Source organism: Rhizobium subbaraonis (assembly GCF_900220975.1).
GTDB lineage: Bacteria > Pseudomonadota > Alphaproteobacteria > Rhizobiales > Rhizobiaceae > Mycoplana > Mycoplana subbaraonis.
The window spans coordinates 1-48,409 of record NZ_OBQD01000030.1; the positions used below are offsets into that span (position 1 = coordinate 1).

Annotated in this window: 45 protein-coding genes, 1 tRNA gene and 3 pseudogenes; 7 read left to right on the forward strand and 42 right to left on the reverse strand. The window is 62.6% G+C overall.

Annotated elements, in window-relative coordinates; all coding sequences use genetic code 11:
- Positions 1–94 precede the first annotated feature (94 nt).
- The 29 genes and pseudogenes from trbL to CRO48_RS28100 all read right to left on the reverse strand — a co-directional run.
- Positions 95–661 (reverse strand): annotated as a pseudogene (trbL, locus tag CRO48_RS27970) (P-type conjugative transfer protein TrbL); the annotation flags it as partial.
- A gap of 3 nt (positions 662–664) precedes the next feature.
- On the reverse strand, positions 665–958 hold the full coding sequence (trbK-alt, locus tag CRO48_RS27975; RefSeq protein ID WP_097142981.1) for a putative entry exclusion protein TrbK-alt: 294 nt from the start codon (positions 956–958) through the stop codon (positions 665–667).
- Positions 959–968: 10 nt separating this feature from the next.
- Entirely contained in the window at positions 969–1,721 is a 753-nt protein-coding gene (trbJ, locus tag CRO48_RS27980) for a P-type conjugative transfer protein TrbJ (protein ID WP_097142982.1), read from the reverse strand.
- Complete coding sequence (gene trbE / locus CRO48_RS27985; RefSeq protein ID WP_097142983.1) at positions 1,718–4,174, reverse strand: conjugal transfer protein TrbE; 2,457 nt, start codon at positions 4,172–4,174, stop codon at positions 1,718–1,720. Before trbE ends, trbJ begins: the two co-directional genes overlap by 4 nt.
- Before the next feature lie 11 nt (positions 4,175–4,185).
- Positions 4,186–4,467 carry a VirB3 family type IV secretion system protein gene (locus tag CRO48_RS27990; RefSeq protein WP_097142984.1) on the reverse strand — a complete coding sequence of 94 codons (282 nt, stop codon included), beginning with the start codon at positions 4,465–4,467 and terminating at the stop codon, positions 4,186–4,188.
- Entirely contained in the window at positions 4,467–4,754 is a 288-nt protein-coding gene (locus CRO48_RS27995; protein ID WP_235906879.1) for a TrbC/VirB2 family protein, read from the reverse strand. Before CRO48_RS27995 ends, CRO48_RS27990 begins: the two co-directional genes overlap by 1 nt.
- A gap of 98 nt (positions 4,755–4,852) precedes the next feature.
- Positions 4,853–5,854: a P-type conjugative transfer ATPase TrbB gene (trbB, locus tag CRO48_RS28000; protein WP_097142985.1), complete on the reverse strand. Its 1,002-nt coding sequence runs from the start codon at positions 5,852–5,854 to the stop codon at positions 4,853–4,855.
- A gap of 167 nt (positions 5,855–6,021) precedes the next feature.
- Positions 6,022–6,486: a CopG family transcriptional regulator gene (locus CRO48_RS28005; protein WP_097143019.1), complete on the reverse strand. Its 465-nt coding sequence runs from the start codon at positions 6,484–6,486 to the stop codon at positions 6,022–6,024.
- A gap of 5 nt (positions 6,487–6,491) precedes the next feature.
- Positions 6,492–8,477: a conjugal transfer protein TraG gene (locus CRO48_RS28010; RefSeq protein ID WP_097142986.1), complete on the reverse strand. Its 1,986-nt coding sequence runs from the start codon at positions 8,475–8,477 to the stop codon at positions 6,492–6,494.
- A 28-nt stretch (positions 8,478–8,505) separates the two neighbouring features.
- Positions 8,506–10,260, reverse strand: a complete 1,755-nt coding sequence (locus tag CRO48_RS28015) for a relaxase/mobilization nuclease domain-containing protein (RefSeq protein WP_097142987.1) — start codon at positions 10,258–10,260, stop codon at positions 8,506–8,508.
- Positions 10,261–10,503: 243 nt separating this feature from the next.
- On the reverse strand, positions 10,504–11,274 hold the full coding sequence (locus tag CRO48_RS28020) for a lytic transglycosylase domain-containing protein (RefSeq protein WP_097142988.1): 771 nt from the start codon (positions 11,272–11,274) through the stop codon (positions 10,504–10,506).
- Positions 11,275–11,610 (reverse strand): DUF736 domain-containing protein, encoded by a 336-nt coding sequence (locus CRO48_RS28025; RefSeq protein WP_097142989.1) that lies wholly within the window; start codon positions 11,608–11,610, stop codon positions 11,275–11,277.
- A 47-nt stretch (positions 11,611–11,657) separates the two neighbouring features.
- Positions 11,658–12,203, reverse strand: a complete 546-nt coding sequence (locus CRO48_RS28030; RefSeq protein WP_097142990.1) for a S26 family signal peptidase — start codon at positions 12,201–12,203, stop codon at positions 11,658–11,660.
- Positions 12,200–12,721, reverse strand: a complete 522-nt coding sequence (locus tag CRO48_RS28035) for a DUF2840 domain-containing protein (protein WP_097142991.1) — start codon at positions 12,719–12,721, stop codon at positions 12,200–12,202. Before CRO48_RS28035 ends, CRO48_RS28030 begins: the two co-directional genes overlap by 4 nt.
- Positions 12,718–12,969, reverse strand: coding sequence for a hypothetical protein (locus CRO48_RS28040; RefSeq protein ID WP_097142992.1), 252 nt, complete (start codon positions 12,967–12,969; stop codon positions 12,718–12,720). Before CRO48_RS28040 ends, CRO48_RS28035 begins: the two co-directional genes overlap by 4 nt.
- Positions 12,966–13,709 (reverse strand): DNA-methyltransferase, encoded by a 744-nt coding sequence (locus CRO48_RS28045; protein ID WP_097142993.1) that lies wholly within the window; start codon positions 13,707–13,709, stop codon positions 12,966–12,968. The genes CRO48_RS28040 and CRO48_RS28045 overlap by 4 nt, the downstream gene beginning before the upstream one ends.
- A complete protein-coding gene (parA, locus tag CRO48_RS28050) occupies positions 13,706–14,359 on the reverse strand; it encodes a ParA family partition ATPase (RefSeq protein ID WP_097142994.1) in 654 nt (217 codons plus the stop codon). The genes CRO48_RS28045 and parA overlap by 4 nt, the downstream gene beginning before the upstream one ends.
- Positions 14,356–15,531: a replication initiator protein A gene (locus tag CRO48_RS28055; RefSeq protein WP_097142995.1), complete on the reverse strand. Its 1,176-nt coding sequence runs from the start codon at positions 15,529–15,531 to the stop codon at positions 14,356–14,358. Before CRO48_RS28055 ends, parA begins: the two co-directional genes overlap by 4 nt.
- Before the next feature lie 18 nt (positions 15,532–15,549).
- Positions 15,550–15,831 carry a helix-turn-helix transcriptional regulator gene (locus tag CRO48_RS28060; protein WP_097142996.1) on the reverse strand — a complete coding sequence of 94 codons (282 nt, stop codon included), beginning with the start codon at positions 15,829–15,831 and terminating at the stop codon, positions 15,550–15,552.
- Positions 15,832–15,970: 139 nt separating this feature from the next.
- The gene (locus CRO48_RS33420; RefSeq protein WP_097142997.1) at positions 15,971–16,456 is read right to left on the reverse strand and encodes a DUF2285 domain-containing protein; all 486 of its coding nucleotides are present in this window, start codon (positions 16,454–16,456) and stop codon (positions 15,971–15,973) included.
- Positions 16,422–16,733 carry a transcriptional regulator domain-containing protein gene (locus CRO48_RS33590; RefSeq protein WP_353505582.1) on the reverse strand — a complete coding sequence of 104 codons (312 nt, stop codon included), beginning with the start codon at positions 16,731–16,733 and terminating at the stop codon, positions 16,422–16,424. Before CRO48_RS33590 ends, CRO48_RS33420 begins: the two co-directional genes overlap by 35 nt.
- Before the next feature lie 127 nt (positions 16,734–16,860).
- A complete protein-coding gene (locus CRO48_RS28070) occupies positions 16,861–17,106 on the reverse strand; it encodes a DNA -binding domain-containing protein (protein WP_097142998.1) in 246 nt (81 codons plus the stop codon).
- Positions 17,107–17,237: 131 nt separating this feature from the next.
- Positions 17,238–17,474, reverse strand: coding sequence for a helix-turn-helix domain-containing protein (locus CRO48_RS28075; RefSeq protein ID WP_097142999.1), 237 nt, complete (start codon positions 17,472–17,474; stop codon positions 17,238–17,240).
- Positions 17,475–17,626: 152 nt separating this feature from the next.
- Entirely contained in the window at positions 17,627–17,791 is a 165-nt protein-coding gene (locus CRO48_RS32515; RefSeq protein WP_172965695.1) for a hypothetical protein, read from the reverse strand.
- Between the two features lie 463 nt (positions 17,792–18,254).
- Entirely contained in the window at positions 18,255–18,656 is a 402-nt protein-coding gene (locus tag CRO48_RS28080; protein WP_097143000.1) for a single-stranded DNA-binding protein, read from the reverse strand.
- Between the two features lie 692 nt (positions 18,657–19,348).
- Positions 19,349–19,765, reverse strand: a complete 417-nt coding sequence (locus CRO48_RS28085; protein WP_097143001.1) for a hypothetical protein — start codon at positions 19,763–19,765, stop codon at positions 19,349–19,351.
- 163 nt (positions 19,766–19,928) lie between these two features.
- The gene (locus CRO48_RS28090; RefSeq protein ID WP_097143020.1) at positions 19,929–20,864 is read right to left on the reverse strand and encodes a DUF2493 domain-containing protein; all 936 of its coding nucleotides are present in this window, start codon (positions 20,862–20,864) and stop codon (positions 19,929–19,931) included.
- 329 nt (positions 20,865–21,193) lie between these two features.
- Complete coding sequence (locus CRO48_RS28095; protein WP_097143002.1) at positions 21,194–22,231, reverse strand: DUF7146 domain-containing protein; 1,038 nt, start codon at positions 22,229–22,231, stop codon at positions 21,194–21,196.
- A pseudogene (locus CRO48_RS28100) lies at positions 22,231–24,009 on the reverse strand (strawberry notch C-terminal domain-containing protein); the annotation flags it as partial. The gene CRO48_RS28095 and the pseudogene CRO48_RS28100, both read right to left, overlap by 1 nt.
- Before the next feature lie 220 nt (positions 24,010–24,229).
- Between CRO48_RS28100 and CRO48_RS28105 the strand changes: the two are divergent.
- Positions 24,230–26,671 (forward strand): TOTE conflict system archaeo-eukaryotic primase domain-containing protein, encoded by a 2,442-nt coding sequence (locus CRO48_RS28105; RefSeq protein ID WP_097143003.1) that lies wholly within the window; start codon positions 24,230–24,232, stop codon positions 26,669–26,671.
- A 39-nt stretch (positions 26,672–26,710) separates the two neighbouring features.
- Here the strand turns inward: CRO48_RS28105 and CRO48_RS28110 are convergent, their stop codons facing one another.
- The 5 genes and pseudogenes from CRO48_RS28110 to CRO48_RS33120 form a co-directional block, all read right to left on the reverse strand.
- A complete protein-coding gene (locus CRO48_RS28110) occupies positions 26,711–27,715 on the reverse strand; it encodes a tyrosine-type recombinase/integrase (protein ID WP_097143004.1) in 1,005 nt (334 codons plus the stop codon).
- Positions 27,712–28,227, reverse strand: coding sequence for a tyrosine-type recombinase/integrase (locus CRO48_RS28115; protein ID WP_235918694.1), 516 nt, complete (start codon positions 28,225–28,227; stop codon positions 27,712–27,714). Before CRO48_RS28115 ends, CRO48_RS28110 begins: the two co-directional genes overlap by 4 nt.
- Positions 28,228–28,455: 228 nt before the next feature.
- Entirely contained in the window at positions 28,456–29,982 is a 1,527-nt protein-coding gene (locus CRO48_RS28120; RefSeq protein WP_097143005.1) for a tyrosine-type recombinase/integrase, read from the reverse strand.
- 146 nt (positions 29,983–30,128) lie between these two features.
- Positions 30,129–32,690, reverse strand: a pseudogene (locus tag CRO48_RS28125) (strawberry notch-like NTP hydrolase domain-containing protein); the annotation flags it as partial.
- A gap of 243 nt (positions 32,691–32,933) precedes the next feature.
- Positions 32,934–33,086 carry a hypothetical protein gene (locus tag CRO48_RS33120; protein WP_245423698.1) on the reverse strand — a complete coding sequence of 51 codons (153 nt, stop codon included), beginning with the start codon at positions 33,084–33,086 and terminating at the stop codon, positions 32,934–32,936.
- Between CRO48_RS33120 and CRO48_RS28130 the strand changes: the two genes are divergently transcribed.
- Positions 33,033–33,728: an alpha/beta fold hydrolase gene (locus CRO48_RS28130; protein ID WP_245423696.1), complete on the forward strand. Its 696-nt coding sequence runs from the start codon at positions 33,033–33,035 to the stop codon at positions 33,726–33,728. The genes CRO48_RS33120 and CRO48_RS28130 overlap by 54 nt on opposite strands.
- Here the strand turns inward: CRO48_RS28130 and CRO48_RS28135 are convergent.
- Entirely contained in the window at positions 33,721–34,725 is a 1,005-nt protein-coding gene (locus CRO48_RS28135) for a C2H2-type zinc finger protein (protein WP_172965694.1), read from the reverse strand. The two genes, CRO48_RS28130 and CRO48_RS28135, sit on opposite strands and share 8 nt — an antisense overlap.
- Positions 34,726–35,080: 355 nt before the next feature.
- Between CRO48_RS28135 and CRO48_RS28140 the strand changes: the two genes are divergently transcribed.
- Together CRO48_RS28140 and CRO48_RS28145 are read left to right on the forward strand one after the other, a co-directional pair.
- Positions 35,081–35,317, forward strand: a complete 237-nt coding sequence (locus CRO48_RS28140; protein WP_097143008.1) for a hypothetical protein — start codon at positions 35,081–35,083, stop codon at positions 35,315–35,317.
- Positions 35,318–35,347: 30 nt separating this feature from the next.
- Positions 35,348–36,004, forward strand: a complete 657-nt coding sequence (locus CRO48_RS28145) for an SEC-C metal-binding domain-containing protein (RefSeq protein WP_097143009.1) — start codon at positions 35,348–35,350, stop codon at positions 36,002–36,004.
- 116 nt (positions 36,005–36,120) lie between these two features.
- Here the strand turns inward: CRO48_RS28145 and CRO48_RS28150 are convergent, their stop codons facing one another.
- Together CRO48_RS28150 and CRO48_RS28155 are read right to left on the reverse strand one after the other, a co-directional pair.
- The gene (locus CRO48_RS28150; protein ID WP_097143010.1) at positions 36,121–38,280 is read right to left on the reverse strand and encodes a ParB/RepB/Spo0J family partition protein; all 2,160 of its coding nucleotides are present in this window, start codon (positions 38,278–38,280) and stop codon (positions 36,121–36,123) included.
- A gap of 174 nt (positions 38,281–38,454) precedes the next feature.
- Positions 38,455–39,648 (reverse strand): DUF932 domain-containing protein, encoded by a 1,194-nt coding sequence (locus CRO48_RS28155; RefSeq protein WP_097143021.1) that lies wholly within the window; start codon positions 39,646–39,648, stop codon positions 38,455–38,457.
- 369 nt (positions 39,649–40,017) lie between these two features.
- Here CRO48_RS28155 and CRO48_RS28160 point away from each other — a divergent pair, with 369 nt between their 5' ends.
- Positions 40,018–40,539: a hypothetical protein gene (locus tag CRO48_RS28160; protein WP_210202037.1), complete on the forward strand. Its 522-nt coding sequence runs from the start codon at positions 40,018–40,020 to the stop codon at positions 40,537–40,539.
- 21 nt (positions 40,540–40,560) lie between these two features.
- Positions 40,561–41,868, forward strand: a complete 1,308-nt coding sequence (locus CRO48_RS28165; RefSeq protein ID WP_097143012.1) for a hypothetical protein — start codon at positions 40,561–40,563, stop codon at positions 41,866–41,868.
- 67 nt (positions 41,869–41,935) lie between these two features.
- Here the strand turns inward: CRO48_RS28165 and CRO48_RS28170 are convergent, their stop codons facing one another.
- The 4 genes from CRO48_RS28170 to CRO48_RS28185 all read right to left on the reverse strand — a co-directional run bounded on the left by CRO48_RS28170 (position 41,936) and on the right by CRO48_RS28185 (position 46,068).
- Complete coding sequence (locus tag CRO48_RS28170) at positions 41,936–43,930, reverse strand: ATP-binding protein (RefSeq protein ID WP_097143013.1); 1,995 nt, start codon at positions 43,928–43,930, stop codon at positions 41,936–41,938.
- A gap of 1 nt (position 43,931) precedes the next feature.
- Positions 43,932–45,179, reverse strand: a complete 1,248-nt coding sequence (locus tag CRO48_RS28175; protein ID WP_245423695.1) for an SIR2 family protein — start codon at positions 45,177–45,179, stop codon at positions 43,932–43,934.
- Positions 45,180–45,316: 137 nt separating this feature from the next.
- Positions 45,317–45,769, reverse strand: coding sequence for a PIN domain-containing protein (locus CRO48_RS28180; protein ID WP_097143015.1), 453 nt, complete (start codon positions 45,767–45,769; stop codon positions 45,317–45,319).
- Positions 45,766–46,068: a hypothetical protein gene (locus CRO48_RS28185; RefSeq protein ID WP_097143016.1), complete on the reverse strand. Its 303-nt coding sequence runs from the start codon at positions 46,066–46,068 to the stop codon at positions 45,766–45,768. Before CRO48_RS28185 ends, CRO48_RS28180 begins: the two co-directional genes overlap by 4 nt.
- 406 nt (positions 46,069–46,474) lie before the next feature.
- Here CRO48_RS28185 and CRO48_RS28195 point away from each other — a divergent pair, with 406 nt between their 5' ends.
- Positions 46,475–48,358, forward strand: a complete 1,884-nt coding sequence (locus tag CRO48_RS28195) for a recombinase family protein (RefSeq protein ID WP_245423697.1) — start codon at positions 46,475–46,477, stop codon at positions 48,356–48,358.
- On the opposite strand, the gene CRO48_RS28200 is transcribed toward CRO48_RS28195, so the two are convergent.
- Positions 48,315–48,391 (reverse strand) — tRNA-Met (locus CRO48_RS28200). The genes CRO48_RS28195 and CRO48_RS28200 overlap by 44 nt on opposite strands.
- Positions 48,392–48,409 lie beyond the last annotated feature (18 nt).

Here is a 48,409-nt window from a genome sequence, read left to right on the forward strand (position 1 = left end):
CACCAGGCCAAAGCGGCTTAAATCAACCCGCAAACCGAGCCGGAAACTCCATTCTTCCCACGCCCAAAAAGTCTCAAATCATTCGACGACGGACAGTCTTCCCAAACAATCCGAATGGGATGAGGACAAATCCGGCAAGAACGGTCAGCTTGAATTCGATCAGTGTGACGAACAACTGGATCGCCAGAATAAAGAAAGCCAAGAGGACGAGCGCCCAAGCGAACAGCAGGCATGCGATCTGGATGAAATTCTCGAAGAATGCGACCCAGCCCATCAGGTCGGAAATGGATTCCAGCAGCGGGCGGGCCGCGTCGAGGCCGACTTGCGCCACCCGTCCGGGGCGAAGGAGATCCGCCGTCGAAAAGCCGGTGCCCGATCCCTTGAGGCCGAGGCCGGCGAAGCTCTCGAAGATGATCCTCGCCAGATTGTTCCAGTTGTCGATGATGTAGGCGAAAGCCCCGACGAACAGGGTCTTCTTCACTAGACGGGCGATGATGTCGTCGTCGGCGCCCCAACTCCAGAACAGGGCGGCGAGCGTCACGTCGATGACGATCAACGTGGTGGCGATGAAGGCGACCTCGCCGCCGAGAAGACCGAAGCCACTGTCGATATAGGAGGTGAAGACCCCGAGGAAATTGTCGATGACGCCGCTGCCGCCCATGAATCATCGTCCTTCGATCGTCTGTGGAGCAGCCTGCACCGCAATTCTGCCGAGGAAGCGGTCGCGGGTTTCCGACCAGACGCGCAAACATTCGGCATCGCCGGTGGCGGCCTGCCCAAGCTCCTGGCACCGGCGCTGGCCGAGGCGGAGCGGATCTGCCGGCGAGTCGATGGCGGGTGTGGGGCGTGTCCATGGTGCGGGAGCCTCTCTCTTTCTGAGCATCTCGGTCGCCGTCGCGGTGATCGCGACGGCGATGAAGACGACAGCGGCCAGCCGGGCCAGCATCTTGCCATCCATGGCTGCGTCCTCAGTTGAACATCTTGGCGCTGCCGGCCTGATAGCCGGAGCCCGGCGTCAGAAAGCGCTGGCGTTGGACGCGGCCCTGTTCGGCTGCGGCGGCGCGCTCGGCTTCGGTGAGCGCGGTGGACCGGCCATTGGCGGCAAGCAGGGCCGTCAGGTCGGAGAGCTGCTGCGACTGGAGGGCGAGAAGCTGATTGCCTGCCTGTGCGGCCTGAAGCGCGCCGGTCGCACCCTGGCTCTGGCCGACCAGTTGCGACATCTCGGTGCGGTTGGTATCGATATTGCCGACGACGGTAGCCTGCACGCGCATGGCGTCCTGAAGGCCGCCGATGCTGTTGCGCCAGCGCTCCTTGGCATCGGAGACGAGCTGCGCATCGGTGGCCGAGAGCGAGACATTGGCGTATTTCGACTGGAACGCCTGATCGATCTGGCTGACGTCGAAGGCAATGTTCTGCGCCTGGGACAGTAGCTGCTGCGTGCGCTGAACGGACTGCTGGATCTGCTGGAGCGACGAATACGGCAGGCTTGCCAGATTGCGGGCTTGGTTGATCAGCATCTGCGCTTCGTTTTGCAGGCTGGTGATCTGATTGTTGATCTGCTCCAGGGCGCGGGCAGCGGACAGAAGATTCTGAGAATAGTTCGTCGGGTCGTAGACGATCCAGGCGGCGGATGCCGGCGGCGCCAGAACGATCGAGATCGGACCGGAAAGGGTCAGGAGGGATGCGGCGAGCAGCGCCGCGCGGGTACGACAGGTCTTCATGGTTGAGCCTCCTTGTCGGGCTGGGGGATGAGATTGGCGAGGTCGGGAATGAGGTCGGCCGCCCAATCGACGCCGCGCAGGCGCAGCCAGGCGGCGAGAAAGCCGTCCCGGCCGTGTTCAGCGAAGATGCGGGCGATGGCGGACTGATCGGATTTCGAGGAGGCGGCCGTCAGTGCCAGGCCGACTTCGGACAGGCCCAAGTCAAACAGGCGGTTCCCCCTGCGGCTTTGGCAGTAATAGTCCTTTTTCGGCGTGGCCCGCGCGAGGATCTCGATCTGGCGCGCGTTCAAGCCAAATCGCTGATAGATCGCGGTGATCTGCGGTTCGACAGCGCGCTCATTCGGAAGAAGCAGGCGCGTCGGGCAGCTTTCGATGATCGCCGGCGCGATCTCCGAATTGTCGATGTCGGAGAGCGACTGCGTGGCGAAAATAACCGAGGCGTTCTTTTTTCTGAGGGTCTTCAGCCATTCCCGCAACTGCCCGGAAAAGGCTTCGTCATCGAGCGCCAGCCAGCCCTCGTCAATGATGAGCAAAGTGGGTGAGCCATCGAGCCGGTCGCCGATGCGGTGGAACAGGTAGGACAGGACGGCCGGAGCAGCGCCCGTGCCGACCAGTCCCTCGATCTCGAAAGCCTGCACCGACGCACTGCCGAGGTGCTCGGTTTCGGCATCGAGCAGCCGGCCATAGGGACCGCCGACACAATACGGCCTGAGCGCCTGCTTCAGGTCATTCGATTGCAGCAGCACCGTCAGGCCAGTGATGGTCCGTTCCTCGACCGGGGCCGAGGCGAGCGAGGTCAGCGCCGTCCAGATGTGCTCCTTGACATCCGGCGTGATCGCGATGCTCTCGCGTGTCAGGATGGCGACGATCCAGTCGGCCGCCCAGGCGCGTTCCGGCACGTCACGGATGCGGGCGAGCGGCTGGAGCGAGACCGAAAAAGCGTCCCCCTCGGTGAGATCGCCGCCGAGATCATGCCAGTCGCCGCCCATGGCAAGGGCCGCGGCCCGGATCGATCCCCCGAAATCGAATGCGAAAACTTGGGCTTGCTCATAGCGCCGGAACTGGAGCGCCATGCAGGCGAGCAGCACGCTCTTGCCAGAGCCGGTCGGCCCAACGACGAGCGTGTGGCCGACGTCGCCGACATGGATGGAAAGCCGGAACGGGGTGCTTCCCTCGGTCTTGCCGTAAAGCAAGGGGGTGCTACCAAGATGGTCATCCCGTTCCGGTCCCGCCCACACGGCACTGAGGGGGATCATGTGGGCGAGATTGAGTGTCGATATCGGCGGCTGGCGCACATTGGCATAAACATGCCCCGGCAGCGAACCGAGCCAGGCGTCGACGGCATTGATGGTTTCGGGCATCGCCGTGAAGTCGCGGCCCTGGACCACTTTTTCGACAAGACGAAGCTTTTCATCGGCCAGGCGGGGATCGGTGTCCCATACGGAGATGGTTGCCGTGACATAGGCCATGCCGGCATAGTCGGCGCCGAGTTCCTGAAGAGCGATGTCCGCGTCGGCGGCCTTGTTTGCGGCGTCGGTATCCACGAGAACCGACGCCTCGTTGGTCATCACCTCTTTCAGAATGGCCGCGATCGACTTGCGTTTGGCGAACCACTGGCGGCGGATGCGGGTGAGCAGCCGGATGGCGTCGGTCTTGTCGAGCAGGATCGCGCGCGTTGACCAGCGATAGGGAAAGGCGAGCCTGTTCAGCTCGTCGAGAATTCCGGGTGTCGTCGCAGTCGGGAAGCCGACAATGGTGAGGATGCGCAGATGGGTGTCGCCGAGACGCGGCTCCAGTCCACCGGTCAGCGGCTGATCGGCCAGCAGCGCATCGAGATACATCGGCGTCTCGGGCACACGGACGCGATGCCGGTTGGTCGAGATGGTCGAGTGCAGGTAGGTCAGCGTCTCGCTGTCATCGAGCCAGTCGCATTCCGGCATAAAGCCGTCGAGGAGCCCCAGCACGCGGTCGGTGCGATCGATAAAGCCGCGCAGGACCTCGTTCGGATCGACGCCGGAGCGTTCGCGTCCCTCGTAGAGCCAGGTCTCGGCACGCGCGGCATCTTCAGCAGGCGAAAGATAGGAGAAGGTCAGGAAGTAACCTGAAATGAAATGGCTGCCCTGTTCCTCGAAATCGGCCTTGCGCTCGGCGTCCAGCAATGCGGATGCCGGATCGGGAAAGCGGCTGTCGGGATAGGTCGCAGCCTCATGACGCTGCGCCTCGACGAAGATCGCCCAGCCGGAGCCGAGACGCCGGAAGGCATTGTTCAGCCGCGCGGCGACGGCGACAAGTTCGGCTGCGACGGACGATTCCAGATCGGGGCCACGAAACCGGGCGGTCCGTTGCAACGATCCGTCCTTGTTCAGAACGACACCCTCGCCGACGAGCGCAGCCCAGGGCAGGAAATCCGCAAGCCGGCTGGCGGTGCGGCGATATTCGGAAAGGTTCAGCATGGCCGCACTCCTCAAACCGCAAGATGACCGGGGATGCGCAGGTGACGGCGACCAACCTCGACGAACAGCGGGTCGCGTTTCGCCGCCCAGACTGCCGCGAAATGCCCGACGGCCCAGATGGCGAGGCCGACCAGCCAGAGACGCAAGCCGAGACCCACGGCCCCGGCCAAGGTGCCGTTCATGATGGCAATGCTTCTCGGCGCGCCGCCGAGCAGGATGTGCTCGGTCAAGGCGCGATGGACCGGGACAGAGAATCCCGGCACCGCGTCGAAATGTTCGAGGACGGCGGCCATTACACCAAGGCTCCGCCGCCAAACGAGAAGAAGCTGAGGAAGAAGGAGCTGGCGGCAAAGGCGATCGACAGGCCGAAGACGATCTGGATCAAGCGGCGGAAGCCGCCGCTGGTGTCACCGAAGGCCAGCGCCAGGCCGGTAGCGATGATGATGATGACAGCGACGATCTTGGCAACCGGCCCCTCGATGGATTCGAGGATCGACTGAAGCGGCGCTTCCCACGGCATAGAGGAACCGGACGCGTGAGCCGGCACAGCCGCCATCATCATGATCGTGGCGAGCGCCATCGAACCCAAAAGGTGGCGGCGGATGCCGCGCAGGATCGGCGGGGTGGATGTGTTCGCCTGCCGCGGCAGAGCGGACAGAATCGGCGGAACATGGAAAGTCATGACGTTTCTCCTTTCGGGAGCGGTTGGCGGTCGGAGGAAAGATGAGCGGGAGCGACGCCGTAATCGCCGTTAGGTCCGAGACCTTCGACGCGGGCGAGTTCCGAGAGCCGTCGCGCGGAACCGCGTCCGGAGAGAACCGCCACCATGCCGATGGTTTCGGCGATCAGCGCCTTGGGGACAGTGACGACGGCTTCCTGGATGAGCTGTTCGAGGCGGCGAAGCGCGCCGAGGCTGGTGCCGGCGTGAATGGTGCCGATCCCGCCGGGATGGCCGGTGCCCCAGAGTTTCAGGAGGTCGAGGGCTTCGGGACCGCGCACCTCGCCGACGATGATACGGTCGGGACGAAAGCGCATGGCCGAGCGCGCCAGATCCGTGAGATTGGCGATGAAGTCCTTGGTGCGCATCGGCACCTTGTTCTCGGACCGGCTTTGAAGTTCGCGGGTATCCTCGATGATGAGGAGCCGGTCTTGCCCCTTCGCCACTTCCGAGAGAAGCGCGTTGGTCAGCGTCGTCTTGCCGGTGCCCGTACCGCCGGCGACAAGAATATTGGTGTGCGCGGCGACAGCCTCGCGCAGGAATGCCGCCTGATCGGCGGTCATGGTTCCTGCCGCAACATAGTCGTCGAGGGTGAACACCGAGACTGCCGGTTTGCGGATAGCGAAGGCCGGGCCTGTGACGATCGGAGGCAGGAGACCCTCGAAGCGCTCGCCACTCTCAGGCAGTTCGGCCGAGACACGCGGAGCGCCGGCATGGACCTCCGCGCCGACATGATGGGCGACCAGGCGGATGATGCGTTCGCCGTCCGCGGGCGAGATGCGCTCGCCGGTGTCGGACATGCCTTCCGAGAGACGGTCGATCCACAGCCGCCCATCGGGATTGAGCATCACCTCGACGACGCCGGGGTCTTCCAGAAGACGGGCGATGGCAGCACCCAGCGCGGTGCGCAGCATCCGCGCACCGCGGGCAAAGCCTTCCGAATTTCGATGAGAGACTGCCATCCGATCCCCGTTTCCGGCCGGGGAAAATCAGACGATCCCCGGACGGGGATGATTAAAAGAGCCGCAAATCAGGCCGATTCAACAAGGAATTGGCGTCGTAGTAATGTAGCGTGCAAATACAGGAAAACGGCGGGTCGGCGATCTTCTTGATCTCGATACGGCGGTTGCTATTCACCATGCATGCCCGCGCGCGCCGAAGCCTGACCGTTTGGTGAGTCGCCCACGTCCTCGCTGACTTCCTGCCTGAGCTTCGGCCCCTGTGCCAGCCGCCGACCGAGCGCGGTCACGAACGCCTCATAGCGTTCAGCAGCCTTGGCGCGTGCCGCCTGCGCCGCCGGCTCGGGCAGCGCCGGCGTGCTCGTGAGCCAGAAGCGAACGAAGACAGCGAGCGTCTCAACCGAAATGCCGACATCACGTTCCAATCGGGTCATGCGGCGATCGATCTGGTCGAGGCGTTTGGCGAGGATCGCCTCGCGCCGTTCGGCGTCGTCCGGCGACAGGAAGGAAGCGACGGCCGCTTCCACCACCAGGGACATCGGCTGTTCCCGGCGAGCGACATAGTCCGAGAGCATCGTCATGACGTCAGGTTCGAGATAGACGGAGATCTGCGTCTTCTTTTTTCGGCCGGTCATGGCGTTCACAGCTCCATTCCGTCATTGGGATCGAGCGAGACCTGCCGGGCTACGCCTTGCATGAGGCGGGCCATGCGCCGGTTGCGGGTTGCTTCCTCCTCCATCTCGTCGAGCGGATCGATCTCGAATTCGTTTTCGATCGGCTCCTTCTTCTCGACAGGCTTCACCCGGTTCAGCTCGGGTTGCTGCCGGCGCTCGGATTCGGTCGGGTCTTCGTCTTCCGTTCCCGCGCTCGCAAGCGTCTCGGCGGCTTCCGGTCGAGCCGGAATTGGCAGGTTGCTCCAGTCATCCGGCCGCGGCTTTTCGGGGCGGGTCAGTTTGGGCGGCGGCAATATCCGCTCCTGAAACCGCGCATCCTCGTAATAGCGCGCCTTCTTCGCCCGGATTGGCGGCGTTCCGGCGACCATGACGATCTCGTCGGCCGGCGGGAGCTGCATGATTTCGCCGGGGGTGAGCAGCGGTCGCGCGGTTTCCGAACGTGAGACCATCAGGTGTCCGAGCCAGGGCGACAGACGATGCCCGGCATAGTTCTTCATCGCCTTCATTTCGGTAGCGGTGCCGAGCGCGTCGCTCACCCTTTTCGCGGTCCTCTCGTCATTGGTCGCGAACGACACGCGCACATGGCAGTTGTCGAGGATCGAGTTGTTCGGCCCGTATGCCTTCTCGATCTGGTTCAACGACTGAGCGATCAGGAACGACTTCAAGCCATAGCCCGCCATGAAGGCCAGAGCGCTCTCGAAGAAATCCAGCCTGCCCAGGCTCGGAAACTCATCCAGCATCAGCAGCAGGCGATGCCGTCCTGTCTTCGCCTGCAGATCCTCGGTCAGGCGGCGGCCGATCTGATTGAGGATCAGGCGAATGAGCGGCTTGGTGCGGTTGATGTCGCTCGGCGGCACGACGAGGTAGAGGGTCGCCGGACGCTTGCCGCCCACGATGTCGGTGATGCGCCAGTCACAACGGCGCGTCACCTCGGCGACAACCGGATCGCGATAGAGGCCCAGGAACGACATTGCCGTGGACAGCACGCCGGAGCGTTCATTGTCGGATTTGTTCAGCAGCTCGCGCGCGGCGCTGGCGATGACCGGATGCGGACCGGCTTCTCCGAGATGTGCCGTCTTCATCATGGCAGCGAGCGTCGATTCGATCGGCCGCTTCGGGTCGGAGAGGAAGGCCGCAACGCCGGCGAGCGTCTTATCCTTCTCGGCATAGAGGACATGCAGGATCACGCCGACCAGAAGGGCATGGCTGGTCTTCTCCCAGTGGTTTCGCTTCTCGAGCGAACCTTCAGGATCGACCAGAATGTCGGCGATGTTCTGAACGTCGCGGACCTCCCACTCACCGCGCCGCACCTCGAGCAGAGGATTGTAGGCCGCGGATTTCGCATTGGTCGGGTCGAACAGCAGCACGCGGCCATGGCGAGATCGGAAACCGGAGGTGAGCTGCCAGTTCTCGCCCTTGATATCGTGAACGAGCGCGCTGCCCGGCCAGGTCAGGAGTGAGGGCACCACCAAGCCCACCCCTTTACCCGATCTGGTCGGGGCAAAGCATAGAGTGTGCTCGGGACCATCATGCCGCAGATAATCTCGATCGAGCCTACCGAGCACAACGCCATCGGCTCCGAGCAACCCGGCAGCCTTCACCTCCTCCATCTCAGCCCAGCGCGCCGAGCCATAGGTGGCGACGTTTTTCGCCTCGCGCGCACGCCAGACCGACATCCCGATCGCGACGGCGATAGCGATGAAGCCGCCGGACGCCGCGATCATGCCGCCTTCGACAAAGATCGGCGGCGCATAGGCGTCGTAGAAGTACCACCACCAGAAAAAGGCCGGCGGATAGTAGATCGGCCAGCCGGCGATCGCAAACCAGGGATCACCGAGCTGGGGCTGGAAACCGAGGCGCCAGGCCGTCCACTGTGTCGCGCCCCAGGTCGTCATCAGCACGATCAGAAGGACGGTAAGGATCTGACCCCAGAGAATTTTGGTCGCAGACATGCGATGGTCCTTTCTATGACGTTGAGGATTAGAGGCCGAGCCCCCGCTTGCGACCAAAGCTCCAGTCGATGCCGCCGTCGTCGCGGGCGACACCGGAGACGTGTTTGCCGAGCTGCTTTTCGAGGGATGGCGACCAAGGCACGAGCTGGAAGCCGAGGCCCCCATCCCCACTGATGACCTCGATCATGGCAAAGCGGCCGGAGGCGAGCGCGAAGCGCTGACGATAAGTGCCGGCGACATATTCGCCGCTGCCGGCCCGGTTAAACGGCTGGCCCGTCTCGGTGGCGAGTTTCTCGCCAAGCGCGTCCAGTTCGCGGCGGCGCAGCGTGTCGACCAACCTTCGGGCGAACACCACGCTGCGGCCCTGGCGCACGGCCAGTCCCTGTTCGACAAGATGGTCAGCGCGCCGTTCCATGGCCTGCTGCACCTCGGCGCCGAAACCGCCGTCGGAAAGCGACAGCGATTCCCTCGCGACGGCCTGCCGATCGAGCCAGGTGGCGCCCGACGCCGTAACCTGCCGCTCAATGTCGAGATCGGAGCGGACGGCGAGCGCGACGCGGCGTTCACCGCGGGCGTCATCGAATTTGCGTAGCTCGACGATCGAACCGGGAGCGCTGTCGCCCGCCGCATCAAGATCGGGCAACTTGATGTGATGGGTACGAGCGTCGACGCCATCGACGACGGCATAGGCCGAGCCCTTCAGCTCGTCGTCGAGACCGCGATCGACCAGCCGGCCGATGATCGGCTCATCAAGGCTTTCGCCCGCCAGTACATAGTTGGCCGAGCCGCGCTCGATACCGCGCTCCGTCAGCGCCTTGTGCATGCGCTTGATGATGTCGCCGCGCTCGCCGAGTTCGCGCAGCACCGCCTCGGCCTCGGGCTTGATGAACCATTGCGAATGGCCGACCTGTCCGGCCAGCCCAAGGACTTCCAGCCTGCGCAGCCGTCCAACCTTCAGGGCATGGAACTCGTCGGGCTGGCGATCGGATCGCGGCGCAAGATCGATGATACCGGTTTCTCGTGCATCCCGGACAAGCTGCCGGTCGAGCTGGGTCCAGCGCTCCGATTCAATCTGGCGCTCCAGGGTGCGGCGGATATCGAGGTCGGTGCGCGGTCCCAGCTCCTGGGTGATGAGATCGCGCGCGCGGTCGCGCATGCCTTCCTTGATATAGTCACGCGAGATGACGAGATCCTGGCCGTCGTCGCGGACACCGCGCACGATCAGGTGGACGTGCGGATGCTCGGTGTTCCAGTGATCGACGGCCACCCAGTCGAGCCGGGTGCCAAGATCCTTCTCCATCTGCCCGACGAGATTGCGGGTGAAGGATTTGAGATCGGTCATCTCCACGGCGTCGTCGGGCGAGACGATGAACCGGAAATGATGCCGGTCATCCTGGCACCGCTCGGCAAATGCGCCTGCATCGGCATTCTCGGTGCCCGGCCCGAACAGGCGAGCCTTCTCCCCGTCGCGGGTCACGCCTTCGCGGCGGAGATAATTGAGATGGGTTCCGAGCGGTGCTGAGCGCACCGAATGGCGCACGACGCGCGCCTTGACGACGGCGCCGCGCGAGCGCGACGAAATCAGCCGATTGGCCTGGATGCTGGCGCGCTGGCCGTGGCCGAAGCGCGAGCGGTTGCCGGAAACGACACGGCCGGAACGCGACACGCCGCCGCCGGCCTTCTTCGCCGCGGCGAGCGCCTGAGCGATGAAAGGCCGCGCCGATTGCGCGCGGGTCGAGCGGATGCGCCCCGGCCGGATGCGAAACTCGCGTTCATCGGCCATGGCGCAGCCCCGCAATGTGCAAAAAATCTATGAGAAACAGAGTTTTGGTGCCTTGGCGAACATTGTGCGCAAGCCCGGCAATGTGCGCAGCAGGCCGGAAAACCCAGCAAAAACAACCACCCGACCGACGCGCAAGGTGCGCCCTTTTATCCTGCCATCCTTCGGTTGCGGTTCCTGCCACCACCCCCCGCACCCTCCAGGATGCGCCAGAGCCCGACAGCATACGAAAGGGCCGGTCGAGGGTCATCTCGGACCGTCCCCCTCGCGACGAGCGAGGAAAATGGGGACCGTCTGTGATCCGGCGGTGCTATCGTCCTGCGCCGGAACGGAGGGATGAAGGTTGCCCGGCGAACGATCGGCGGCGCGATCATCGGAAGGCTGGCGGTCGCCTGCCCGCGCCACGAAGAGCGGTGCCTCCCGCCAATCGGCCGGTGGCTGGAGCGCGGTGCGCGGTCTGTCCGACGGTGCGACGGCATCAAGCGCGGGCGCGAGCAAGGCGACGTAAGCGCGTGTTTCCGCCGGCAGAGCGCGGCCGGTTGCAAGATGCTCGTCGTAGCGTGCTGGTCCGGCGTTGTAGGCCGCAAGCATGGCCGGAACCGTGCCGTAGCGATCGAGCATCTCGCGCAGATAGGCGGTGCCGGCGATGATGTTGTCGCGGGGATCGAACGGATCGCGGCCGAGCCGGTAACGGGCGCGCAGCTCGGCCCAGGTATCGGGCATGATCTGCATGAGGCCGAGCGCACCGGCGGGCGACACGGCGCGCACGTCATCGTGGCTTTCGGCGCGCTTCACCGCGACGATCCATGCCTGCGGGATAGCGAAGCGCTGCGACGCCTCGGCGATGTGCGCGGCATGCGGATCGGCGATCGCGACGCGGGTCGCCGGCAGCGATTGTGCAAGAGCCGGACACGCGGCGGGTGCAGCGAAGGTCAGGCCGGAAAGAAGAAGGGGGAGTATCCGGCGTCGGACGACCGCAAGACGTCCGACGCGGGCACGATGCTCGATTGCCACCATTCAGTCCTCCTTCCGCTTCTTCGACGGCGGGTTGGTGTGCAGGCCCCAGGCGGAACCGTCGTCACCGGCACGGAAGAGGTTTGCGCGAAGCGTGCCGCCGAACAGCGGGCTGTAGATCTCGACGGAGACGAATTCGCCGGCGCGATCGCCGACATGCGACCAGCCGGCGCCGATATCGAGGCCTTCCTCGTCGCCGAGCAGAACGCGGTAGGCCGGGGCATTCTCAGAATCCAAAGGTTCGGCATGAATAAGGGTGATTTCCTCGTCGATGCCGAGCGCTCTGAAGCGCCCTTCGAAGCCCGATTGCGTGCGGGTGAAATGTCCAATCTGGGCCATGCTCATGGTCTCCTTTGTTGTGCGGCAAGGTTGCGAAGCTCGCGCCGTCACCGCGCCGGCGCGCGCCAGACGAAGCGGCCTTCGCCGTCCTCGTCGGTGAAGAGAGGGATTGCCCGGCCGATCACGGCGGAGGCCGGAAGCGGCCCGAAATAGCGGCCGTCGAGACTGTCGCGGACTTCCCAGTTCATCAGGAAAAGCTCGTCCTCCGCGACGACGCGGCAGCCGTGCCAGACGGGTAGCGGACGGCCAAGGCGATCGCGGTCAAGCGCTTCGCCCATCTCGATACCGTCGACCGTGATCAGGTCACGGCTGCGGCACACGCGCTGTCCCGGCAATCCGAGGACGCGCTTCAGCAACGGCACGCCGCGGCCGACATAACCGCGCTCGACCATGAAGTCGGCGAGCGGTTCGGGCGGCATGACGACGACAAGCTCGGGCACCTCCAGCTGGTCGGCCGGCGCGATGGTGTAGAAGCCGATCGGCGCGCTGGCGGTGGCATTCCAGATCAGCTTGGTGGATGTCGGGATGAACGCAGCGACGGCGACGCCCATCGCCGCGAAATACGTCACCATGACGTAGCCGAAGCGGGTCATCTTTCGATCTCTCGCCGTTTGAGCCATGCCTGATGGCGTTCCGGCGTGTAGGATCGCGGTGCCTCGCCGACCTGCATCTGCTGGGCGACATGACGCCAGTGATCGGGGGCGACGTCGCAGGCGTCGATGCCGGCGCGTTCGATGGCATCGACATGCCGCAGCACGTCCTCGACCTTGGGCCAGCCTTCGATCTTGAGCAGGATTTCGCCGCCGGGACGCACGAAGGGTAGCGTCTGGTAGGGTTCGCCGGGCTCGATGGCGCGCACGATGTCGATGCGGGAAATGACGGTGCCGAAGTCGTTGGCCGCCCAGCGGGCGAAGGCGAAGGTGCTGTTCGGGCGGAAAGAGATGACGCGCCGACGGCGATCGAGGATCAGTTCGCCGGCTTCCCGGCCGAACCTGATCCAGTATTCGACCTTCTTCTCGATCCATGTCAGCTCGACATGGGTCATGTCGTTGCTGGAGCCTGCGGACGGCAATGGGCCGCCGCGCAAGCGGGGAGCCGCATTGCCGGTCATGAGGAGGTTCCTTCAGTTGGGGGGAATTCGCGCGCGAACAGGTCGCGCAGCATGTCGGCGACGGTGATGCCGCGCCGGAAGGCAGTGATCTTGATCCTGCCGCGCAGGTCGGGCGTCACGTCGATGGTTAGCCGCGCAGTGAAACCGGCGGCGTCACCGTTGCGCGAGGGAGCATCCGCGGCCTTGACCCACTGTTCGGGATCGGCAGGCCGGGAAGCGAAGCCTTTGCGGAGCGGGCGCTCGCTCATGATGCGGCACTCCCGTCGAACGGCAGCTCCGATGCGATCCGGGCGCGGGCCTTCTCCGCCATGTCGTCGTCGATCTCGCAGCCGAGATAGCGCCGGCCGGCAAGCCGGCAGGCTTCCCCGGCCGCGCCCGATCCGGCGAACCAGTCGCTGACAAGCCCGCCCTCCGGGCAGCTCGTGCGGATCAGGATTTCCAGCAGCGCCGACGGCTTCTCGGTCGGATGGATGGCGCGGCCATGGCAATTGCGCAGGTAGATGACCGAGCGCATGAGGCGCGGCCCGCCGTCCTGGTTGACATAGTGGCCGGCATCGATATGGCCGGTGTGCGGCGGGCGCTGCTTGCGCCGCACGGTGCGCGCCATCGCATCGGGCGTGGTTTGGACGTCGTTGTAGATGTCACGCCACGCCGTCTCGGCTGGGTAGAACTGAACGGCTAGCTCATGCACGCGCTTGAAGCGGTCGGCATGGAACGACGATCCGTTCTGCTTCTCCCAGACCACCTCCTGCGCGAGCTGCAGACCGGCATTGGCGAACTGGTCGGCGGTCGCCATGAAGTGGCGCAGCGAGCCGAACGCCCAGAGCGAACCGGCGGGCGTGAGCGCCGCGCGAGCAAACGCGATCCAGCCGGCGACGCGGCGATCCCAGGCGAGCGAGGTGTCGCCGTAAGGCGGATCGGCGAGGATCATGTCGAACGGGCCGCGCGCCGGCATGAGGTCGCGGCAGTCGACGGTGAGGATCGTCATGACGCGATCCTCCCGACGCACAGCCGGCCGATTTCGTCGGCCAGCGTCGCGATCTCGCGCGCGGCGGGCGTGTCGTCGTCGAGCTCGGACGCGAGGCGGCCGGACTGCGCCGCAACCGCAAAGGCGATGCGCTGGCCGATGGTGTTGATAAGCACCGGCGGATCGTGATCGGCTAGCGTCTCGGCCGTCTCACGCGCCAGCACGGTGCGGGCGCCGCAGCGGTTGAGCACGAAGCGCGCGGCCAGCTCCGGCCGGTAGATGCGCGCCTCGGAGAGCAGCGCCAGCATCTCGGCAGAGGCCCAACCGTCGAGCGGTGATGGCTGCACCGGGATCAGCACGAGGTCGGCAGCGAGGAGCGCCGAGCGCATGAGCCCGGCGACACGCGGCGGTCCGTCGATCACGACATGATCGACGTCGCGGGCGAGTTCGGGCGCCTCGCGATGCAGCGTGTCACGCGCCAGGCCGACGACGCCGAACAGGCGGGGAAGGCCCTCACGACTGCGTTGCTGTGACCAGTCGAGCGCCGAGCCCTGCGGATCGGCATCGATCAGGGTGACGCGCTTGCCGCGCGCTGCCCATTCTCCGGCGAGGTTCAGCGCCAGCGTGGTCTTGCCGACGCCGCCCTTCTGATTGAGGAACGCGACGATCATCGGCTTCCTCCCGGCGGATCGAGAGGAAGTCCAGGTGTTTCGGGATCGACGGATGCAGCCGTGTCAGCGTGATCGGGAGCCGCTGGGCGCGCGGATGGCGTGACCGGAATGCTCGTCTTCGCGGCTGTGCTGAGGCTTCTGGCGGCGTCGCGGATGAGGTTTTCCACATCGCGCGCGCGCTCTTTAAGGTTAGTTTCTTGGTTAGACTCTAAGTTAAGGGCGCGATTTCGTGTTTGATTTCTGTGCGTTACACCCTGTTTGGGTTCCTGATAGCACGAGCCTCCGGTTCCCGATAGCACGATAGTCCGGGTTCCCGATAGCACGAGGCCGTCCACAGGTTTTCCACAGGGCGCGGCTGGCTCGAAAGCGAGTAGCATCCGCCCACCGATCTCTGCTTCGAGGAAGAGCGTGTAGCCGGGCAGAGGTTGGCGCCGGATGATGTCGCGCAGCTCGAAGGCAAAGCGCTTGAACGGCGACAGGCTGCCGGATTTCTGGTGAAGATGGCGGAAGTCGAAACGCCAACCGTCGCGCTGGCGGCCGCCGTGCTTGCGCACGATGCGGTAGAGCCAACGGTCGAGGCCGCCGGTCAGATCGAAATAGGCCCGGTCGATGGTGAGCACCAGCGCGTCATCAAGGACGGCCTGGTAGAACCAGTCCGGCACGATCATCTCGATGCCCTCGGGGCGGCCGTTGCGGTCGGTGCGCTCCTGCCACTCGTTGATCCACGAGAAGCGATGGCGGCGGCCCTCGGCCGTCTGGCGGATCGAGGTGGAGACCGTGGTCGACTGCAGCCGGTCGAGCGCGGCCTTGAGGCGCTGATAGTCGCGCGCGCTGGTGCCGCGCCCGACATAGGAGAGGATTTCGTAAGGGGTGGCGGCCATCAGCCTGGAGGTGCGAAGTCCGGTGTCGCGGGCTTCGACGATCTGGCTTGCCGCCCAGATCAGGATGTCAGCGTCCCAGATGGTCGCCATGCCGTGATCGGGGACGGCCTCGACCCGGATCGTCACATTGCCGGCGACGAAATCAATCGGCGCGACGCGATGGGTCTTGGAGAGGGAGAAGAAGGGATAGGCCATGAGATCCTGCGCGTCTCTTGGCGCGAAGTCGCCGGGGAGCGCCCGGAACAGATCGAGCTGCCCGCGCTCCGAGAGGGACCTATGCCGCGCCGCCATTCGAAAAACCGGCCGCGATCAGCGTGCATAGCGGCCGGGCTGCGGAACGGCGGGGAGCGTCTGGCGCTTCGCCGGCAGCACCTGGCCGCGCGGATCGGAGGTCGAGGTGACGGCGCCGCGCTCGGCCCAGGCTTCGAGATCGTCCACGGCATAGACGACGCGACCGCCAAGTTTGCGATAGGCCGGTCCTGTGCCGTAGGTCCGATGCTTCTCAAGGGTGCGGGCGGACAGGCTGAGGAATTCGGCGGCTTCCTTGGTGCGCAGGTAGCGCGGCGGCAAAACGGCGAGATCGGGTCGCATGGGGCGAGCCTCCGTGGGGTTACGGGCGGCCGCTGCGGATCAGCGGCGGACGGCGACCACGGTGGCGGAGGGAAACCTTTTGGGGGGATGGGAAACAAAGGGGGACGAAAATCCCCACCCCCCGACTCGCCAGAAACAGTTAGGATCGATGACGGTGACGCAGCAATTGGAGATAGCCGCCGCTGGTCATGGCGAAACTACCTTCGACGAGCCCTATGACGGCATCGCGCAGAGAGGATGTTTTCCATGGTTCGGCGGCGATACGCGCATCACCATAGATGGCGATTGCGATTTCGCGGTAAGTCGCACCGTCCAGGCGAGCGTCGTATGCGCGCAGCATCTGGCGGATACGCCGCCGGCGTTGCGACGTCAGCCGTATGTCTGTGGGGACACGACGGCGAAACAGCATCGCGCAAAACCGGCTCAGCGCATGAAGCCGATCCAACGCGGCGGCATCGAGGATCAGAACAGCGACGAGGATACCGTCGGATGGGGCATCGATACGGGTGATTTCAAGGCGTTCACCGGCAACGTCGATTCGCAGATGGAGAGCATCGATGCGGTCAAAGGGGTGCGCGCGGATGAAATCCTCAGCAGCGGCGGAATCGCCTGGAGCGAGGGACATCCTGTGGAGCAGAATTGCCCCAGGGTCGGCATTCGGGGTCCAGAAGATAGGATGATCGAGTGCTGTGTGCTGGGGATCGGCGGCGAAAGCACAACCCCCATTGTTCGGCGACGGCGCGAGCCTGATCGCTATCAAGCTGCCCGCGCGCAGCGAGGCTCTCGTAGGCTTTCCGGTAATCCTCGTTTCGCCGAAGGAATTCCCAAGCAAGCTCGGACGTTGTCAATCGATCGATAAAGTCATAGTCGGCGTCGGTCCGCCAGTCATGTTGTTCAGGCATCCCCTGACCTCCACATACGCTTTACGACTGTGGGCAATGCAAGGGTTACGATCTCAAGTTGCTTTTGTTTTGGGAACAACGAAGGTAGCGTAACGTGATGCGGGTTCTGCACCACCTGGATCGAAGGTCAGTGAAGGGCGGCGCGTATCAGGCCGGAATAGCCCTGCTCGACCATCCACTTCGCCCGAGCCAGATGCGAGGCGTAGATTTGATGAGCGCGTTCTGCGTCTTTCCTGGGATCGAGGCGCAAGACCAACTCGGCAACCTCCTGCCAATCCGCGCCATCGGCATCCGCATCGAGAAGACGCAGATACAGCTTTAGATGCGCCCGGTCGTAGGCGGTGAGCTCCGCGTCAGCCGGCGGATGGTCCATGAGCAAGTTTTTGGTCACACGATCCCCACTACTGAATCCTATCCAAGGTATTGGTGCTTGTTAACGGATTTGTGATGGCAAAACAGAGGTGGAAGCCGCGAATACGGCGCCTCCATACAGTCGGGACAGGATTAGAGCATCTCGCGAACAAGCATAACTCCCACACCACGATCGGAATTGAGGAAGACGATGCCATTGTCTTCGAAAGACCGACGAACCTGATCGCGCGTGGTCTCGTATACCTCGAAGCCGCTTTCGGATTCGAGGCGTTTGAGGGCGGTCAATGATACACGGGCCTTGTCGGCGAGCGTCTCCTGCGTCCAACCAAGCAACGCGCGCGCGGCCCGAGATTGTCGGGCGGTGATCATGCATGATCACCTCCCACATGGACCTACGCACATTCCAAAACTACGACTATTTTAGTCGTTCTTGCTGTGAAACTCCAGCAAAAACCCTATTTGATTCAGCGAATCCGGCGTACGGCCGCGAACTGATTCGGTTTCGGTAAACGCCGCCCGGTTCAAGCGAACGGGTCTATCTCCTTGATGATGGTATCGTCTTCTCCGTCGTATTCGGCGGCGGGCATCACGCTGAGCGTGCCGTCGCCGGCGCGGAAGACAACGATCGTGACCATCAGGGTGGCGGCGAGGCTGAAGGCGAAGGCGTGGGCATCTGCAAGGGACATTTTCCGGCTCCTGTTTGGAGGCGGAGACCATTCCCCGCTCGACAGGCGCCCGATGTGTTTTGGTCCCGGCCGCGATCACCGCCGAGGCGAAGCCTCGCGCGGCGGCATGCTTCGCATAGTCCGACCCTTCATGGGTTGATCGTGGAAGGCCGGGATTGAAACCAAGGTTGCGTCTCAAAGAGCGGGGCAGTGCGCGCTGACGTGAGCCGGAAATCCCTGCATTGCCGGATGTTCGAGCCTGCCGACGGCGCCACCCTGATGGTCTCGATTATCCTTGCGCCATTGGCGACGGTTGCGTGATGCCCGCCGCCGAATATGACTGGGCCGGATCAAGCTGTTCCCGTTCGCCCGAGCCGGATGGAGGCCTCGGCTCGGCCACACCAGGGCAAGCAAACAGCGATCACGATATGATGCGAACATGGGAAAACCCGGCGGCTTGCGCCGCCGGGCCTCTGGCCACCGCTCAGAACGGGATGTCGCTGTCGTCGATGAACTGACCGTCCTCGTTTTCGGTCTGCCTCGCTCGGCTCAGGAAGTCCACCGTCTCGGCGATGATCTCCGTGCTGTAGCGATCGACGCCGTCGCGATCGGTCCATTTCGTATAGTGGATGCGGCCGCGAACCAGAACCTTCATGCCCTTCTCGCAATGCTGCTGGATCGTCTTGCCGAGGCCGTTGAAGGCGGTGATACGGTGCCATTCGGTGTCCTGGACCCGGTAGCCGTCCTTGTCCCGGACCACCTTGCCTTCCGAATAGCGGGGGCGTGATGTTGCCAAGGTGAAGTGGGTGATGCTGGTGCCGCCATGAGTGTTGCGGGTTTCGGGGGCCTGGCCGATGTTGCCGGCAAGAATGACGATGTTCTGCATTTTCGTATCTCCGTTGCTCCTCGGAGGGACCATCCCTCCGACGAGACCCGGCCAAGGCCGTCGGGAGATGCCTGCACTGACGCTTTTAAGCGGCAGCTTGACCCGTAAGGCCCGGAGTGGGGCGGGCAGGCGCTTGCGCCAACTCGGTCCGGAGCCGCGCGGGTTGCGGTCAGAAACCGAACGGTCTTAGGGGATCAGTCAGTCGGAGGGATTGGTGCCTTTGAGAGCACAAACGGGGATGCGCAGCAGAACCATCGTCCTTGCTGGCAATAGCACCCTGACAGGCTCTGTGCCGAAACCCTCACACGCCAAGCATATCCGAAGGAACCCTTCACCGGCCACCGCGCTCCGTCCGCCGGAAGGCAGATCGGGACAAGGACGGCTATCGGGCCGCAGGTACTTGGCACTGTTCCCGCCTCGGCGTCTGAAGGTACGCCCAGCAGCATTGCGAGACGGCAATATGAAGGTGCTCACGGCTGCCTCGCTATACGAAGCGGACCAACCGCAACGGAGGTGACCACAATTCAGCGCATGGGATCACCATCCGATGATCGGCTTCCAGAGCCGGGCCAAGCAGACCGAAGATGACGGCCACCACGGCGCTGACTCAATCGTCCCGCTCTAAGCGGAGCCGAAGGCACGATGGCCTAAGCCACCACAGGTTTTCCATGGAGCGGTAGGTCGAGGCCGCATCAGCGTGAGAGAACTGCCGTGCCGAGCGCGTTGAGATCGAGCATCGCCGCGATGCCGATGAACAGGCCACCGGCGCCACCGAGCAGGTTCAAGGCGATCGTCGAATCGATAAAATTCTTCGTGACACCGTGAACGAGCGCATAGCCAGCGATGGTTGCCGGGATTGCGAATATGGCGAGCGCGGTCAGGCGCAAAGCCGGGTTCTTGGCAAAGCCCACGACGGCAATGACCAGCGCCACAGAAAGCACCGCCGTGCCGATGGCGGCGAAGCCCGACATCAGGAAGCCGGCTTCCATTCCATAGACATATTGGAAGGCGGTCAGCCCGACCATGAAGGGCAAAGCGTAGATTGCGAAATTGTAGGCGATGACGCAGAGCGTGATCGTCAGGGAGATGGCAAGCAGAATCAGCGTCATGGCAGCCTCCGCATAACGGTTGAGAACCAAGACAGGCTGCCGGGAAATACGCTCCGCCTGCGACTATGCCAATTCACCGTTGCTGCTAAGATGTTTCATTTGAACCCGAATACGGACTTACGTCAAGTAAAGGCGATTGAAACAGCCGCCGAGCGGCGGCGCTTTACGCGCCGCCGTCGAACTTCATGACCGGGATGCCAAGCTTCTTCGCCTTGTCGGCGAGATTGTCCTGAATCCCCGTACCGGGGAAGACGAGGACACCGACCGGCAGGGTGTCGAGCAAGGCGTCGTTTCGCTTGAAGGGCGCGGCCTTGCCATGCTTCGTCCAGTCGGGTTTGAAGGCGATCTGCGGCACCTTGCGGTGGTCGGCCCAGCGGGAGGCGATCAGTTCGGCACCCTTCGGCGTGCCGCCGTGCAACAGCACCATGTCGGGGTGCTTGGCATGGACCTGATCGAGCCGCCCCCAGATCAGCCGATGGTCATTGAAGTCGGCGCCGCCGGTCAGAGCAACCCTGGGGCCGGCGGGCAGCAGCAACTCCTTCTCAGCCCGGCGTTTCGCGGCAAGGAAGTCGCGGCTGTCGATCACCGCCGAGGTCAGATAGCGATGGTTGACCATCGAGCCGGTGCGCGGCCGCCAAGGCGTGCCGGTGTGGTGCTCGAAAGCTTCCGCCGAGAGGTCTCGGAAGAGTTCCAAGCTGTTGCGCCGCTCGATCAGGGTCTGGCCCTCTGCCGTGAGGCGTTCGAGTTCGACGCTCTTGACCTCGCTGCCATCCTGTTCCCTCTGAAGGCGGCGCTGTGCCTGCTCGTTATCGTCAAGCTCGCGCTCGACCCGGCCGGCGGCACGGTGAAAGAGGTTGACAGCCCCCCAAAGCAGATCGTCGAGGTCGGGTTCGAGGCGGGTGTCGCCGAGCGTAGCGAGAAGGGCGTCGAAGATGTCTGCGACTGCGGCGGCGACCATGGTGCCTTCCGGCAGCGGCCTTGGATCGGGTTCGTCCTGAAACGGGCGCCAGCCGTAGAGCTGGAGTTCGGTGAGGAGATGATCGGTGGAGGATGAGGTGTGGTCCGGTTCGAAGCCTGCGTTCTCGTCTTCGTTCATCATCGGGAGCGTCCTTTGTCTGGAGACCGCGCCCATCGCGGCCTTCGCAGGCGTCGAAGCTCACAGGCGGGACGGCCTGGCAGCCCTCGCGCTCCCGCGAGGGCCTTGATGGCAAAGGCCGGCTATTTTGCTTCGCGATGCAAAGCGTCCGCAGGACGCGGCGGAAAATAGTCGGCCGCCGCCATTGCCCGGCGGGCCAGCTTGTGAGCCGATCGCCCTCTCAGAAGGCCGTGGGCGCCGGCCTCTCCGACACGGGAAGGATGCTTCCAGTGATGAATGGAGGCGGCAGGCGAAGATGCCCTGGGGCCGCGCCTCATCCTCCACCGGTCGTCTCATCTCTCCATGAACCGGCTGACGTCTTCGGGATGAAGCTGATCCTTCAGAGCCGCCCGGAGGGCGTCGACGCCGCGCCAGCGCAGATCGTCGTTAAAGTCCCCGCCGATCGGCGACACCGGGATCGCCTCGATGCCGACGCTCGCTGCTCTGGTGATCAGGCTGTCTCTGGCACCGTCGCCGGCCGGGTCGCGATCACGCAGTACATAGAGCCGGCGCAACGTCGACGGGAACAGGATGGCAGCGAGGTGGGCGGCCGAGAGCGCCGCCATCATCGGCATGTGGGGCAGAACCATGCGGGGCGACAGCACGGTTTCGATTCCCTCTCCGGCGGCGAGCACCTCACCGGCCACCCCGAAGCAGACGCCGTGCCCGAAAAGGTCGCCCATCGCCCGTCTCGGCGTCTCAACAGGCGCCTTGCCCGAACCGTCCGGGGAAAGCCAGGTGCGGTGCGCACCGGTCTGCCGTCCGGCGAGATCGGTGACGGAAGCGACGATCGCCGGCCAGATCTCGGTGCGCGAATGCTCGTCGGGCCTGTAATAGCACTGCGGGTGGTAACGCAGCGCGGCGGTGCCAAAGAGCGACGTGATCGCCCTGCCTCCAAGGTAGATTTCCGCAAGGGTGCCGCCGATCGGCTGCGACATGGCGAAGAGGCGCCGTGACGCTTCAGGTGAACCAATGGCGATGCTTGACGTCTTGCCGGTCGGTGTTCTCGTCTTTTCCGGTTCGAGATGCGGGAGACTGAGGAACCGGCGTGCTTCCTCGGCCACATCCCTGAAGTCGACAAGGCCGAGCGCCTCGCGGATGACGTCGAGGAGGTCGCCGTGCTGTCCCGTCGCGCCATCGGTCCACTTTCCTGCCGGGCCTTTGGCGGTGTCCTTGAGACGGACATACAGCGAGCGTCCGGGGGTGTTTTGGACATCCCCGACCAGCCAGTAGTTGCCGGAGCGACGGCCGGAAGACAGGTATTCGCGGCAGACCGCCTCGGCCTGTCGGCCGAGACGGATTGCCAGATCGGAAGCATCGTGACGGGCCATCACGCCGCCTCCCGCTCGCCGATCCGCTCGACCGGATAGGTGCCGAGCAGCTTTGCGAGCACGGCGACGCCTGGGGCATCGACTGGCACGAAGAAGCGCAGTTTCCACGAGATGATCTCGGTGAAGAGACCATAGGCGCGCAGCCGCTCGCGCATGGCCTCGGTGAAGCCGGAAAGCTCGATCCGGTTGGCGTCCATGACACGAGCGCGGCGAAGCTGGAGGCCCTCGGTGAGATCAAGGATCGTCCGCCCCTCCATCAGCGCCGCATGGGCGTCCTCGGCGGACAGGCTGGTCGTTCCGGTCGCGGTGGCGTTCGCCGCCCAGGCCGGAGAGACGCGACGACCGATGATGCGCTCGCCGTCATCGGTCTGAAGCCGGTAAACGCGCGTCGATTCATTCGGCAGGCGTTTCCACACCGGCAGGAGGAGTCCGGCGACGACGTGAATGGTGCTGTCGGAATGGGTCGGAACCTCGGAGATTTCCCGGTTCCAGACCGCCGCGAAGGTTTCTCGATCGGTTTCTTCCCAGTGGCTTTCCGCCATCATCTTCAGCGAAGCGTGATAGTGCTCCATGGGCCGGATCAGCCGCACGCGCCGTTCGATCTCTCCGTCATCCAGCATGAGCGAAGGCGCTGGAACCTGCACGGCAGCCCGACCAGACTTGGCGTTGATCAACAGCTTGCCGAGATCATCGTCGGCATAGGCAAGAGCATCCGCCAGCGTCATCGGCCGGTTGTGCCGCCGCTCGGTGATGGTGAGCAGCCGCGTTTGCGCGCCCGTCGCCGGATGGGTGTAGATCGTCTTGCGGTCGATGACGACGAAGCTCTCCGCCGTCAGCGTTTCCAGCCCGACGTCATAGATGCCGCTGGCGATGGCACCCTGCACCTTGGCGTCGAGCAACTGCTCGAAGGCGGTGAACAGGATGCCCTGAAGCTCGATGGTGAGCGCGAGCAAGCGGTTGAGGAAAGTCGTGATGGGCGGCAACTCATCCTTGATGCCGTTGCTGTCCATTAGCTTCAGGCCGGTGGCTGCCTCGAAGCGATCCAGCGAGCAGCCCTCGATCTTGCCGCGAACCAGCAGGAGATAGAGCTGGCGCAGCGCGTTGCGGGCGTAGGTGCTTTCCAGATTGTCCTCTGGCCGGAACAGGCCCTGGCCGCCGGTCTGGCGTTGCCCGCGCGTGATCGCGCCGAGCGTATCGAGACGCCGGGCGATGGTGCTGAGGAAACGCTTCTCGGCCTTCACATCGGTCGCGATCGGACGGAACAAGGGCGGCTGCGCCTGGTTCGTCCGGTTGGTACGGCCGAGCCCCTGAATGGCGGCATCCGCCTTCCAGCCCGGTTCGAGGAGATAGTGGACGCGCAGGCGCCGGTTTCGCGCCGACAGCTCGGCATGATAGCTGCGCCCGGTACCGCCAGCGTCGGAGAAGACCAGGATGCGCTTCTGGTCGTCCATGAACGCGGCCGTTTCCGCCAGGTTGGCGGATGGGGCGCGGTTTTCGACGGCAAGGCGATCGCCCTTGCGGATGATCCGGCGGGAGCGTCCCGTCACCTCTGCCACCATGTCGGTGCCGAAGCGCTGGACGATCTGGTCGAGGGCACCGGGAACGGGCGGGAGCGAGGCGAGCCGCTCGATCAACTCGTCGCGGCGGGCAGCGGCTTCCCGGCTCTCGACGGGCTGACCGTCGCGATAGACCGGCCGCGACGACAGATTGCCCTCGCTGTCGGTGTAAGGCTCGTAGAGCTGCGTCGGGAAGCTGTGCGCGAGATAGTCGAGCACATAATATGCCGCGTCGGCGTTATGCTGAGTTCGGGGTTTCAATCTGTTGTTCTTCTGATTCATTTTCGGTTTCCGCTTTGGATAATCATGATGCCTCTGCTCTCAATCGCAGAAGGACATCCCCAACGAACTCCCCCTCCAACTCTTAATGCCGACCTTCTTACGCCGGCCTCTTCCGCGCATTATGCTGGGCGGGACAGAAGAGACTGGGTGGAAATCACGCGTGACCGACAAGAACGATATTGAGGAAAACCTGACGCGGGTTCGAGCGCGGCTGGCCGATCTGGATGCTGAACGGCATGAGCTTCAGCGCGAGATGGCGGCACTTGAGGCTCGTCTTGCTGCAGAGCCCGCGCCAACCGTGAAACAGCCCTCCTTCGAGAACGCCTCCGTCACGAATGCTTCGCCGTCGCACGAAAAGGTTGACCTGTTCCGAAGCCTGTTCGCCGGTCGGCCTGACGTGTTCCCGTTGCGATGGGACAACAGGAAGACCGGTCGCTCGGGGTATTCGCCTGCTTGTGCCAACGAATGGGTGAAAGGAATATGCGGCAAACCGAAGGTCAAATGCGGTGAATGCCTCCATCAGAAGTTCATCCCGCCGGACGAAAGTGTCATGGAAAAACACCTGCGCGGTGGCGATGGCCGAAGTGGCGATTTTGTAGCCGGCGTCTATCCGCTACTATCCGGTGATACATGCTGGTTTCTGGCGGCGGATTTTGACAAGGCATCCTGGGCGGATGACGCGAATGCGCTGCTCGAAACCTGTCGGGCAAAGGGCGTTCCCGCAGCGCTGGAACGATCGAGATCTGGAAATGGCGGTCATATCTGGATCTTCTTCTCCGAACCGGTCTCTGCCCGTGTGGCACGCCAGTTTGGATCAGTTCTGATCACCGAAACGATGGAGCGGCGGCCGGAAATCGGTTTTGCTTCCTATGACCGGCTGTTTCCAAATCAGGATATCATGCCGCTCGGCGGCTTCGGCAACCTGATCGCACTGCCGCTCCAGAACACCGCGCGCAAGGCTGGCAACAGCGTCTTTGTGGACGCGGGCATGCGGCCGTATGACGATCAGTGGGCCTATTTGTCCTCCTTGCCGAGATTGTCTGCGGCAGCGGTGACCAAGCTCGTCGAAGCCGCCGAGCTTTCCGGGCGGATACTGGGCGTGCGCATGCCTGTGGATGACGAACAGGCGGACGAACCCTGGAAGATGACTCCGTCACGCCGCAGCACGGCGCGACGCCTCGACGTGCCCGTTCCACCGACCATCAAGGTAACGATTGCCGACCAGATCTATATCGACCGCTCGGAGTTGCCTTCGGCCATGGTTGCCCAACTGGTGCGACTGGCCGCGTTCCAGAACCCCGAATTCTATCGCGCGCAGGCGATGCGGCTGCCGACATTCGGAAAGCCGCGCATTGTGTCCTGTGCCGAACTGCATCCCCGACACGTCGCCCTGCCGCGCGGCAGCTTCGACGAAGTGGTCGGGTTCCTGTCCGATCACGGTGTGAGAGCCGAACTGGACGATTTGCGTGAAGACGGAACCCGCTTGCCTGAGACGGTCTGCTTCCGTGGCGAACTTCGCCAACAGCAATCGCGAGCGTTCGAAGCATTGGCCGAACACGATACCGGCGTGCTTGCCGCCACGACCGCATTCGGCAAGACGGTTGTGGCCTCGGCGCTGATCGCGCGTCGTGCCAGCAATACGCTGGTTCTTGTTCATCGTCGCGAACTCCTTAGCCAATGGATCGAGCGCCTCAAGTCCTTTCTGCAGATTGACCCGAAGCAGATCGGCACCATTGGCGCGGGAAAGCGCAAACCCACCGGTGTGATCGACGTGGCGCTGATCCAGAGCCTGGTTCGCAAGGGCGAAGTTGACGATATCGTTGCCGATTACGGCCATCTTGTCGTCGATGAGTGCCATCACCTGTCCGCTGCAAGCTTTGAGCTTGTCGCCCGCAGATCGAAGGCGCGCTATGTTACGGGATTGTCGGCAACGGTCGCCCGGAAAGACGGGCATCACCCGATCATCTTCATGCAATGCGGTCCGGTACGCCATCAGGTAAGCGCCAAATCACAGGCAGCAGAAAACGGCCTTCACCATCGGGCGCGGGAACGTCATACGAGATTCAGATTGCCGGAGGCCCTCGCCATAGCCGAACGCCCGTCCATCCCCGCAATCTATGCCGCTCTGGCGGAGGATGAGGCCCGAAACGATCTGATCTTCAATGACGTGTTGAAATCGCTTGAGGTCAAACGCTCACCGATCGTACTGACCGAGCGGAAGGATCACCTCGAGCATCTTCATCAACGACTCTCCCGATTTGTGAAAAACATCGTCGTACTCCGTGGCGGCATGTCCGCAAAGGACCGGAATGCCGCGCATGCGGCGCTGAATGTCGATGATGATGAGGAACGGCTGATCCTCGCGACAGGGCGTTATATCGGCGAGGGCTTCGATGACGCCCGGCTCGACACCCTGTTCCTGACAATGCCGATCGCCTGGAAAGGCACGCTGGCGCAATATGTCGGCAGGTTGCATCGGCGGCATGACGAAAAGAAGGACGTGCTGGTGGTCGATTATGTCGACAGTTCGGTCCCGGTCCTCGCCAGAATGGCCGCCAAACGACGGACCGGCTATCGGGCGCTCGGCTATGTGATGGAATAGCGCCCCGCCGATAGCGGGACACCAATTCTGCCCGATCAGTCAGGATCTCTGTGTCGCGACGGCCAATATCTGCATCAGCTTGTCCGAGGGTTCCCGGAATTTGCCGGGTTTGATCAGCGGGGCATGATGCGCATCCAGAAGTGCGAGCTTCTCGGCCGGGTCCGCGCGCAGATACATCTCCGTCGTCTGGATGCTGGTATGTCCAAGCCAGAGCGCGACCTTGCGGATATCGCCGGTAGCCTGAAGCGTATGCATGGCGCAGCTGTGCCGCAGCACATGCGGGGTCACGTGCTTTGCGGCGATCGAGGGTGCCAAGCCTTCGGCGGTCGCCACATGCTGCCTGAGCCTGTAGGCGAACCCGTCCCGTGTCATCTGGCGACCATCACGGTTCAGGAACAGTTCGGGCCCCACATTGCCTGGCCGGACAGCCAGCCACGCGCGAATGGTGGCTTGGGTCTCCTTCCAGAGCGGCAGGACGCGCTCCCGCCGCCCCTTGCCCAGGATCCGAACGCTGGACAACGAAACTTCGGGAAAATCGTCCATTCGCACCGCGAGCAGTTCGGATGCCCTCAACCCTGCGGCATAGGCCAGATGCAGCATCGCCCCGTCCCGCAATCCACCCGGCGTGTGACGGTTCGGCGCGGCAAGCAGGGCACGGACTTCTTCCCTGGTCAGATAGTCGATCAGCTTGGCATCTGTCCGCTTGATCGGCATGGCCCGGATCATCATCGCCTGCTCAAGACATGCTGGGTGTCGATGTTCGACGAAACGGAAGAACGATTTGACCGCCGCCAGCCGCGCGTTGCGGGACCGGACGGAGTTGGCGCGCCCTTCCTCGATATGTTCAAGGAACGCCCTGATCATCTGCACATCAAGGTCTTCTATGGCGAGTTCCGAAGGGGTTCGCTTGAGCCGCCCCGCCGCAAACCGCAGCAGAAGGGTGAACGCGTGGGCATAGGCCGCGATGGTATGTCGGCTCGCTCCGCAGTCGCCCGGGAGATGGGTTCGCAGGAAGGCCGAAAGATCGGGAGCAAGCGGGGTCATGCCGTACCTCCGATCCAGATATCTTCGGCGGTCGACGCGATCATCTTCAGCAGGACCGGCGTGGCCTCGAGGTACCAGTAGGTATTGGCGATATCGACATGGCCGAGATAGGTGCTCAGCGCCTTCATGTGCCGCAACACCGCCTGTGGATCGTGCCCGCAAGCTTCGAGAGATCGCACTGCGAATGTATGGCGCAGATCGTGCACACGGGGGCCAGGGCCTGTTGGGTTGCGATAACCGAGCTTGCGCACGATCCGAACGAAGACCACGTAAACCCTTGTCGCCGTCGGGGCGCGGCCGTGGCCCAGAACGAAGAGATCATCGCCCGGATGGCGCACGGCACTGCGGGCTTCGAGATACCGTTCCAGCGCGGCGCGGGTTGAAGGATGTATCGGTACGAGGCGGCTCTTGCCGAACTTGCCCTTGCGGATCATGAGGCCATCCTCCGTCAGGTCGTCGCCGTCGGCGTGAACGGCCCAGCAGGCCCATCGCCGGTATCTCGTGCCGCGCATCTTCCGCGTGCAGAAACATGGTCAGGGCACGGGCGCGATCAAACCGGGCCTGCGCTGCATAAGGCGTCGCGGCGCCACCGGCCCATTCCAGGATCAGCGCGGTCGTCACATGCGTGATGGAACGTTCCGCGGCAAAATCCGCGAAGGCGCGCAAGGATGTCTCTTGCGCGGCAAACTTCATTCCAAGAGCGCGATTGAGTTGGACGAAGCGGTCGACATCGTGATGCATCATGACGCGCATCCCGGCCATGGCTGCGCTACCTCTGCCAGCATCTCGACATCGACCTTGGCATAGATCGCTGTCGTATAGCGGGAGGTGTGGCGCAGCGCGACACCGATCTGGTCAAGATCCGCACCGCCGCGTAACCAGGCGGACGCCAGTGAATGGCGAAAGACATGTGAGCCGGTCGGCAAGCCGGCAAAGCCGCCGCGGTTCAGGACACGGGAAACGATCCCGGCGATCTCGGCGGCGGATCGCAGTGGGGTGAAAGGAGCCTGGGTTCGCAGAAAAACTCTGTCCGTGGCGACCACCGGACGAGCATCCTCGATATAGGCCAGCACCGCATCGCCTGCATCCTGCGGCAGAGGCATCATCACTCCGCGTCTACCCTTGCCATGCAATCGCAACCGGCTCGCGCGCCAGTCGATATCGGACAGGCGCAGTTGCCAGATGTCTCCCGCGCGCAGGGCCAACCGGGCGAGGAGGAGGAGAATGGCGCGGTCCCGTATCGCGACCGGCGTATCGGTGCGACAGGAGGCTATGATCTCTTCGATCTTCGCGGTGGGTATGGTGCGCGGGACGGTCGAAAGCCTGCGCCGAACAGCGGGTGGTACCGCATGGAGAAGCGCCGGGGCGCATTCACCTTGAATGATGGTGAAGCGCAGGAAGGAACGCAGCACGGTGACCGTCATGCGTACGGATGATCGGGAGCGCTCTTCGCCCTGATCCAGAACGATCGACCGGATTGCCGCCGCGTTGTAATCCTTCGGGGCTGCCCCAAGGCGCTCCAGCCAGCGGTCCGCTTCGTTCACATAGCGCCGCACGGTCTCGGACGTTACCCCACGTTCACGGTGCAGCCATTCCGCAAACGCGGTTAGGCGCGGATCGCAGGCGGTGACGCAGTCAGGCTCTTCGACCGGAACCAGACCCTCATCCCTAAGGAACCGCACAAAAGCACGAGCACCACGACGACGATCCCTGGTTCCTGAACCCTTGACCCGTTTGCCGCGCTTGGTTTTGATCCCGCATCGGCAATCATGATGTGCGAACTGGTCGATAATGACATCATCGAGCCCGTGGGCCGGAACACGCATCTGCAGCGCCCATTCCGCGAAATGGCGCGCCTGGCTCAGTCGCATCGAATACGTCACTTCGCTGTAACGGGCGGCGCGGAGCTTCCCGGCATAGGCCTGCAGGTATTGCGCGAGCCGTGCGATGTCATCGGCAATGAAGACCATTCCGGTGGCTTCGAGATAACTCAGGAACCTGCGGGTATCGGTCGCGTAGGCCGGGTTGCGCAATTGCGCAGGTCTGTAGTGGCCGCAACGGCAGCGATGGCGCAGGAACCGATTCACTGCCGATACATCGAGGTCTCTGATCGGGATCTTCCGGGCGCGTACCCACTTCAGGAAATGTCGGGCGGCACTCAGCGCGCCCGCCGACAGCCCGGGATTATCCGTGAAATACCTGCGGACGAGAGTGCGGTCATCGGCCTCGGCATGGCCACCGAGCGGAGAGTTGGAGGGGGAGTTCATTGGAGATGTCCTTCTGCGGTTGAGAGCAGAGACATCATGATTATCCAAAGCGGAAACCCGAAAATGAATCAGAAGAACAACAGTTTGAAACCCCGAACTCAGCATAACGCCGACGCGGCATATTATGTCTTATCCGGAGCTCCGGATAACACATATTCGCGGGGCGTGATGTCCACGCGGACGTCGTTCCATTCCTCGGTCGGGATCTCGGCAAGCCGCCGTTCCATCAGCGCTTCACCGGTCGAGACGATCTGGATCACGGCGGCATGGCCGTGCTCGAGGTCGCGCTCGAGCGAGCGGATCAGGGTCGGCGTCTTCATCGACGTCAGCAGATGGCCGAAGAAGCGCTGCTTGGCCGACTCGAAGGCCGAGCGGGCGGCCGACTTGGCCTGCCTGTTCAGCGTGCCGTCGCTGCCGGTGATGTTGGCGGCCTGCATCGCTGCGTCGAGATGGTTATGGATGATGGCGAACGCCCCGGCATAGGCGTCGTAGATGCGGCGCTGCTCGTCGGTGAGCTGATGCTCGACCAGTTCGTATTCCACGCCGTCGTAAGAGAGCGAGCGGGCGGTGTAGAGGCCGAGCGAGCGCAGATCGCGAGCCAGGACCTCCATGGCCGCGACGCCGCCGTCCTCGATGGCCTCCACAAATTCGGCGCGTGTGGCGAAGGGGAAATCCTCGCCACCCCAGAGGCCGAGCCGCTGGGCATAGGCGAGATTGTGGACGGTGGTGGCGCCGGTCGCCGAGACATAGACGACGCGCGCATCCGGCAGGGCGTGCTGAAGCCGGAGGCCAGCGCGCCCCTGTTGCGAGGCGGCAACGTCGCCTCGTTCTCCCCTGCCGCCGCCGGCGTTCTGCATCGCATGGCTTTCGTCGAAAATGATCACTCCATCGAAATCGGAGCCCAACCATTCAACGATCTGCCGGACGCGCGAAACCCTCTCGCCACGGTCGTCGGAGCGTAGCGTGGCATAGGTTGTAAATAGGACGCCTTCCGAGAGCGTGATAGGCCCGCCCTGCGGGAAGCGCGAGAGCGGCGTCACCAGAAGGCGCTCCATGCCGAGAGCCGACCAATCGCGCTGCGCGTCTTCGATCAACTTGTCGGATTTACTGATCCATACAGCCTTGCGGCGGCCGCGCAGCCAGTTGTCAAGGATGACGCCAGCCGATTGGCGTCCCTTCCCCGCGCCGGTCCCGTCGCCGAGCATGAAGCCGCGGCGGAAGCGGACGGCACGCTTGGCGTCGGCGGGCGCGGCCTGGATGACATCGAAGGTCTCGTCCACTGTCCACGATCCAGCGAGATATTCGCCATGCGCCTCGCCGGCATAGATGACGGTCTCCAACTGCGCGTCGGACAGGAGGCCGAGAATGTTCGCGGGCAGCGTCGGCCGATAGGCCGGCTTCGGCGGCGCAATGCTCGCCATCGCTGCCGACTGCACCAGCTTGGTCGGATGGGCCGTCGAGCCGGGAATACGGATCGACTGCAATCCGTATTCCTCGTAAATGGCGTCCGTCAGATGCGCGCCTTCGGCCGCAGTCCAGTCCACGGTCTCATAGGCCAGCTCGATGCCTTCTGGATCGGCGGCCACAGCAGCAGCCGGACGCGACGAAGCCGAGCGCGCGAGATAGCCGCGCACGGATCGTGGCGTTGCCGCCGAGCGTGATGCTGTGGTTTCCGGCAGCGTGACCGGCAACCGCGGCGGCACCTGAGCCTCGATCCAGCCCAGCAGCGTGGCGACATCGGGCGCGATCCCCGGCGCAGCCGGGAAGACGGCCGGATCGTCGGCGGGCAGCTTATCGATGACGGTGAGCCGCGTCGGAAAAGTCGTGCCATGTTTGCGATAGACCGAGCCGGCGACGGCGGAGGTGAAGACGATGCGGCCACGCTCCTGCAACCGCGTGAAGGCGTCACGCCAGTCGGCAAGATCCGGGCCGACATTGGCGCCGGTGATCGTCACCAGCCGCCCACCCGGCGCGAGGCGGTTCAGCGCCGAGGCGATATGGCGAAAGCCTGCGTCGGCGACACGGCCTGAGACGTTCGCGAGCGCCGAGAACGGCGGATTCATCAGCACCACGGACGGTACGGCTTTCGGTGCGAGATGATCGTCGATCTGGGCCGCATCGACGCGCGTGACGGTGTTGGCTGGAAACAGCGAGGCGAGCAGATCGGCGCGGATTCCAGCCAACTCATTGAGGAGAAGCGTGCCGCCGCTGATTTCGGCCAGAATGGCGAGGAGGCCCGTGCCGGCCGAAGGCTCCAGTACGCGATCGTCCGGCGTGATCGCCGCCGCCGTCAGGGCCGCAAGCCCCAAAGGCACAGGCGTCGAGAACTGCTGGAGCGCCTGAGATTCTTCCGAGCGGCGTGTATGGGTCGGCAGAAGCGCGGCTATTTTAATGAGCGCTGAAAGACGCAAAGCCGGCTGTCCTGCTTTACGGAACAGCGTCTTTCCGTATTTGCGCAGGAACAGGACGGTCGCTATCTCGCCGGCCTCGTAAGCCTCCTTCCAGTCCCAGACACCCGACGCATCGGAGGCGCCGAACGTCGTTTCCATGGCGACACGCAGCATGCCGGTGTCGACTGGTTGGCCGCGTTCGAGATGGGGAAGCAGCAGATTGGCCGCGGCGAGTATAGCGGCAGACGGAGCGGCCGGTTCGCGATCGAGCGGAAGCGGTGCGGCAGAAGCATCGGCCGCGGGCAACATGATGTACATGGAGTAGTCCTCGTGAGAGCGGGAACAGGACAAGCCCCGTCAGCGCTCTCTCTCGACCGCCGGGACTCGCCCCGTCCCACGGCCCTCTTCCTTTCCAACAACCGCCGTTACATGCAGATCTGCACATTGCGCCGTTCCCCCGCGTCGTGAACATGTGCGGCTACCGTCTCCGTCAAATCCGGGACGGCGACGTGAACGACAAGCGACACGAGAGAACATATGGAAGAACAGTTTTTCGACACATCAGACGGCAGAATAGCCTTTTACGATAATCGCGCCGATGGGCTTGCGCTTGTGATGTTGCACGCCAACTCTATTTGCAAAGAGAGCTTTGCGCTCCAGATCACCGCCTTCGGGAACACGTACCGAACCATTGCCATCGACCTGCCCGGTCACGGAGGCTCATCCGACGCGACAGACCCACGCCGAAGCTACAGCATGACCGGCTATGCGAACGCCGTTTCCGAATTGTTGGCCGGGATCGGCGTCACACGATACGCGCTGCTCGGCCATTCGCTCGGTGGCCATATCACTCTGGAACTGCTCGCGCGTGTCGAAAAGTCGATTGCCGGCGCGATCATTTTCGGTACGCCGCCGATCGAGAACAGCATCGAGGGACTGATCGCCGGCTTCGTGCCCAGCCCGGACATGGCCTATACCGGCAGCCTCGTCATCACCGAAGAACAGGTCGGGATGATCGCCAGGATGGCGCTCGGGAAACAGGACGAGGGCAATGAAACATTCCTCGCCGCTATCTGGCGCACCGACGGTCGGGCGCGGCAATATATGATGGAAGACGCACAGGCCGGCAAAACCAGCGACCAGCGTAAGGTGGCCGAAACGACGGCAATACCCCTGCTGATCATCAACGGCGCCGACGATCCGGTCGTCAATCTGGACTATGTCGACAGCCTCTCTTACCGGAACGTCTGGACGGGCAAGCCAATCCGGCTCGCCGGGACAGGGCATGCCGTCCATCGCGAGGAGGCGCAGGCGTTCAACAGACTGCTGGCCGAATTCCTCGAAACGATCACCTGATCAGACCGGCGCATCCTCGCTTGCGTAAAAACGCCTGCATCGCTTCCGAGATCGGCGGCTCGATGTCGAAGACACCGAACCTCTGACGAAAGCGATCCCACTGGCGCCCCAACAGACCCCGGCGCCGCGCATCGGGGCACATCCATATCCAGTCGAGCCGCCAGGGGTGGTCGCCGCGTCCAGCCGGCTGGGGGCGAAACGCGCAGGCTCCGACAATCCGATCCGCGTCGTCGGAAAACAGGAATCCGACCGCTTCGCCATCGTGATCGGGATCGATCTCCCATTGCACGAAGTCGTAGCCGAGCTCGCGCTTGAACTCCAACGCCCGATCATAGACCGCCTTGCGTTTCCATTTCGGAGACGACGCATCCACCCAGGAAGCGTCGAGATCGCGGGACAACGCATCGGCGAATTGCCGGTTCGGCTTCGGATCGATGATGGCAAAACGCTTGCGGTGGAACGACCGGTGCGCCTGTTCGTCGGTTCGCAGGCCCTTGACGTAGAGCATTCCGCAATCGGGGCAGGTCACGGATTGTGTTTCCGGCCGCTTGCGATATTTCGGGGCGACGATCTTCAGCCACAGTGGCTCACCATCGTCATCAATTACATACTCCAGTCGGTAACCCGATCCGGTCTTGTGTCGCATCGTGCGCATTCCCCGCCATGGCCGGTGAGGCGCCGAGAGGGTTACAGGCGGCATGCGATGACGGTTCTGCTCATAGAAGAGAACCGAGATCTCGTCCTCGTTCAGATGGGAAACCGGCGGAATTGCCCCCATGAGCCGAGCGCACAAGATCGTCAGGTCGCTCCGGAAACCCAGCCGTTCGATGAAGATGCAAAAGGCGGCGGTATCGATCGCGGAAAGCATGGAGTGACCGAAACCGTCATCGAGACGATGTTTCGGGCGCGAGAAGACAGCGCGGAACGGCAGGTCCAGCGCGGCGGCGAATTTTTCGATATCAATGACCGCAGGCGGATCCAATCTGCGGTCGAGCATAAGCAGCAAATCTTCGATATCGGCTGTCGATGCCCATCCAGTCTCAGTAATCCTTGTAGCCAACGAAGCCGGAAAAGGGCGATCGGACGGTTCCGGTCTTTGCAACGCATCCCATATCGCCCGGATCGTTTGTCCTTCGATTTCCATGCGCCCTCCCAATGCAACGACGAATATTGTTTCGCCGGATATTCAAACTACTATTCCGAAGGAAATAAGAAGGAGAAAATCATAAATCGGAACTGTCCGCCATTGGTTGAGATATCATCCCTGTACAGGATGATTCTTGGTGCAGATATGGCCCGTCTTGTCGATGACGCTATGGTGACGGGAGTGCATGGGTTATGGAGGCCGAAAAATGGTAACAGTCATCTGGGCGCCGCCCGACATGCCGGACGAACGTCACATCGTTGTGCGCGTTCACAGGGACGGCGTTCCCGGGACGAGTGACAAAGGTTATTTTCACATCAGCGACGAAAAGGACTGGGGAGGCTCCGGTCCCTTCGACATGCTTCTGAACGAGGTGATAGAGCGGGCGAAGGAGCAGGCCGTCGACCGGGGCCTGTCACATGTCGTCGTCGTGCGTCGTGACTGATCGCCGTAACACCGAACCCGGGGGATCGGCGTGCCCGCAATCAGCACCGACCTGTTCAAGAAGAGCTATACGACGTCGCCGAAGGAGCTAAGCCCGGCCGTACGGGCGTTCTGCGCCGGTATCAATGCCGACGCCAAGCCGTCCTACATCGCAGTCCAGCCCGATAATGAGGCGCAACCGTCAGAATGCTTCAACAATGTCGCGGCCAAGGTGGACCGTGACGGCGGATCGCTCGTCTACGGCTGGCTGATCTGGGAATGGCCGCGCGTGTTCATCGAGGCGGAACATCATGCGGTTTGGGAGAAGGACGGGGCGTTGCTCGACATCACCCCGCCGATAAACGGTGAGACTAGAATCCTGTTTCTCCCGGACCGTGCCCGCACATACGATTTCGTTGGGCAAAAGCGGCTGATCAACATCAAGAAGAGCCTCGGCCAGTTTGCCAGCGTTCCGGATTGGATACGGGCTGCCGACACGTTGCAGCGAACCATCGAACGGCATTCCGTGGGAAACCAGTCCACCATGGACCGCACCTATCTCGCAGCACTCGGACGAGACGTCCAGCAAAGCCTTGGCGCCGTCTTCGTCGATCTCGCTCGCAACACTGGACCAAATGACCGCTGCTTTTGCCAGAGCGGCAAGAAATTCAAGAAATGCTGTTCGCCATTGATACAGCTCCATCCTTGAATTGTGGGTCGGAATTTTGAACGCAAAATAAGAAAAGGCGCTCCGCCGGACAGCGGAACGCCATTTCTGAAGAGCAGCGCAATTGCGGGGCCGATCATACCGGCCCCGCATCACGATTATTCGGCGGCGATCATCGCACCATGATTGCCGTCAGTGTCGGCCTCACCCTCGTCGTCGCCCGCGAGGAAATCAGGAAGCGCTTCGTCGACGCCGCCTCCATCGGCCAATGCGCCCATCGGAGCGTCCCCAACCGCAGCCTCGTCGAGATCGGTCAGGCGCAGCGGCTCGGGCAACCAGCCGCTTTCGGTGAGCAAACGCTCGGCTTCCCGCGCCATGTCGCCCTTCTTCAGATGGGCGATCAGGTCTGCCGCCCGGTCGCCGGAGCCTTCGCGGACGGCGGCGAGGATGCGAGGCTTGGTGACACGGCCGAGATAGTTCTCGACCGTGGGGCGGAAGCCAGCGTTCACCATGTCGAGACCAGTGGCGCGCGCCAGCCGATGAGACTCGGCCATGCGGCGATCGAGGGCTGCCTGCGAGATGCCGGAGGCGCTCATCGGGTTCGGGCGCTCATAAAGCGCGTTGATCCCGTAGGCGACGCAATGGGCGAGCAGCGCCTGGCGGCTGGCGTCGTCGAGTGCAGCGAGCCAATCCCAAAGCGCGTTATCGTCGGCCGGAATATCCGCTTTCCATCCCTCATGCCGCTGGTTGACGGACTTCGCATATGGAGCATCGGCGAGATCCTTGCCCTGTTCACGGAAGAAGACATGACTGACCGAGGCTTGAATGCTCGCTCCACTGGTGGAGGTTCGATGGAACGTGTCGCGCACCAACTTGTGCAACAGGGCCGTGAGCGCGACATGCGGATTGGCACCGACCGCATCGCGGAGCGCTAGCGAGCGATGTGCAGTCAGTTCGATCACTAGCCGTTCGGGCAGCGGCTTGATGACGTCTTGCTCGTCTTCATCCTCCGGCTCGGCCGGCTGGCCGCCGATAGTGATGACGGCGCGCTGGATGGCGCGATCGGCCGCTATTGCCGCGGCCGGAGTGTCGTGATCGATATTGCTCTCTTCAACATCATCGGCAAGCGGAGCTTCGTCCTCGGGGCGGACATAACCGCGATCTAAGAACAGATCGCCATCACGATCGATGCTGACGAAGACGCCGGCGCGGGCGATTTCCGCCGGATCGTAGATCACCGGACGGTGCTCGAAGGCGTCGAGCGCCTGCTCGATCTCGCCAAGGCGCTCATCGATCTCGTCCGGCAGTTCGTCGGCTTCCCCATATTCGGCCTCGAGACGATCATATTCGTCCCGAAGCGCCTCACGGGCGGCACGCTCTTCGTCAGATAGATCGGCAGCCGTACCGACAATCGCCCGCAAGCCGTCATTGTACCCATAGGGGAAGTTGACGGCGAACTCGACCCACTTCCAGCCTTCGCCGGCAATTTCCTCGGCGACGGTCTTCAGCTTTTCGCCGACCAGGCGATCGAGCAGGATCGGATCTTGCAGCCATCCGCCGTTATCGCTCTCGAACAGGTCTCGCAGGACGTAGCCGCCCGCCGCCTCGTAGGCGTCGATGCCGACAAACACGGCGCGCTTGTCGGCCGCGCGTACCGCCGTCTCGGTCAGCATATGGCGAATCTGCCAGGGCTCCTTCTGCCATCCGTCCTTGATGGACGCCCAGACCTGTTCCTGGCGAGCATGGTCCTCGGAGACGGTGAAGGCCATGAGCTGCTTCAGCTCGATGCCGTCTTCGGCGTAGATGTCGAGCAGCATCGGCGAAACGGATGCCAGGCGCAGGCGCTGCTTGACGACGTTGACGTCGATGAGGAAGGCGGCGGCGATGTCTTCCTCGGTCATGCCCTTGTCGCGCATGGTCTGGAAGGCGCGATACTGGTCGAGCGGATGGGGCGGCACGCGCTCGTCATTCTCGGCGAACGAAATCTCCTCCATCAGGATGTTGCTGGCGGCATCGCCGACGACGCAGGGGACCGCCGCGGTGTTTGCGAGGCGCTTCTGTTTCACCAGGATTGCGAGGGCCTGATAGCGGCGTCCTCCGGCAGGCACTTCGAACATACCGATTTCCTGACCGTCCGCATCGAGGACAGGCCGGACGTGAAGGCTCTGGATCAGGCCGCGACGCGCGATCGAAGTCGCCAGGTCCTCGATCGAAACGCCGGCCTTGATGCGGCGGACGTTCGACTGGCTCAAGACGAGCTTGTTGAAAGGAATGTCGCGCGAGGACGACAGGGTGATTTTCTGAACAGCAGTAGCCATCGGGGTGGTCTCCGCGACGGGCGCCGAGAGCCTTTCTCCCGACCCAATACCCGTCACGAAGCGAAGCGCCGCCCTCTCACTCTAGGAGGGCAGCGCCACGAAACCGGCGAAACGGAAAGGCACAAATGTGCAAAGCCGGAAATACGGAAATCCGCATTCCCGGCTTGAAGGATATCAGGCTGCCCGGTCGAGCAGCTTCTTGGCCTTAGCCTCCATGTCGAGGCGCGCATCCTGATGCGGCTTGTCGCGCGCAACGGCGGTGATGCCGGCCACGAAGTCGAAGATAGACTCGGGCGGCCTGCCCTCTTCGGCGAGCACCGTGTCGATGATCTTGCCGGTCTCGGCCTTGGAGAAGCCTCGCTTGCGCAGGAAGTCGGTGCGGTCCTCGTCGCTCTTCGCCACGATCCGCTCGCGGGCCGCCTTGATGCCGTTGATGAAAGGCACCGGTGAGGAATTGGCGAAGTTCAGCAGCGCGGGAGCCGCCTCGTGCGCGAAACGGGACGCGGCATATTTGGAGTGTCGGATGGTGATTTCCTCGAAATCCTCGACGCCCCACAGATTGCGATTTTGGCAGACCGCCCGGAGATAGAAACTGGCCATGCCGAGCGTTTTGGCTCCAACTTCCGAATTCCAGACATAGAAGCCCCGGAAGTAGAGGTCGGGCGAACCGTCCGGCAGACGCCCGGCTTCGATGGGGTTGAGATCGTCCACGAGGAAGAGGAAGACGTCCCGATCGGAAGCGTAGAGCGTGGTCGTATCCTTGGTGATGTCAACACGCGGATTGTAGATGCCGGTCGACCAGTCGAGCACGCCCGGCACCTTCCAACGGGTATCCCCGGTGCCGTTGCCGGCGATCCGCTGCACGGCCTCGACCAGCTCATAGTCGTAGATGCGTCCGTAGTCAGGGCCGGTAACGGCGCGTAGTTCGACACGGCCGTCGTCGGTTTCGAGCGTCTTGATCTGCTCGGCGCGGTTGGACGTCAGACCGTATTGCAGGTTGATGCCAGCAAGCGCCGCAGGGAGTTGGCGCAGATAGGCGGCGGGAGCGCCGACCTGGCTGGCGAGCTGACCGAAGCTCCAGTGCGTCGGCGCGACCGGCGTGTCTGAGCCCGGCAAGATCAGAGAGAGGTGTTCAGCGTCTGTACGACTCGCCTCTACATGAATGAGTGCGCTTTCCACTACGCGCGTCCGGCTACGCTCGGCGCGGCCGCGCACGGAATCCATCAGTTCATTGAGCGAGAGATATCGCTCATCCGCAGGACGCGAGAACCATTCCGAGGATACCCGGCCGATGCGCTCGCCACGGCTGACATCCACCTTGTAGCCACCACTCGCGTCACGGCGGCCATCGAGAACCTGCATATTCATGGAACCAATCTCCATGACGGGCGCCGGAGACCTCTTCTCCAGCCCTCAACCCGTCATGGAAACCCGATCCACACTCTCACTATTAGGGGGCGTTGCGGGGTCTCCCCGCAGAAGGGGGTGCGCCGGCGACCTTGGCGCCGGCCAGGGGGAAGGCTTTCCCCATCCGCTTGCGGCCAAGCTGATGCTCGCCCCGTGTGTGCGGCTCGCGAGAGCGAAAGAGAGAGCAGGCATTCGCCGTAGCTGTCGCTGCCATTTCTTCTTTCTAAACAGGGACGTTAAGTCGCTATACTGTGAATACATTGCATTTCAGTATTTATCGGCCCAGCAGAAGAAATTATCATAAACGATATTGCTGGAGGCGCGTTTTTAATGGGGCTGGGGACTATGACAAAAACGACAAACGAAACGCACAGGAAGACATCCAAGAAACCCTACAATGAACGATCCGATCTCGAGAAGCTGCAATCGCAGTGGAACAAGCTGTCTGGCCTTCATTTGAGGGATGAGCCTTCGGCAGCGATTGTGCGTTGCGCAACCGCTGCCGAGATCGCTGCGAACTACGCCATCCGAACCGAATGGGCTCGCCAAACCGAATTCGACGCAACGATCATCGACCAGTTCCTGCGGTGGGCGAACGGCCTCCACGGCAAGGTCACCCGCCTGTTCGTGCCCATCTATTTCGCTCACCCCGCGAAGAGTCAAATCGGGAAGACACTCATCAAGTCCGCCGAGAACATCAATGCCGTCCGAAACGCAGTCGTGCATCAAGGCACGTTCAGCAATGCAAAGGAGGCCGAGGCTGCGATTGCTGAAGCGAAGACGTTCATTAACCTGATCGTCGGCCTTTCGATTCCTGACTTCGACATTACCGCTAAGGCGAGTAGCAATTAGGACCAGCGCTTGGGGGGACGGATGAACGTTGTGAGTGCAACTGCCGAATTGTGGGATGTCGACGTCACGATCGGCCTGACGACCCATACAAAGCACAGACATGTTCCCAGCCCGGTATCACCCCATTTCGAAGCGCCTCAGGCCGCGTCGACCCTGACGTTCTCTCCCGTCGCGCTGGCGGCGGCCGTCGCCAGAACGGCGACGACACGTCAGGCGCGAGCGCAACTGCTGGCCGGCCTTCAGAAGAGCGCACTCGCTCAACTGGAATGCCTGATCTCGAACACGTCGATGTTCAAACTCACGGATGACTTTGCGGACCTGGCTGATACCGAACGGACCCTGTTCACCGCACGGTGCGGAGCCGGGATAACCGATCTCTATATGAACGCCTTGGGATATGTCTGGCGCGCGAATGCGGCCTGCCTGTCCAGCGCGCTCGATCCCCACGCCGACTTTCTTTACGATGGCGGGAACGTCGATGGCCACGGTGTCGTGCTGGCTGAAGCCCACGGTTCATTCGCTGCCAACGCCACGGCAAAGACTGTCGCCGCGCAAGCAAAGCGTAAATATGCAAGGCAGGTGAAACCCTATGTGAATGTGGAGTCGCCCTTCGGCCACATCATCCACGGCTATTGCGTGGCCTTTGGCTCGAAGCCGGGTACGTCTGGCGCCTTCCTGAGCGTAGCCGAAACGCGGATTACGAAACCAAGGAAAAAGGCTCCGCCGCCCGCGAGCGAGCCGCCTGTTGCCCGCGGCGTGACGACGCAAATGGCGCTGGCGACACACCGGTCGAACTTCCTGCTGATGGGTATAAGCCCTGTCGTCAATTGGATCGACTGGATCAATACGGCTGGCGAGTTTCCCGTGGAATCCGGACCAGTCACCTTCGTCCGATTTCCCTATGCCGGCCGCTGGTATCTTGGCAACGCTTTCTCGATCTGGCCGGCTCTACGTCCCTATTGGTGGCACGATGAGCTCTGGGACGATCCGAATTGGCGACGGCTTGCCATTCGAGACACTATCGTTCGCGGTTTGCTGGGCGAGTCGGTTGGTTGGTTCGTCATGGAGGAGACGGCCTGCAGGGCGTTCCTCGATAGCCTCACCGGAATCATCCGAGCCGGTAGTGAAGATCGTCCCGAACGACTTGGCCTGCCCAGCTTTGATCCCGCTGGTTTCAGTATTAGCGAGGACAGCCGGGGGCGGCGTGCCGACGGCTCTGACTATAATTACGCGCTGTTCCGCGACGGCCTGGCCTTGGTGGGCGATCCTTTTCGCCCGCGAAAATTCGAGACGAGGCGATGGTCGCCGAAGGAGGGATTCGACAGCTAGCGGCGATGCGCCAGAGGACCGGGGAGCGCGTCGCATAGGCCTCAAATACCGAAGCAGTTGGCTTTTTCTATGCTCCCCAGGCGTCGATGATTGTGCCCAGAGGAAATGGGGTCTTTTCCTTCGACCATTCGTGGTACGGCGCTGCTGTCTGGCTGTATGGGCCGGGCTCCGGACGATCGAACTGGACCCGCGTCGGTATATGGAATGCGCTTCCAAAAACAATCGCCTCGCCTGACGACAATATCGTCACCTGGTCGAGCAGACGCCGCGCCTGCATCGGGATGATCCGGCGGAAATGGTCGATGTCGTCCGGGTTTTGCAGACGGTGGCTGATGAAATTGGCGCACTGGCTGATGATTGTCTGGCTGATCTCGCTCGGGCGTTGGCTGGCGATGATGAGCGACAGTCCGAACTTGCGCCCTTCCTTTGCGATTCGCTCATAGGTCAGCCGGGCCAGACGATGACCGCGATCCTCGTCCGTACGAGCTGGTCGGGCGTAATTGTGCGCCTCTTCCAGCACGAGTACCCATGGGTGCTTGTAGCGTGACGCCGCGGGCAAGCGTTCCCGCGCTTCCAGCAGCACGCGCCCGATGACGGCGCAGGCATAGGGAAGCACTTCGTTGCTCAGCATCGAAAGGTCGAGCACGGACACCTTCGGACCTGTGGCGGCGCCCAAACCAAAGCGAGAGAACCAGGCGGATAGATTAGTGATGGCGGTGTCAGCGTCTTCGTAGTTCAGGAATGCGCGCCACCGCTTGTCGTCGAGGCGCGTCTTCAACCGCAGCTTCAGCGTCGTCAAATGGGCGTCCACCCTGAAGGTATCTTCCTTCGAGACGGCGCGATTGATCAGAGACGGATCTGTCAGCGTCGCACGCGCGATCGGGATCGGCGAATCTGCGGTGCGCGCGCCTGCCTCCGCCGTATCGCTACCGCCGACAATCTTGATCCGGATAGCGTCCTTGAGTTTCTCGGCTTCGGCCGCGATCGCAGCCTGATTGCCCATTACGTCCTGGTTGTACTGATCGACACTGCGATGAGTCTTGAAAAGGGCTTCGAAGGCCGCGGTGTCGATGTCGGCATCCGCGAGGTGGCCCACAATGGCGTCGCAGTAAGAACCTGCGAACTTCCTTTTCACTTTCGTCAGTTCGCTGAGAAGCTGATCGAGCGCGCTCATTGCATTTTGCAGCGAACCGAGGCTGGCGGCAGCCGTAGCGTTGCCGCCCTTCGCGATCGCCCACCAGTCCTTCAGCACGGGTTCCTGCGTCTGCTCCGATGCGCTTAGCCATGCGCAGATCTCTTCCGCGTTCAGGAACCAGAGCGGGAGGCTGAACTCCTTGCCATTGAGATAGATGCGATCCGGTAGGCGTGTCTCAGCCACAGTGGCGGGAAAGGCTTTGGCGTATTCACCATTGATGTCGAGAATGAAGACGTGCGGCTCCTGGGCAGCACCATCCAGCGCCTTCATTGCCTTCTGGATAAGGCTCGACACTGAGAAGGATTTCCCTGAGCCCGTGTTTCCGACGATCGCCAACGGCCTGGAGAACAGGTCATTGTAGGACGCCCGCACGACGTTGCGCGCCTGGCCGGTCGGAAAACCGATTTTGAGGTCGTAGTCGAAATCTTTGGCATCGTAGCCTTCCGGCCTGTTGCGACGGGGTGGGATCTCGAATATCGCGCGCAGGATGTCGGGCGATCCGATTTCTGCCGGCGTGTCCAGCGTCGGCAGAACGGATATGCCTGGACTGAAAGATGGCTCATCATCGGCGTGCTCGATGGTGCCCAACAACTGCACACTGGCAATCCGGCGTGGCTTCATGAGTTCCAGACTGAGATCATCTCCGCTGGAAGGGTCGAAGCTTTCCCGCGCCTCGAGATCGGTGATGATGCCGATGACGGTTTCGCCCGCACCAAGCGAGAAGGTAAGATAGGCATTGATGGCGATCGCTGCCTGAACTCCATCGAGGGTCGCCCGCAGCGCCGATCGGGTCTCGGGCAGCAATTCCACCTTCACCCGGAAGCCCTGAACTGAAACGATATGGCCGATGAGACGTGGATTATCCATCCTACACCACCGGATCAGGTTCGGTCGCCGTCGTGGAGGAGGCAATCTGCTTCTCGAACCGCCGCAGGCGCAAGAAGTCGTCCAGCCATTGCACGTCGGGCATTACCGAGCGGGCGAAATCGTCAAAGGTGGCGTGCCTGAACTTGGCGACAGCAAAGGCGGCGTCGGTTGGAGTCAGCACGAAAGCGCGTTTGCCGAGGTCCTTGTAGCGGCGCACCCGCTCGATGACGGGGCTCGCTGGATTAGGCTCAACTACGAGCATCACCAATGACGGATTCATGAGCGCATTTTCAATAATGCGACTGACGTGATCGTCACCGAAGCCGTAGCCAAGAACGAGCAGGAAGGTCTGCGGAATACCGAGACGAACCTGAAAGGAGCGGAAGAGATGCGCGTAGGGCATCGTCAGGGTCTGCGCGAACTTGTTGGCGGTTGGCAGAATTCCAACCGATGGCGTACCACCCGCCAAGTCGACGAGGGCGCCGCCCTTTTCGTCCGGCTTGAGGCTCGCATAGGTTTTGAAGGGAGCGAGATCAGGATGCCGCGCACGCATCTCGCCGTCCTGCTCAAACCAGTGAATGGAGCCATGCAGCTTGTAGAAGTGCAGGAACTTGTCGAAGCGTCTTACGCGACCTTCGGCAACCTCGCCCGGATAATAGATATCGAGCCCGTAAACCGAGGGATCGAAGCGGGCAGCGGCACGGCCGGTGAATCCATCGAAGTACTGGATACCGAGAAGTTCGAGGGCCTGCTCGAAGAGGGTATCGTAGTTCAACGTGAAAAGGTGGGTTCGGCCGAGGTTGCTGTCGCGCGCCACGAGCTTGGAGAGAAACGCTAGCTGCGGAGCGATCTGACTTGCGGACTTCGCCTTGGCCGTATCAGGCAAGGACAGCGCACACTCGGCGAAAATCGACATACGCAGACGATCGACGAACCACTTGAGATCGTCCAGGCTCGGTGCTGGTGTGCCCGGCCATGAGACGCCGGAGAACGGCGCGTCCTTTGACTGTCCAACCACAAGTGCATTAGCGACAAAGGACAGCCAGGCCTCGAACCCCAACGTCGGCTCGTCCAGAAGATCGGCCAGCGAAACGGCATCCTGCCGCGCCTTGATGATAGGACCAATAGAGGCCGGCACATCGGATAGAGCCTCAATGGTCGCAAAGACGGCAGTTTCGAGGTTCGCCATCGTCTTGCCGCCCGCCGAAACCGACGTGCCGGACCCCGTCAGAACGACGAGGTTTTCCATCCGCAACCATTCGGAGATCAGAGCCTGGAGACGAACGCGCCCCTGCTTCTGGTCGAGCCCAAGCAGAAGATCGCCGGCGTTGCCGTCTTCCGTCAAACCAATGAGCTGATACTCGATAGGTACAGGCGGCGCAGCCGTCATTGTTCTATTCCCCCCCCCTCCAAGCCGCGGCGCAGCGGATTTATGATCTGGAGCCCCACGAAGTCTTTTTCGTTGTCCGTCACCACAACACAGTCATTTGCGCCTGCGACGGCCGCAATGATCATATCGAGACCGCTGCGAGGGCGCCCAGCCATCTTGCCCTCCGCCATGAGCCGCGCCCAGAGCAGACCGGCTTTATCGTCGAAGGACAGGATACGATCCGCAAACAGTGCCTGCGGCCCCTCTGAGCCCGCGAACCAAGCGTCGAGGCTGTCACGCTTCTTGCCTCGCGGCTTTTCCAGAATGCCACGCCGGATTTCGGCGATCGTCAGCGAGGCAATAAACAGGTTCTCGTCGCGCTGCTCGCCCATCCAGTCCAGCAGCGACTCCGACGGCTTTGGCTTTACGATATTGCTGATGATGTTGGTGTCGAGAAGATAACGCGTCACAGATCGACCTTGCGCCCCTCTTCACGGGGACGGGAAAGGTCGAGTTCGGCGCCGACAAGCGGCGATCGCCGCAGAGCGGTTAGGATATTTCCGGGCTTAGGCGGCTTGCCGCCGACGGCTGTCTTGACAGCCGCACGGACGTCTTCCGCTTCTGGACCTTCTTCAGCGAGACGACGCGCAAGGGTGCGGATGAGTTCGCGGTCGGATTCAAGCGCCATGATCTCGAAACGCGTGAGCCCTCGCTGCGTCAGGCGTGTTCGATAATTCTGCGTAGCTCTTTTCTGTGCGGCATTGCCCATGGCTATCCTCCATGCTATGTCTGGATATATAGTCCAGATTTGTGGCGCAGACAAGCGAGGACAGGGTGGCAGAACTGGTTTTAGAAAATCTCGGCAGACCGGAGCAAGGTCAGTATTTTCCGTCTTCCATAACGCACTTCGCTACGCCAGATTTCGCTTGCACCGACGACTCTGCGCCGAATGTCGCCGAATATTCGCCCGTGATTGCAGTTGCTTATACTTCCGTTCGCGCCAATCTTAAAGCCGATCTACTTGCAATCGGCTTCGAATGGCTCAGCGATGAATTCTGGCAACCGCCCAAAGCAAAGGAGTGCGCTTCGGCTCAACGAGCCGGAATTGACGCTCTTGCGCCGTGGCGACGGTCCGGACCCGCGTCTGGTCGAGTTGGTTCGTCTGCTCGCCCGTCGTGCCGCGCGGGAAGCGTTCGAGGAGCAGACGCGGGAACGCGGGACAACCCGCTCCTGATACGACAGGAGAGTGCGTTTTGAAGGTCGCGATCTACGCCCGCTATTCATCCGACAATCAGCGCGACGCTTCTATCGCCGACCAGCTTCGCATCTGCCGTCTCCATGCCGAGAAGCAAGGGTGGCAGGTGGTCGAGGAATACACCGACCACGCAATCTCCGGCGCCTCTCTCCTCCGTCCCGGTATCCAGGCACTAATCTCTGACGCGACCCGTGGCCGTTTCCGCTACGTGCTGGCCGAGGCCATGGACCGCCTCTCACGCGATCAGGAGGATATCGCCGGCCTCTTCAAACGCATGGCGTATTCGGATGTGAAGATCGTCACTCTTTCGGAGGGCGAGGTCACCCATCTGCATGTCGGCCTCAAAGGCACGATGAACGCCCTGTTCCTGAAGGACCTGGCCGATAAGACCCGCCGGGGACAGCGTGGCAGGGTCGAGTTAGGCAAGTCGGGTGGCGGAAACGCGTATGGTTATGATGTGGTAAAGAAGTTCGACGGAAACGGTGAGCCGGTCCGCGGTGACCGGACCATCAATGAGTTTCAGGCTGATGTCATCCGCCGGATCTTCCGCGACTATGCCGCCGGAAAATCCGCCAAGCGGATCGCCTTCGAACTGAACAAGGATGCTATATCCGCGCCGGGCGGCGGCGATTGGGGCTTCAGTACAATCAATGGCAATCCAAAAAGGGGCAACGGCATTCTCAACAATGAGATGTATGTCGGCAAACTGATCTGGAACCGCCAACGGTTCATCAAGGACCCAGACACGGGTAAACGCCAGGCGCGGATGAACCCCGAGGCGGAGTGGATCACCCAGGACGTGCCGGAGTTGCGTGTTCTCGACGAGGATCTCTGGCAGGCCGTGAAGGAGCGCCAGAAGACCGTCAAGCAAAACCGGAACGACGATAACGAGACCGAGAACCATTTCCGCGAGCGCCGGCGTCCCAAATACCTCTTCTCGAGCCTGACCAAATGCGGTTGCTGTGGCGGTGGCTACTCGATGATCTCAGCCGATCTGGTCGGCTGCTCAACGGCACGCAACAAGGGCACCTGCGACAATCGCAAGAACATTAGGCGCGATCAGCTTGAGGCACGCGTTCTCAACGCGCTGCGGCATCACCTTATGGAACCCGCGCTGTTCAAGGAATTCTGTGACGAGTTCACCCACGAGATGAATCGGCTGCGCATGGAAGGGCGGGCGTCGATCGATCAAGCCGAGGCTGAGGTCACACGGATCGACCGCGAACTGGACAAGCTGATGAAGCTCATCATGGCTTCCAGTGACGACGACGCGCCCACCCGCATGATGAAGCAAATGAAGGATCTTGAGGCTCGCCAGAAAGAGCTGAAAGCGTTCCTGCAAGAGGCGGAGGAGCCACCGCCCCTCCTGCATCCGAACATGGCTCACCACTACCACGTTCAGGTCGACGAGCTATACGCGGCGCTTCAGGAGGATTGTGAGGCCAAGCGGATGACTGCCGCCGACCTCATCCGCTCCCTCGTCCGAGAGATCATCCTGACTCCGGAAGACGATGAACTGAAGATCGACGTGCGCGGCGAACTGGCTGGCATTCTTGCGATTTCGCTCAAAGGCAAAAGGCCCGCCGCAGGGGCGGGCCGATCGCAAGTTGAGATGGTTGCGGGGACCGGCATTGGCCAGAACTTGGCCGGTTCCCAAGCTGAGATGGTTGCGGGAGGGCGCAACCATCAGAACTTGCGGACGCAAAAAAGCCGCCCGGTCAGGGCGGCTGATGTGCGCGATTTGGTATCGCAATTTGAGATGGTTGCGGGGGCAGGATTTGAACCTGCGGCCTTCAGGTTATGAGCCTGACGAGCTACCGGGCTGCTCCACCCCGCGTTATTCCGGTTATGTATT

Excerpts from the sequence above, each read along its gene's own strand:
- trbK-alt (WP_097142981.1), bottom strand. The coding sequence starts at position 958 with ATGGATGGCAAGATGCTGGCCCGGCTGGCCGCTGTCGTCTTCATCGCC.
- trbJ (WP_097142982.1), bottom strand. The coding sequence starts at position 1,721 with ATGAAGACCTGTCGTACCCGCGCGGCGCTGCTCGCCGCATCCCTCCTG.
- trbE (WP_097142983.1), bottom strand. The coding sequence starts at position 4,174 with ATGCTGAACCTTTCCGAATATCGCCGCACCGCCAGCCGGCTTGCGGAT.
- CRO48_RS27990 (WP_097142984.1), bottom strand. The coding sequence starts at position 4,467 with ATGGCCGCCGTCCTCGAACATTTCGACGCGGTGCCGGGATTCTCTGTC.
- CRO48_RS27995 (WP_235906879.1), bottom strand. The coding sequence starts at position 4,754 with ATGGCGCTCGCCACGATCATGATGATGGCGGCTGTGCCGGCTCACGCG.
- trbB (WP_097142985.1), bottom strand. The coding sequence starts at position 5,854 with ATGGCAGTCTCTCATCGAAATTCGGAAGGCTTTGCCCGCGGTGCGCGG.
- CRO48_RS28005 (WP_097143019.1), bottom strand. The coding sequence starts at position 6,486 with ATGACCGGCCGAAAAAAGAAGACGCAGATCTCCGTCTATCTCGAACCT.
- CRO48_RS28010 (WP_097142986.1), bottom strand. The coding sequence starts at position 8,477 with ATGTCTGCGACCAAAATTCTCTGGGGTCAGATCCTTACCGTCCTTCTG.
- CRO48_RS28015 (WP_097142987.1), bottom strand. The coding sequence starts at position 10,260 with ATGGCCGATGAACGCGAGTTTCGCATCCGGCCGGGGCGCATCCGCTCG.
- CRO48_RS28020 (WP_097142988.1), bottom strand. The coding sequence starts at position 11,274 with ATGGTGGCAATCGAGCATCGTGCCCGCGTCGGACGTCTTGCGGTCGTC.
- CRO48_RS28025 (WP_097142989.1), bottom strand. The coding sequence starts at position 11,610 with ATGGCCCAGATTGGACATTTCACCCGCACGCAATCGGGCTTCGAAGGG.
- CRO48_RS28030 (WP_097142990.1), bottom strand. The coding sequence starts at position 12,203 with ATGACCCGCTTCGGCTACGTCATGGTGACGTATTTCGCGGCGATGGGC.
- CRO48_RS28035 (WP_097142991.1), bottom strand. The coding sequence starts at position 12,721 with ATGACCGGCAATGCGGCTCCCCGCTTGCGCGGCGGCCCATTGCCGTCC.
- CRO48_RS28040 (WP_097142992.1), bottom strand. The coding sequence starts at position 12,969 with ATGAGCGAGCGCCCGCTCCGCAAAGGCTTCGCTTCCCGGCCTGCCGAT.
- CRO48_RS28045 (WP_097142993.1), bottom strand. The coding sequence starts at position 13,709 with ATGACGATCCTCACCGTCGACTGCCGCGACCTCATGCCGGCGCGCGGC.
- parA (WP_097142994.1), bottom strand. The coding sequence starts at position 14,359 with ATGATCGTCGCGTTCCTCAATCAGAAGGGCGGCGTCGGCAAGACCACG.
- CRO48_RS28055 (WP_097142995.1), bottom strand. The coding sequence starts at position 15,531 with ATGGCGGCGCGGCATAGGTCCCTCTCGGAGCGCGGGCAGCTCGATCTG.
- CRO48_RS28060 (WP_097142996.1), bottom strand. The coding sequence starts at position 15,831 with ATGCGACCCGATCTCGCCGTTTTGCCGCCGCGCTACCTGCGCACCAAG.
- CRO48_RS33420 (WP_097142997.1), bottom strand. The coding sequence starts at position 16,456 with ATGTCCCTCGCTCCAGGCGATTCCGCCGCTGCTGAGGATTTCATCCGC.
- CRO48_RS33590 (WP_353505582.1), bottom strand. The coding sequence starts at position 16,733 with ATGCCTGAACAACATGACTGGCGGACCGACGCCGACTATGACTTTATC.
- CRO48_RS28070 (WP_097142998.1), bottom strand. The coding sequence starts at position 17,106 with ATGGACCATCCGCCGGCTGACGCGGAGCTCACCGCCTACGACCGGGCG.
- CRO48_RS28075 (WP_097142999.1), bottom strand. The coding sequence starts at position 17,474 with ATGATCACCGCCCGACAATCTCGGGCCGCGCGCGCGTTGCTTGGTTGG.
- CRO48_RS32515 (WP_172965695.1), bottom strand. The coding sequence starts at position 17,791 with ATGTCCCTTGCAGATGCCCACGCCTTCGCCTTCAGCCTCGCCGCCACC.
- CRO48_RS28080 (WP_097143000.1), bottom strand. The coding sequence starts at position 18,656 with ATGCAGAACATCGTCATTCTTGCCGGCAACATCGGCCAGGCCCCCGAA.
- CRO48_RS28085 (WP_097143001.1), bottom strand. The coding sequence starts at position 19,765 with ATGACGCTGATTCTGCTTGCCATCTCCCTGACGATCACGCTCTGCGTC.
- CRO48_RS28090 (WP_097143020.1), bottom strand. The coding sequence starts at position 20,864 with ATGATGAACGAAGACGAGAACGCAGGCTTCGAACCGGACCACACCTCA.
- CRO48_RS28095 (WP_097143002.1), bottom strand. The coding sequence starts at position 22,231 with ATGGCCCGTCACGATGCTTCCGATCTGGCAATCCGTCTCGGCCGACAG.
- CRO48_RS28110 (WP_097143004.1), bottom strand. The coding sequence starts at position 27,715 with ATGACCCCGCTTGCTCCCGATCTTTCGGCCTTCCTGCGAACCCATCTC.
- CRO48_RS28115 (WP_235918694.1), bottom strand. The coding sequence starts at position 28,227 with ATGCGCGGCACGAGATACCGGCGATGGGCCTGCTGGGCCGTTCACGCC.
- CRO48_RS28120 (WP_097143005.1), bottom strand. The coding sequence starts at position 29,982 with ATGAACTCCCCCTCCAACTCTCCGCTCGGTGGCCATGCCGAGGCCGAT.
- CRO48_RS28135 (WP_172965694.1), bottom strand. The coding sequence starts at position 34,725 with ATGCTCGACCGCAGATTGGATCCGCCTGCGGTCATTGATATCGAAAAA.
- CRO48_RS28140 (WP_097143008.1), top strand. The coding sequence starts at position 35,081 with ATGGTAACAGTCATCTGGGCGCCGCCCGACATGCCGGACGAACGTCAC.
- CRO48_RS28150 (WP_097143010.1), bottom strand. The coding sequence starts at position 38,280 with ATGGCTACTGCTGTTCAGAAAATCACCCTGTCGTCCTCGCGCGACATT.
- CRO48_RS28155 (WP_097143021.1), bottom strand. The coding sequence starts at position 39,648 with ATGAATATGCAGGTTCTCGATGGCCGCCGTGACGCGAGTGGTGGCTAC.
- CRO48_RS28160 (WP_210202037.1), top strand. The coding sequence starts at position 40,018 with ATGGGGCTGGGGACTATGACAAAAACGACAAACGAAACGCACAGGAAG.
- CRO48_RS28165 (WP_097143012.1), top strand. The coding sequence starts at position 40,561 with ATGAACGTTGTGAGTGCAACTGCCGAATTGTGGGATGTCGACGTCACG.
- CRO48_RS28170 (WP_097143013.1), bottom strand. The coding sequence starts at position 43,930 with ATGGATAATCCACGTCTCATCGGCCATATCGTTTCAGTTCAGGGCTTC.
- CRO48_RS28175 (WP_245423695.1), bottom strand. The coding sequence starts at position 45,179 with ATGGAAAACCTCGTCGTTCTGACGGGGTCCGGCACGTCGGTTTCGGCG.
- CRO48_RS28185 (WP_097143016.1), bottom strand. The coding sequence starts at position 46,068 with ATGGGCAATGCCGCACAGAAAAGAGCTACGCAGAATTATCGAACACGC.